We start from the raw sequence: 57,671 nt of genomic DNA on the forward strand, positions 1-57,671 counted from the left end.
GACCTCTTGTGTGCGGCGGACACAGTCGGGGTGTTTCAGGTCGAGTCGCGGGCGCAGATGGCGACGCTGCCGCGGCTGCAGCCCCGGACGTTCTACGACATCGTCATCGAGGTCGCGCTCATCAGGCCCGGACCGATCCAGGGCAACTCCGTGCACCCGTACCTCAACCGGGTACGGGGTCGTGAGCCCGTCACCTACCTGCACCCGCTGCTCGAGAAGTCGCTCGGCAAGACGCTCGGGGTTCCGCTCTTTCAGGAGCAGCTCATGCAGATGGCGATCGACGTGGCGAGCTTTGCGCCCGCTGAGGCCGACCAGCTGCGCCGCGCCATGGGATCGAAGCGTTCGGTTGAGCGCATGGAGGCCCTGCACGAGCGTCTGCTCGACGGGATGGCCGCCAACGGCATCGGTCGGGAGGTCGGCGAGCAGATCTTCGACAAGCTCAAGGGTTTCGCCGACTTCGGCTTTCCCGAGTCGCACGCGTTCTCGTTCGCCTATCTCGTGTACGCGAGCGCCTGGCTCAAGGTCCATCATCCAGCCGCGTTCTACGCGGCGATCCTCGCGGCTCAGCCCATGGGCTTCTACTCGCCGCAGTCGCTCGTCGCAGATGCCCGTCGCCGAGGGCTCACGGTGCTGCGCCCCGACGTCACCGCCTCGGGTGTCGAGGCGAAGGTGGAGCGCTGCGACGACGGCACGCTCGGGGTTCGTCTCGGCCTCGCCAAGGTCCGCAGCGTGGGGGAGTCGGTGGCGGGCCGGATCGTCGCGGAGCGCGATCGTGCACCGTTCGTCGACCTTCCGGACCTGGCACGCCGTGTGGGCCTCACGGTCGCGCAGCTGGAGGCTCTTGCGACCGCGGGGGCGCTCGACGCGTATGCGGGATCGCGTCGGGCGGCACTGTGGGCGGCTGCCGCACTCGCGCAGGAGACCCCCGCGACACTTCCGGGCGTGAGCGTGGGGGTCGAGGCTCCGATGCTTCCGGGGATGAGTGAGGTCGAACGGTCGGTCGCCGACGTGTGGGCGACCGGGGTCTCTGTGGAGGAGTACCCGACGGAGTTCGTCCGGGAGGGCCTGGCGGCCGCGGGCGTGCTCACGGCCGGGGATGCGATGGTGCACGAGGCGGGCCGACGGGTTGCCGTCGCGGGTGTCGTCACGCACCGGCAACGCCCCGGGACTGCGCGCGGTGTGACCTTCCTCTCGCTCGAGGACGAGACGGGTCTGCTCAACATCGTGTGCTCACCCGGGCTGTGGCAGCGGCACCGCACGATCGCGAGGACTGCGGCGGCACTCGTCGTCCGGGGACGGCTCGAGCGCGCCGACGGTGCAACCAACCTTGTTGCGGAGCATCTGGCCCCTCTGTCGCTTGCTGTGGCGTCGCGTTCGCGTGACTTTCAGTGACGTCGCAGCGGCCCATCGGCGCCCCTCGTGGCGCTCGGCCGCGTCCGCCACGGGGCCCACCGCCGATGTGATTTCTGGTCGGGGCCCGTGCTATGTTCTTCCAGCACCGAGCGAGGGTCACCTCGCGAGGGTCACCTGTCCGGGTGGCGGAATGGCAGACGCGCTAGCTTGAGGTGCTAGTGCCCTTTATCGGGCGTGGGGGTTCAAGTCCCCCTCCGGACACGCAGTGCACAACTGAACAGCCGCACGAGCCTGGCTCGTGCAGGTCACCCGTCCGGGTGGCGGAATGGCAGACGCGCTAGCTTGAGGTGCTAGTGCCCTTTATCGGGCGTGGGGGTTCAAGTCCCCCTCCGGACACAGAGTGCGGGGAATCTTCCCCGTCAGACCAGCAAGACTGCGGCCCCGGCAGAGACAGGGGCGAGCGTGCGGGGACTGCCCCGCCGGAAGCGATCGACACGTTCGCCTCCATGAACGCATCGACCGGCCTCATCGTGGCCCTGCAGACCTCTCGTGCAACCCGCGCACAGAGCGCGGGCGAATGGGTCCATCGAGTGCTCCTTGGGGTGGGCGCCGAGCGGCGGGCAACAAGGCGTCGTCGCCACCCCCTGGTGAGGAGGTGGCGACGACGAGGGGCTCAGGAGCGGAAGAACCACTCCGGGTCGGACTTGTGGCACACCGAGCAGTACTCGGAGTACCCGCCGGTCGGGTGGGCAACTTTCCCGACGTAGATGCCCGCGGCGAAGAGGAAACTGATGTACATCTGCGGGTCCTCGCGCAGGATGAACGCTTCGATCTCCGCGATCTGCTCGTGCAGTGAGAGCACGTCCATACCGTGGTTCAACACCGCAGTATCGGCCTTCGAGAGCTGGATGTAGTGGACCAGCAGCTCGCTCGGGTCGATCGTGTAGACCGTGGTTGCTTCGGCCCCCTGGTCATCCGTGGGGGTCGGGTCGGTCCCTGCTCCTTTGAGCGATGCGGGCATCTGTGCCCCTCCTTTGGTTGGGCGTCCGTCCTCGGGTGAGGCTGGCACGCGGGACGCTCGAGGCGTCCGACCACACCTGTGAGCGCGTCTGTTGGCGTCACAAGTGCGGGGGAGGAGTAGTGCCGGACTGGCTCGCCCTGGCAGTGCTCTCGGGTAGGCTTGCAGTGACTTCCAGCTCCAAGAGGGCTCGGACAGAGACTGTTGAGACAGCAGGCCCGAAGGCCCCGAGGCGTCCACAAGCCTTGGGGCTTTCGCGTATCTGAAGCGTGTCGTGAGCGAAGCGCCGTGAGGATGTTGATGTGGGCGTCTCTCCCAGGGGGCGGGCCACGGTCCCGCAGGCCCCGACAGTCGCGAACGAAGGTTAGGGGCCTGTTGCGTCTGCGGGGCGGCGCGCACAGTGATAAGCCTCGCGGGGTGGCAAGGCGGAGCGGACGCGGCGCGAGTTGCGCGTGCGAGGCCCCTCGTCCTACCGTGCAGAGAGAGGGGCGCCCCGCGCGGCAACGCGAGACGCCCCAGAGTGGCCTCAGTTCGGGCCACGAGTTGGCCTACATGAGGTCACGAACCAGCAGGATCAGCTCCCTGACCAGCGGCGCGAGCGGCACGGTGGAACGAATCCACCTGTGACGCTTAGCGCCGTTCGTCGTACTGATTGCCTGCTTGCAAGTGGGACAGAAGTCGCGCACGGGTATACCTCCTTTCATATGCTCTCTCCGCCTGTCAGTGGAGGCCCCCGGCCGAGTGCCGGGGAAGTCTTGTCAAGATGGCCCTGAGACAATTGGAGGGCGCTGCGGGCTGCGACCTGTGCACGGCGCTCGTCGCTCTCACGGAGCAGCCCCCGCGGTGCCCCTCGCGGCCTTCGCTGCGATGATCCGCAGGTTCTCGCGGTGGTCGGTTGAATACGGATAGACGAGCGCGCGGTGCCACTCCTCGCGGTACCCGAGGGGGTGACGGCCCGACTTAACGAGCTTGCGCCTTTCTGCCATGAGGCCCTGCCTGCGCAACTCCAAGTAGCCGCGCTCTGCGGTCCGCTCGGAGAACCCGTAGAACTCTTGGGCCCGCTCATGGGCCATGGCAAACGTGAGCCCACCGTTCGGGTCCTGGGTCTCCTTGAGCATCACGAGGAGCATCGCCTTGCCCGGAAGGTTGAGGGAGTCGATCAGCCCTTCTGTCCAATAGTCGAACGGGAGGGCGAAGAATCCGCGCCCGCGCTCGGCCGGGTCCTCTTCGCGGTCCTTCTTCCACGGCTTGCCGTCGCCGTTCTCTCTCTTGAGCGCGACCTCAGGAGTTCCTCGCTTGCCATCGACAGAGAGCAAGTCCATCTCTTCGAGGGTCTTAAAGGCGTTGCTGGTCCTGCGGACGGTCACGCTGTCGCCGAGCATGCGTGCCCAGACCTTGATGTCGAGGGGCGTCTCGTCAAGGATGGGCTGGAGGGCGTGCACGGTGAGGAGGAGGTCGAGCGCGGTCTCGCTGCGTCGACCTACCAGGTCGGCGAGCACGGACGGGCGCGGCTTGGCCTCACGCTGAACGAAGTCCTTGCGTAGCCGCACGAAGCCTCGTTTGGCTTTGCCGAGGAGGTCGCTGCGCGTGAAGGCTGCGTCCGCGGGGGTTTCGTCCTCGAACTCTGCGAAGGGATCTCGCTGGGCTGGAGGCGTGTCCGGGGTGTTCGGTGTGATGTCCATGTCGACAGATTACAGCTTCGTCTCGACTCAAGCGTCGACGACAGGGGCGACGAGAGACCGTCTGAGGTGCCAGTGTGCGACGCCATGACGATGCCAAGATGCGAGGCCATGACGAGGTCGTGCGAGTCAAACTCGATAAGGGGGTGCGGGGGGCCGTCGTCCTCTCAACGTCGAGGGGAGGGCTGGGCTGGCGGCGTCCTCGGTCGCGATTTGGTGCAATCCGAGGATCCGCCGCTGAGATGGCGACGAACTGCGGAGGATCGAGCGCCTTCGGGGGCTGCGCTGTCGCGCCCGACTCGCTGTGGTTGGTCCCGATGGGCTGCGTGTAGGGTCCAGGCATGACAGCGACCTCAACGGGGAAACTTCCCCACTCGGCGGCTTACAGTCCCCCTCCGGACACTCGTTGAGACAGCGACGCGAAGCGGATCCAGGTTCACCTGGGTCCGCTTCGTCGTTGCCCCGGCGCCTGCCCGTGCGGCCGGGCGATACCGCCGCGAAGCAGCAGGAACTGTGAAGATTCCGTCACCTGCTCGCGGTCCGGCTCCGTCTCGTGTTGACTGTCCTTCGTGACGACGGCTGACACGAATCAGGGGGCGGTCGCTCCAGTCGTACGCCCCTGGCTCGGCCCGCAGCCGAGCGACGACCCAGAGCTCCAGCGCTATGCGGTCCTCGCTTCCCTGTGTGTCGACAACGGAGCGGCGGCAGTTCTGCTGCCCGAGCCCGACGGGGCGCGCGTCGCCGCCGCCTGCACATTCGATGGCGGGGCCGCGGGACCGCTCCGCACAGACCTCGCGTACGAGTCGCTGCGCTCAGGTCGCCTCGTCGTGCTCACGCCCGCCGAGTCTGCGGTCTCACGTCCCGAGCAGCCGGTGGGCTTTGTCGCGGTTCCCGTGACGACTCCCGACGGAGCGCGCGTCGCCGTGCTCTTCGCCCAGACCCTCAAGGACGTGCCGCCGACGCACGTGCGCGCGCTCGGCGAGCTCGCGGTCCTGCTCGCGGCCTATCTCGGCTCGCGCACCTCGCTGCGCCGAGCGGTCGAGGCTGAGGCTGAGCTCCAGGAGATCACGCGAATCAACCGTATTCTGCTCGCCTCGTCCGAGGCGCTCGCCGGGACGCGCACGGTCGACGAGACGGTCACCACTGTCCGCGAGCTTGCAGCGGCTCAGCTTGAGGCGGACCACTGCGCGATCGTCCTGGACCACGCGGGCCGCTTCGACGCGCTCGACACGCGCGGCCTGCCCGCCGACCGGCCCCTCCAGTACACCGAGATCGCCCCGACCGCCGCGCATCCGGGAGCGTACGCGGCGGCGCACGGCGAGGGCGTCTTCTTCGACGACCGTGCTGCGCTCGTCGAGCGGTTCCCGGAGTTTGCCGCCGACGCGTCGCGTGAGGTCGAGGGCGAGGTCTATGTCCCGATCCAGGTGGGTCGGCGCACAGGCTGGCTGTGGCTCGGCTGGGCCGGCCCGCACCGAACCCAGGCGCGCACGCGTCGAATGAAGTTCGCCCTCGCGAGGTACGTCGTGCAGTCCCTCGAGCGCGTCGAGCTCGTCCAGGCGCGGGCCGCGGTCGCGCGCACGCTCCAGGAGGCCATGCTCACGAGCCTTCCCGACGTTCCGGGCCTCGAGCTCGCGGCACGCTACGTGCCGGCTGCCGAGGGGGAGCAGGTCGGCGGAGACTGGTACGACGCGATCCACAGCTCGGGGGTCACGACGGTCGTCATCGGTGACGTCGTCGGGCACAACATCGCTGCGGCCGCGCGGATGGGATCGCTGCGTTCGATCCTGCGTGGCTTCGTCGCCGATCGCGTGCAGACGCCCGCGCAGCTTCTTGAGCGTCTTGACCATGTCAACCTCGCGCTCGACACGGGAACGATGGGCACCGCGGTCGTCGCCCAGGTGCGGGGCGGGCGTGATGCCGACGGCTCGGTCCACGTGACGTGGTCGAGCGCGGGCCATCTGGCGCCCGTCGTCGTGGCAGCTGATGGCACGACGCGCACGTTCGAGGGGGCGAGCGACCTCATGCTCGGCGTCGTGCCCTACGAACGGCACGACCACGCGGCGACCCTCGCGCCAGGTGAGACGCTCCTGCTGTTCACCGATGGTCTTGTCGAACGACGCGGCGAGACGATCGACGAGTCCCTCGTGCGGCTGAGCTCGGTTCTGACCGGGGTGGCGAGCGCGCCCGTCGGGGATCTCGTCGACGTCGTCCTTGCCGAGATGGAAGCGACGGGCGAGCGCGACGACATCGCGGTGCTTGCGGTCCGGCCCGTCTAGCCCGGCGCGCGGCCCGCGCTCCGCGGGCCGTCGGAGCCCAGCGCGCGACTGAGCACCGCGCGCCAACGCTGCGCGTGAGGGGTCCTCGCTGAGAGACTGGCTCCATGACCGCAACGCCCCTCGACGCGACCAACCCTCTCGCGCACCCCTCGTCCCTGCCCTACGGCCTGCCAGACTTCGCCAGCATCCGCCACGAGCACCTCGCGCCGGCGATCCGCGCGGGCATGGCCGCGGAGCGTGCCGAGGTCGACGCGATCGTCGCGGACCCGGCGGCACCCGATCTCAGCAACACGCTCGAGGCGCTCGAGCGTTCGGGCGAGGTGCTCCACAGAGCCCTGGTCATCCTTGATCTTCTGCTCGGGGCGGACTCGACCGACGCCCTCGAGGCCCTCGAGGAAGAGGTGACTCCTGAGCTCTCGGCGCATCACGACGCGATCGCGATGCACGTCGGGCTCCACGAGCGCGTCGCGGCCCTTGCCGCGCGCATCGACGACGGTGAGATCGAGGCGAGCGACGCCGACCGTCGTGCGGTCGACACGCTCCTGCGGGACTTCCGCCGGGCGGGCGTCCACCTGCCCGAGACCGATCAGGCGGCGTTGCGGGCGTTCAACTCGCGCATCGCCGAGCTTGAGGCTGCATTCGGGCGGCACGTGCTTGCGTCCGGCAACGAGGGCGCGGTTCTTGTCCGTGACCTTGCCGAGCTCGACGGTCTGGCCCCCGACGCGGTCGCCGCGGCCGAGGCCGCCGCTCGCGAGGCGGGCCACGCGGAGGGCTGGCTGCTCACGTTGCAGCTGCCGACCGAGCAGGGCGTGCTCAGCTCGCTCACGAACCGCAGCGTGCGCGCCCGCGTGCACGCGGCGTCGGTGACGCGCGGGACCCATGAGGGTTCGGATTCGCGGGCGACCCTGCTCGAGCTCGTGCGCCTGCGCGCCGAGCGTGCGCAGCTGCTCGGGCTGCGCGACCACGCCTCCTACGCGACCGAGGACGCGACCGCGGGCACGCCCGAGGCCGTGGCCCAGATGCTCGAGCCCCTCGTGCCGCGCGCCCTGGCGAACGCGCGCGCGGAGCGCGCGGACCTCGTCGCAGCGCTCGCTGAGGACACGGGCGCGACCGACCTCGCCCCCTCGGACCGCGCGTACTACGCCGAGCACGTGCGACGTGCACGGTACGCGCTCGACGACGCTGCGCTGCGCCCCTACCTCGAGCTCGACAGCGTTCTCACGCACGGTGTCTTTGCTGCGGCCCACGAGCTGTTCGGCATCACGCTCGTCGAGCGCCACGACCTTGTCGGCTACCACCCCGAGGTGCGCGTGTGGGAGGTGCTCGACTCCGACGGCTCGGGGCTCGGACTCTTCCTCGGCGACTTCTTCACGCGTCCCTCCAAGCGCGGCGGTGCGTGGATGGATCACCTCGTCGACCAGAACCACCTGCTGGGCCAGCGGCCGGTCGTCTTCAACGTCCTCAACATCCCGCGCCCGGCTCCGGGAGAACCGGCGCTCCTCACGTGGGACGAGGTCATCACGGCATTCCACGAGTTCGGGCACGCGCTTCACGGACTGTTCTCCGACGTCCGTCTGCCGTCGCAGTCAGGCACGAACGTTCCGCGCGACTTCGTCGAGTACCCCTCGCAGGTCAACGAGATGTGGGCGTGGCACCCGGACCTGCTTGCGCGGTACGCGCGCCACCACCTCACGGGTGAGGTGCTCCCGTCCGAGCTCGTGGCGACCCTGCTCGCCGCACGCGGCGAGGGCGAGGGATTTGCGACGACCGAGTATCTGGGGGCGGCTCTGCTCGACCAGGCCTGGCACCGGCTCACGCCCGACGAGGTTCCGGCTTCGCCTGACGAGGTCGAGGCGTTCGAGGACCGTGCTCTGCGTTCGCTCGGTCTCGATCCCGAGCTCGTTCCGCCGCGCTACCGCTCGACCTACTTCAACCACGTGTTCGCGGGGGGATATTCGGCCTCGTACTACGGCTACATCTGGTCCGAGGTGCTCGACGCCGACACGGTCACGTGGTTCGAGGAGAACGGTGGGCTCACGCGCGAGAACGGCGAACGGTTCCGGCGCGGGCTGCTTGCGCTCGGCGACTCGACCGACCCCGTGGGCGCGTTCGAGGCATTGCGCGGGCGTGCGGCGTCGACGACGCCGCTCCTCGTCCGACGCGGCCTCGCTCGCCCAGGTGGGGACGCGTGAGACGGTGAGCACCATGACGACGCACCCGGCGGGGTCGCACCCGCGAGCCGAGGACGAGGTGCTGCGCATCTGTCGCGACCTCGTGCGCATGGACACGAGCAACTACGGCGACGGCTCGGGCCCGGGGGAGCGGGAGGCTGCCGAGTACGTCCAGGGCCTGCTCGAAGAGGTCGGGCTCGAGGTCACCTACATCGAGACGCAGCCGCGCCGCGCAAGCGTCGTCGCACGCTGGGCGGGCACGGACCCGTCGGCTCCCGCGCTCGTCCTGCACGGTCACACCGACGTCGTCCCGGCGCGCGCCGAGGACTGGACGTACGACCCCTTCGCCGCCGAGATCGTCGACGGCATGGTGTGGGGCCGCGGCACGGTCGACATGAAGGACATGGACGCGATGATCCTTGCCGTCGTGCGCGAGATGATCCGGGACGGCGTGCGCCCGCGGCGCGACGTCATTCTCGGATTCTTCGCGGACGAGGAGGCGGGTGGCGTCCATGGTGCGCAGTGGCTCGTCGACCACCGTCCTGAGCTCTTCGAGGGCGCGACCGAGGCCGTGAGCGAGGTCGGTGGCTACTCGGTCGACGTCGGGGGTCACCGCGCCTACCTCCTGCAGACGGGCGAGAAGTCGCTCGCGTGGTTGCGCCTCATTGCTGAGGGCCGCGCGGGCCACGGCTCGCAGGTGACGACGGACAACGCGGTGACCCACCTGGCCGAGGCGCTCGCGCGCATCGGGCGTCACGAGTGGCCGCTCGAGCTCACACCGTCCGTCGACGCACTCATGCGGGGTGTTGCGGACCTCGCGGGCCTGCCGTTCGATCCGGCTGATCCCCGAACGCTTGATGCGTTGCTCGATGCGCTCGGCCCAGCTGCGCGTTTCGTCGGGGCGACGCTCCGGGGCACCGCGACGCCGACGCAGCTCGACGCGGGCTACAAGGCGAACGTCGTGCCCTCGAGCGCGACGGCGGTCGTCGACGCACGCTTCCTCCCCGACAGCCATGACGCGTCGATGGCGGTGCTGCGGGAGCTCGCGGGCCCTCGCGTGCGTATCGAGGCGATCCACGAGGACATCGGCCTCGAGGTGCCGTTCGCGGGAGACCTCGTCGACACGATGGTCGCCTCGGTCCTCGCGGAGGACCCGGGGGCGTCGGTGTGGCCGTACATGCTCTCGGGAGGGACCGACAACAAGTCGCTCGCGCGCCTGGGGATCGCGGGCTACGGCTTCGTCCCCCTGCGCCTTCCGGCGGACCTCGACTTCCCGGGGATGTTCCACGGAGTGGACGAGCGTGTTCCGGTCGAGTCGCTCGAGTTCGGCGTGCGCGTGCTGCGGCGCATGCTCACGCACCTGTGAGGTTGGCGACTGCGTCCACGCCCTGCAAGTGGTGCGGGCGCAGTCGCGGCTAGACGAGGCCGAGCGTCGATCGGGCTCGGATGATGCGGCGTCGTAGCCAGATCTTGCGGACGCCACCGGCGTAGAGGATCGTGCGGGCCAGCTCCCATCGACCTTGTTCTGCCTCGTCGTGCAGAAGCCGCCGAACCTCGGCGCGCGACATGTCGTGACCGAGGGTGAGCAGGCGGTGCTCGTACTCGCCTGTACGGGGGACGGGCGGAGCGATCGGCGTGGCGGTGGCGTTCGTCATGTGGCCTCCACAGGTCCGGGACGGATATCCGACTGCCATTGTGCACGGCGGCGCGTTACGGTTCAGGCATGACCGTCGACCCGCGTGACGCCCTCGCCCGCCTGACCGTTGCCTTTGAGGCGCACCTGCATGCTGTCGTGAGCCGCCGTTCGGATGACGATCCCGCGGTTGACGAGGCGTATTACGTCCTTGCGGACGCGTTCGACGTCTACGACGACGCGCTCGCGACCGAGTACGGGGAGGCGCTTCCGTTCTACGTCGTCGACGACGATGACGACGACAGCGATGACGACAGCGACGACGATGACGACGATGACGACGACAGCGATGACGACGATGACATCGACGACGATGACGACGATGACGAGGACGAGCTCGAAGGGCTCTCCGAGGAGGACCTCAACGACGTGGCCCGTCCCGACCGCTGAGTCATGACGACGGGCTGAGCGGTGCGACGGCTGAGCCGCGCGTACCCCACCCCATCTCGAGACGTTCACGCACGAGAGCCCCGGCTTCGGCCGGGGCTCTCGCGCGTGAACGGGGTGCTCAGCGGCGCTCGGGGTACCCGAGCACGGGAGCGCTCACCTCGTCGAGCGCGAAGGCGACCTCGGGGGGCAGCACGAGGTCGATCGCGTCGAGGGCGGCGCGCAGCTGCGCGGGCGTGCGGGCGCCGACGAGCGCAGAGGCGACCGTCGGACGGCCCAGGAGCCACGCGAGCGCAACCGCCGCAGGAGTCTTGCCGAGACCGTCCGCCGCGATCGCCACGGCATCGACGATCGAGCTCGCCGCGTCGTCGAGGTAGGGCGCGACGAAGCCCGCCAGGTGGGCAGATGCAGCGCGAGAGTCGGCAGGGATCGTGCGGCGATACTTGCCGGTGAGCACGCCTCGTCCGAGCGGGGACCACGCGAGCAGGCCCGAGCCGAGCGCTGACGCGGCCGGCACGACCTCACGCTCGACGCCACGCTCGAGCAGGGAGTATTCGACCTCGACGGCGGCGAGCCCGGTCCCCGAGGCCTCGAGGAGAGTGGCGGCGCGCGCTTGGCTCCACCCGGGGTGGTTGCAGAGGCCGACATACCGCGCGCGGCCAGAGTCGACCGCGCGCCGCAGCGCGTCGACCGTCTCCTCGAGAGGTGTGCGCGGATCGGGTGCCTGGACGAGCAGCAGGTCGACGCGGTCGGTCCCCAGGCGCCGGAGCGACGCATCGAGGGAGTCGAGGATCGCTCCGCGGCCCGCGTCGACGACGTTGCCGCGGGAGGTCGATCGGGTTCCGGCCTTGGTCACGAGGACGACGTCGTCACGGGTGCCCGTCGACGCGAGCAGCTGACCGATGACCTCCTCGGAACCACCGTCGGCGTACGACGCCGACGTGTCGATCGTCGTGCCACCCGCCTCGAGGAAGTCACGCAGCAGCTCGGCCGCGTCGTGCTCGTCGGTGTCGCGTCCCCAGGTCATCGTGCCGAGCCCGAGGGCTGAGACGCGAAGACCGGTGGTGCCGAGGCTGCGGGTGTCCATGCGGGGAAGGTTATCGTCCAGGATCGGTCCCTGGTCGGACGCCGCGCGCGCAACGTGCCCCTAGAGTGGACTCCCGTGAACGCATGGGAAGCATTCGTCCTCGGCCTCGTCCAAGGGCTCACCGAGTTTCTGCCGATCTCTTCCTCGGCGCACCTGCGCGTCGTCGGGGAGCTCATCGGAGACGTCGATCCGGGAGCCGCGTTCACCGCGATCACGCAGATCGGCACGGAGGCCGCGGTCCTCCTCTACTTCCGTCGCGATATCGCGCGCATCGTCAGCGCGTGGTGGCGAGCGCTCACGGGGCGCAACGGGACTTCGTGGTCCGCGCGGCTCGGAGCGGGGGACCCCGATGCCCGCATGGCGTGGTGGATCGCCCTCGGCTCCGTCCCGATCGTCGTCGGAGGGCTCCTCTTCGAGGACGCGATCGACACGTCGCTGCGCAACCTCTGGATCACCGTGGGAACGCTCACGGTCTTCGGCATCCTTCTCGGCGTCATCGACCGCGTCCGGCCCCAGGCTCGCGAGCTCGAGTCGATCACGGCGGGTCACGCAGTCCTCTTCGGCGTCGCGCAGGCGCTTGCTCTCGTCCCCGGTGTCTCGCGCTCGGGCGGGACGATCACGATGGGTCGACTCCTCGGCTACACCCGCGAGGCTGCCGCACGGTACTCGTTCCTGCTCGCGATCCCCGCGGTGCTCGGCTCGGGCATCTACAAGCTCGTCGGATCGCTCGACGAGTTCGGGCAGCCGGGTACGCCGTCGATCGGGGCGACCGTGCTCGCGACGGTTGTCGCGTTCGTCGTCGGCTACGTCGTCATCGTCTGGTTCCTCAAACTTGTCTCGACGCGCTCGTACCTGCCGTTCGTCATCTACCGCATCGGCTTTGCCGCGCTCATCGTCGTGCTCCTGCTCGCGGGAACGCTCACGGCCGCAGGCACCGGGATCTGACGGCGGCCCACAGCGCCCGCACGGCCCGCTAGGCTGACCCGGTGCATGCTTGGCCGACTCCGCAGATCCCGTCCATCCCGTCGACCCCCGGGGCGTCGACTCCGCCGACCCTCATCGATACGGGGAGCGGCGACCGGGTCCAGCCGGTCGAAGGAGCCTCGGCAGGTCTGTACGTCTGCGGGATCACCCCGTACGACGCGACGCACATCGGCCACGCTGCCACCTACGTGACGTTCGACGTCCTCGTGCGCACGTGGCGTGACGCGGGCCTCCGCACGACCGTCGTCTCGAACGTCACCGACGTCGACGACCCGCTCCTCGAGCGGGCCACTGCCACCGGAGTCGACTGGCGTGACCTCGCGCGCGAGCAGATCGCGCTGTTCGGGCGCGACATGACGGCCCTTGGCGTCCTCCCGCCCGACCTCTACCTCGGTGTCGTCGAGACGGTTCCCCAGGTCATCGACGCGGTTGAGGCCATGGTCGCCTCGGGAGCGGCCTATCGCGTGCCGATCGACCCCGCCGAGGGGGTCGCCGACGGTGATGTCGCGGGCGACATCTACGCGGACCTCTCGCGCGACGACGCGTTCGGAACCGTCTCCCACCTGGTGCGCGCACAGCAGCTCGACCTCTTTGCCGAGCGAGGTGGGGACCCCGGTCGCGAAGGAAAGCGCGATCCGCTCGACCCGCTGCTGTGGCGTCGCGAGCGGGCGGGGGAGCCCGCGTGGGACGCAGGCTCGCTCGGTCGCGGACGCCCCGGGTGGCACGTCGAGTGCGCCGTCATCTCGCAGGCGGGCCTCGGTGACGAGATCCACGTCCAGGCCGGCGGCTCCGACCTTCTGTTCCCGCACCACGAGATGACGTCGTCGCACGTGCGCATGCTCGGCGGGCAGCCGGCGCTCGTCAACGTCCATGCCGCGCTCGTCTCGTACGAGGGCGAGAAGATGAGCAAGTCGCGAGGCAACCTCGTGCTGGTCTCCCGGCTCATCGACGCGGGTGTCCACCCCATGGCCATCCGGCTCGCGCTGCTCGCGCACCACCACGGGACCGAGTGGGAGTGGTTCGACACCGATCTTGCCGCCGCGACGACACGTCTTGAGCGGTGGCGCGAGGCGATCTCGGGCAACGGCGGCCCCGACGCGACCGAGATGCTCACGCTCGTGCGCGCCGCACTGCGCGACGACCTCGACACGCGGACCGCGCTCGCCGCGGTCGACGCGTGGGCGGAGCGCGCGGTCACGGAGTCGGCGCTCGACGACGTCGACGTGGTCGAAGGTGCCCCGGGGATCGTCGCGCGCTCGATCGACGCACTCCTCGGCATCCGGATCTGAGACTCCGACGGCGCCGCACCTGCACCTTCCGGTGCGGGTGCGGCGCCGTCGCGTCTGCTCGCTGCCGTCGCGGCCGGGCTTCTGCGCGTGTCCGGGTTCAGGCTCGTGCGGTGAGGTGCACGTCAGCGAGCGGGAGCACCTCGCGAGCGATGAGCTCGAGGTGATCGGGGTCGTGGAGGTCGAGGATCTGCAGGTAGAGGCGTTCGACGCCGAGGTCCCGCAGCTCGCTCACCCGACGTGCGGCCTCGTCGACCGTGCCGCACACGCCGTGCTCGCGCAGCTCGGCGGGTTCACGGCCGATCGCCTCGGCACGGCGACGGAACTCGGCCTCGTCACGCCCGACGGCGCACACGAGCGCAGCCGAGCAGATGAGGTCGTCCGCGGCGCGACCGGCCGCTGACGCCGCCGCGCGGATCGTTGCGAACCGGTCGGCGATCGTCGAGATCTCGGGGAAGGCCGCGTTGTACTCGGAGGCGAACCTCGCAGCGAGGGCGGGCGTGCGTCGTGGTCCCGAGCCACCGATGATGATGGGCACGCCGGGGGCGCCGTCGCGGCCCGCGCGCTGCACTGGCTGCGAGAGGCCGGGCGCGTCGACGACCTGGACGTGCGTACCGCGGAACGTGAACGTCTCGGTCGGGGGCGTCGCCCACAGGCCCGTGACGACCTCGAGGTGCTCCGCGAGCAGGTCGAAGCGCTTGTCGGGGAACGGCAGACCGTACGCCTCGTGCTCCCGTGCGTACCAGCCGGCACCGAGGCCGAGCTCGACGCGTCCACCGGACATCTGGTCGACCTGGGCGACCTGGACAGCCAGGGCCCCGGCGTGGCGGAAGGTCACGGGGGTCACGAGCGTTCCGAGACGGATCGTCGCGGTGTCGCGGGCGAGGCCTGCGAGGGTCGTCCAGGCGTCCGACGTGCCCGGGAGGCCGTCCGTTCCCATGGGGAGGTAGTGGTCGGACCTGAAGAAGGCGTCGAAACCGAGGGTTTCGGAAGCGAGGGCGAGGCGCAGGAGGTCGTCGTACGACGCGCCCTGCTGGGGTTCTGTGAAGATGCGGACGTCCATGCTCCTCACGGTAAGCGATGGCGGCGCCCGCGCGTTCGCGGAGCCCGACGAGCTCAGCCCGTCGGCCCGCCCGGTCCTGGCCCTTGGTCACCGCGGCCGCCCTCGCGCCGGCGCAGGTAGCGCTCGAACTCGCGCGCGATCGCGTCCCCGCTGGCCTCGGGCAGGTCGACCGTGTCCTTGGCCGCCTCGAGCTGCGCGACATACTCGGCGATCTCTTCGTCCTCGTGGGCGAGAAGATCGACGCCGTCCTCCCAGGCGCGCGCATCGTCGACGAGGTCTCCGAGCGGGATGGTGATCCCGAGCAGCTCCTCAAGGCGGGACAGGATCGAGAGCGTCGCCTTGGGCGACGGACCGTGCGCGACGTAGTGGGGGATCGCCGCCCAGACGGAGAACCCGTGCATGCCGTGCGCACGCGCAAGCGTCTGCAGGACCCCGACGATGCCCGTCGGGCCTTCATACGTGCTCGCCGCCAGATCGAGCAGGGAACGCGTCGCGGCGTCGTCGCTCGTCGCGGTCACCGGGATCGGCCGGGTGTGGGGAACGTCGGCCAGGAGCGCACCGAGCGTGACGACCGTTGTGACCCCGAGCCCGTCTGCGATCGCGAGGAGCTCGGCGCAGTACGTGCGCCACCGCATGGACGGCTCGGTCGCGTGAACCAGGACGAGGCGCCGATCGCCGAGCGTCACCGCCGCCACGGTCGTCGTTGGCCACGTGAGCGAACGCGATCCGTCGTCCTCGGTCGCGACGATCGGGCGGTTGACCTGGAAGTCGTAGAACTCCTCGGGGTCGATGTCGGCGACCTTGGTCGCTCCGAGCTGCTCGACGAGGTGGAGCACGGCAGCCGTTGCCGCGCCTCCTGCGTCGTTCCATCCCTCGAACGCTGCGACAAGGATCGTCTCCCGGACGGGAGTGAGGTCGAGGTCGTCGGTGCCAGCCATCCCCCCAGCCTAGGCGCATGCGCCTCACGCAAGCCGTGCGAGCAGGGCATGGGGGGTTTCCCGCTGTGTGACCCACGTCGCCCGTCCGGAGGGTGATGGATCACTGCTCTCCGTGGCGGGCGCGGCTAGTGTGCCAGGAATGACCGCGGTCGGGGGACCGCATAAGGAGGTTGGCCGTGCAGGATGCCGAGCGCGTTGTCACGCTCATCGATGCGCCCGGGCTCGTGCCCGAGGCGGTTCTGTGGGACATGGACGGAACGATCATCGACACCGAGCCGTACTGGCTCGCCGCTGAGGCCGAGCTCGTCGCGGAGTTCGGCGGGCAGTGGTCGCCCGCCCAGGGGCTCGAGCTCGTCGGGTCGAACCTCGTGGACAGTGCGGTCGTGCTCCAGGAGCACGGGGTCGCTTTGACGCGGGACGAGATCGCGCAGGTTCTCACGAGCCGCGTTGCTGCGTTGCTTTCAGCGCACGTGCCGTGGCGTCCAGGAGCCGCCGAGCTGCTCGGCGAGCTGCGTCGCCACGGAGTTCCGTGCGCCCTCGTCACGATGTCCTACCGCGAGATGGTCACCCACCTGCTCGACGCGCTCCCCGCCGGGACGTTCGACGTCGTCATCACGGGCGACGAGGTCTCGCGCGGTAAGCCGGACCCCGAGCCCTACCTGCGGGCTGCTGAGCAGCTCGGCGTCGACATCGCACGGTGCGTCGCGATCGAGGACTCCCGCCCCGGAGTGGCCTCCGCGCTGGCCTCCGGAGCCGCGACGATCGCGGTCAAGGGCCACGTCCCGGTCGTCCAGCACCCCGGGCTCAGCCGCGTCCGATCGCTCGAGACGCTCGATCTTGGCCTGCTCGGCCATGTGCTGGCCGGTGGGATCGTCGACGACCTCGGCGACGAGGAGTGATCGCTCTCGTGCCCCCGGCTCTCGCCGGGGGCACGGGTTCAGCCGCGAGGCTCGTCACTGATCCCGAGCCGCAGGCCGACGCTCTCGGCGGGAAACACCGGTGATGTTCCACCGAACGCCGGGCACAGCGTCTTGTGCGCGCACCAGTCGCACAGCTTGCTGGTCCGCGGTGCGAACGAACCCTCGCGCGCGTCGCGCACGATCGAGTCCCACAGGGACCGGATCTTCGTCTCCGTCCGCTCGAGGTCGCCCGTCGTGGGAACGCTGCGCTGCACCTGCCCGTCACCGAGGAACACGAGCTGGAGCATCGCGGGCATCGTGCCGCGGGTGAGCAGGACGACGAGCGCATAGAAGCGCATCTGGAACGCGACAGACTCCCCGTACTGAGGCCGCGGTGCCTTGCCCGTCTTGTAGTCGACGATCCGCACAGCGCCGTCCGGAGCGACATCGATCCGGTCGACGATCCCGCGCAGGAGCGGGCCATCCTCGAGCTGCGCCTCCAGGGTGAGCTCACGTGCACGCGGTTCGAGACGCATCGGGTTCTCGAGCGTGAAGTAACGCTCGACGAGCGCGCGCGCGGACCCGAGCCAGGCCTCGGTCGCCGCCTCGTCGTCGAACATCGATGCATACTCTGGCCGGCGCCGCCGAAGGTCGTCCCACGCCCGCGGGAGCAGGCCGAGCGCATGCTCGGGCGTCCGCTCCCCGGCGGGGACGTCGAAGATCCCCTCGAGAACCGTGTGGACGAGCGTCCCACGCGCAGCTGCGGAGCTCGGAACCTCAGGGATGCGGTCGATCGTCCTCAGCCGGAAGAGCAGCGGACACTGCTGATAGTCGTTGAGACGCGAGGGCGAGAGCGCAGGTGCGCGGCGCTCGCGTGGGGTCGCGGTGGGTTCCGAGGACGTCATAGGACCACCCTAGGGTTCGGGTCTGACAGTCAGGTGCGCCTACTCTGCTCCTGTGGACGAGCACAGCGAGGACCGGCGAGCGCGCAGGCGGCGCGCGGGCGGCCTGACCATCGGCCGCGTCGCCGGTGCGCCGATCGTCCTTGATCTCTGGTGGCCGCTCGGCGCGCTCGCGCTCGCCGCCATCTACGTGCCGACCGCCTCACGGGTTGCCCGGCCGCTCACCGAGCTCGCCGCGACCGGCATGCCGCTCGGGCTCGTCGTCGCCCTCATGACGGTCGCGTTCGCCGTCCTCCTGCTCGGCTCGGTCGCACTCCACGAGGTGGCCCATGCGCTCACGGCGCGTGCGTACGGTCGCACCGTGCGGTCGGTCACGCTCACGGCGTGGGGCGGGCAAACGGCGTACGACGCGCGGGGGGCGACCCCGCGCAGCCACCTGCTCACGGCAGTCGCCGGCCCCGCGGTCAACGTCGCTCTCGTCGCGATCCTCGGTGTGCCCGCGCTCGTCCTTGGGGCCGGCGAGCCGTCGACCGGGACGCTCATCACGCAGCAGGTGCTCCTTGCAGGCGCGATCGCCAACGGGGTCGTCGCGGTCGTCAACCTTGTTCCCGCGCTTCCCTACGACGGCGGTGCGATCCTCGAGGCGCTCGTGTGGCGTTTGACCCGCGACCGCGCGGTCGCGGGGCGGATCGCTGCCGCGAGCGGCTATGGCGTCGCCCTCGCCCTCGTCGTCGTCCTCGTCGCGTGGTGGCTGTACGCGAGCACGCCTCCGCCTCCGCTCGTCGTCGCCTGGAGCCTCGTCCTCGCGGTCCTCGTGTGGCACGGCGCGTCCCGCGCCACAGCCGTCGCGGTGCCGACCGCACGAGCAGTCGTGCTCGACCCGGCCCGGCTCGTGCGGCCCGCGACCGTGCTGGCACCCGAGGCGACGATCGACGACGCGCTCTCGACGCTCCTGGCCGACGGCGTACGGGCGGTCATCGTCCCCGACGCGCTCGGACGCCCCCGCGCGTGGGCCGACGGCGCGGCGCTCGCCGCCGTCCCCGCCGAGCGCCGCAGCGAGCCCGTGCTCGCCGTCGCCACCGCTCTTGCGCCCGCTCAGCCTGTCGACTCCTCCCTCACGGGGCTCGAGCTCTTCGCGGCGGTGCGAGCCGCGTCGCAGGCTCCTGTGATCGTGGCCGAGCGCCACGGGCGGGTCGTCGGGATCATCGTCGTCGCCGACGTCGTCGACGCACTGCGGGCACCCTCCTGGCGGACCCCGCGCAGGGACTCCTCGCAGGAGAACTAGACTCGTGCCTCGTGACCGACGCGAACACCTTCTCGACCGAGCCCGACGCAGTGCCCGACCACGACGGGCCACGCGCCCTGGTCCGTCCGAGCGGTGCGCCCGTCGGCCAGGCGACGGGCGCGGCTGTCCGCCGCGGCCCCTTCCGGGCGGGTGAGCGCGTTCAGCTGACCGACCCCAAGGGCAAGCTCCACACGGTTGTCCTCAAGGAGGGCGGCCAGTTCCACACCCACCGCGGCTACTTCCGTCACGACGAGGTCATCGGGAGCCCTGAGGGCTCGGTCATCACGACGACGTCGGGCGTCGAGTACCTTGCGCTGCGTCCTCTGCTGAGCGACTACACGCTCTCGATGCCTCGGGGGGCCGCGGTCGTCTACCCCAAGGACGCGGGCCAGATCGTCGCGATGGCCGACATCTTCCCGGGTGCGCGTGTCATCGAGGCCGGGGTCGGCTCGGGCGCCCTCACGCTCTCTCTCCTGCGTGCGGTTGGTGATGCAGGTTCGGTCCACTCGATCGAGCGTCGGGAGGACTTCGCGCAGATCGCGCGCGGCAACGTCGAGCAGTTCTTCGGTGGTCCGCACCCGGCCTGGTCGCTCACGGTGGGCGACCTGGCTCCGACCCTTCCCGTGGTGGCCGGCCCCGGTGAGGTCGACCGCATCGTTCTCGACATGCTCGCACCGTGGGAGAACATCAACGAGGTGCACACGGCGCTCACGCCCGGCGGCGTCCTCGTCTGCTACGTCGCGACGACGACCCAGCTGTCGCGTCTTGCCGAGGACCTGCGCTCGCACGGCGGCTTCGGTGAGCCCGAGGCCTTCGAGACGATGATCCGCGGCTGGCACCTCGAGGGCCTTGCGGTCAGGCCGAACCACCGGATGGTCGGCCACACGGGCTTCCTCCTCACGGCACGCCGCATGGCCGACGGGATCGAGGCGCCCGAGCGCAAGCGCCGCCCGTCGAAGGGCTACACCCCCGCGACGACCGACGACTGGTCGCCCGAGGACATCGGTGAGCGCCCCATCTCCGACAAGAAGATCCGCCGCGTCCGTCGAGATGTGGGACGCGGGCCCGACGCCGAAGACTGAGCACTAGGGTCGAGGGCGAGGAGCGCCGTCCCGCGTTCCTGTTCCCGAACTCGTCGGAGGTTCGACCGTGACCGAGCCTGGCCGTCTCGACGCGCAGCTCGAGCTGCTCGCCGCGCGCAACGCCCGCCTCGTCGACGCGCTCACCAAGGCACGCGAGCAGATCGTCGTGCTCAATGCTCAGGTGGAGGACCTCGCGCGCCCACCGGGAACGTTCGCCGTCTTCGTCGAGGCTGTCGATGCGTCGTCGGTCGTCGTGCTCCAGCAGGGGCGCAAGATGCACCTCGGTGTCGGGCCCGGGGTCGACACGGCCGCCCTGCAGCCCGGCCAGGAGCTCCACATCAACGAGGCGCTCGTCGTCGTCGGCGCGGGGGAGTTCAGCGACCTCGGTGAGGTCGTCACGGTCAAGGACATCCTGGACGACGGCAGGTTCGTCGTCGTCGGGCGGTCGGACGACGAGCGTGTCATGCAGCCGGCCGGCTCCCTCGACGGGATCAGGGTACGGATCGGCGACTCCCTCATCGCAGACTCGCGCACCGCGTTCGTCTACGAGGTCGTCCCGCGGTCCGAGGTCTCCGAGCTCGTGCTCGAGGAGGTCCCCGACATCTCCTACGAAGACATCGGTGGCCTGGCGCAACAGATCGAGACCATCCGCGACTCGGTCGAGCTGCCGTTCGACCACCCGGACCTCTACCGTGAGCACGGCCTGCGGCCCCCCAAGGGGGTCCTGCTCTACGGTCCTCCCGGGTGCGGCAAGACTCTCATCGCCAAGGCCGTCGCGGCGTCCCTCGCGCGGCTCGTCGCGGCGCGCGACGGCGGCGGCGAGGTGCGTTCCTACTTCCTCAACATCAAGGGCCCCGAGCTCCTCAACAAGTACGTGGGTGAGACCGAGCGTCACATCCGGTCGATCTTCGAGCGAGCCCGTGAGAAGGCGTCGGAGGGTGCTCCCGTCGTCGTCTTCTTCGACGAGATGGAGTCCCTCTTCCGCACGCGTGGCACCGGTGTGTCCTCGGACGTCGAGACGACGATCGTGCCGCAGCTGCTCGCTGAGATCGACGGGGTGGAGCGCCTCGACAACGTCATCGTCATCGGCGCCTCGAACCGTGAGGACATGATCGACCCGGCGATCCTGCGTCCGGGGCGGCTCGACGTGAAGATCCGCATCGAGCGGCCCGACGCCGAGGGCGCGCGCGAGATCTTCGGCAAGTACCTCACCGCTGATCTCCCGCTTCACGCGGACGACCTCGCCGAGAACGACGGCGATCCTCAGGCGACGGTGGCCGCCATGATCCAGCGGGCCGTCGAGCGCATGTACGCGACCGACGACGCCAACCGCTTCATCGAGGTCACGTATGCGAGCGGCGACAAGGAGGTGCTGTACTTCCGTGACTTCGCCTCGGGCGCCATGATTCAGAACGTCGTCGACCGCGCGAAGAAGCACGCGATCAAAGACCTCCTCGCGACGGATGAACGTGGCTTGCGCGTCGAGCACCTCATGCGGTCGCTCGCCGAGGAGCTCCGCGAGAACGAGGACCTTCCCTCGACGACGAACCCCGACGACTGGGCCCGCGTCTCGGGGCGCAAGGGCGAGCGGATCGTCTTCATCCGGACGATCGTTCAGCACGGCAAGCAGGGCACGGAGCACCAGGCCCGCCCGATCGAGGCCACGAGCCCGACGGGGCAGTACCTCTAGTCAGCACGGAAGGGCAGGTCTCACGTGAGTGTGACGCGCATCGTCGGGATCGAGACCGAGTACGGGGTCGTGTCGCCGGGCAACCCGGGGGCCAACGCGATCCTCATGTCGTCGCAGGTCGTCAATGCGTATCGCGCTCTTGCGGAACTTCCGCGGCCGCCGCGGTGGGACTATCTCGACGAGAATCCGCTCGCCGACGCACGCGGCTTCGAGCTGCTCCGGGCCTCGGCGCACCCTTCTCTGCTCACCGACGACCCCTCCCGTCCCGCTCCTTCGGGTGACGCGGACGCAGGGGACTCGGTCGTCGCGGGGCCGGTCATGGGCATGGAGCGCCCGGCGACCCCGCTGTACGACGACCCGAGCACGTCGAACGCGATCCTCACGAACGGTGCGCGCCTCTACGTCGACCATGCGCATCCGGAGTACTCCGCTCCCGAGGTCCTCGCGCCTCGTGAGGCAGTCGTCTGGGACGTCGCGGGGGAGCGCGTCATGCTGCGTGCGGCGCGCGAGCTTGCGACCGTCGGGATTGACGTCGACCTCTACAAGAACAACGGCGACGGCAAGGGCGCGAGCTACGGCACGCACGAGAACTTTCTCGTCGACCGTGAGGTTCCGTTCGCGACGCTCGTCGACCTGCTCACGCCGTTCCTCGTGACCCGGCAGATCATGGTCGGCTCCGGACGCGTCGGGCTTGGCCCCCGGGGCGAGGACGCAGGGTTCCAGCTCGCTCAGCGCGCCGACTTCATCGAGGCTGAGGTCGGCCTCGAGACGACGCTGCGCCGCCCCATCGTCAACACGCGCGACGAGCCCCATGCAGACCGCGACCGGTGGCGGCGCCTCCACCTCATCATCGGCGACGCCAACCTGTTCGAGACCGCGACGCTCCTCAAGATCGGCGCCACGAACCTCGTGCTCGCGATCGCCGAGAACCTCGCGCGCCTTGGTCCCGCGACCGCGCGGCTCGCGGACCTCAGCCTCGCCGACCCGGTCGAGGACGTGCGCACGGTGAGCCGTGACCTTGACCTCGTCGCGCCGCTGCGGCTGCGCGGCGGCGGCACGACGACCGCGCTCGACGTGCAGCGCGCCTACCTCGCCGCCGCACGGGAGGTCGCCGCGCTCGACGGCGCCCCTGATGCCGCGACGCAGGAGATCCTCGACCGCTGGGAGGACGTGCTCGAACGTCTTGGACGGTCGCGTGCGGAGTGCGCGCGCGACGTCGAGTGGGTTGCCAAGCTCCGTCTTCTTGACCGTATGCGTGAGCGCGACGGCATCGGTTGGGGACACCACCGCCTGGCAGCCTTCGACCTGCAGTGGTCCGACATCCGTCCCGAGCGCGGTCTCTACCACCGGTTGCTCGCGGCCGGTGCGGTCGATCGCCTCACGACGGAGGCTGAGGTGTCGGACGCGGTTCACCATCCGCCGACGAGCACGCGCGCCTACTTCCGCGGCGAGGTCGTCGCGAGGTTCGGGCAGCACGTCGATGCGGCGAGCTGGGACTCCGTCGTCCTCGACGTCCCTGGAACACCCGCATTGCAGCGTATTCCCTTGCTCGACCCCCACCGCGGGACGCAGGCGCAGGTGGGTGCGCTCTTCGATGAGCACGCGGGAGATGTGAGCGGGTTCCTCGCGGCGCTCCTCTCCTAGCGGACCCGTCCCCGCGCGGACCCGACCTGTGGTGAGATGGGACCGCAACGATCCGCGTGCACGCAGGAGGAACGATGTCCGGTCAGGAACGTCTCAACAGGCCCCACGACCCCGCAGCGGATGACGCTCCCGCGACGGCCGCACCCCAGGTGCGCACGCAGGACTCCGACGTCGACGCGCTGCTCGACTCGATCGATGATGTCCTCGAGGCCAACGCCGAGAGCTTCGTCAAGGGCTTCGTCCAGAAGGGCGGCGAGTGATCCGCCGATGACCCAGGACCACGGACGACTTCCCGCGGCGTACGGGCGGCCGGGATCAGCCTCGTTCGTCGAGTTCGTCGCCGAGCACGCGCCCGACCTCCTGCCCTCGGCCGCTCGCGGCGAGGGCGTCGTCGACGGGATCCCGCACGGGACGACCATCGTCGCCGCAACGTTCGACGGCGGCGTGGTCGTGGCGGGCGACCGCCGAGCCACGGCGGGCACGCACATCGCAAGCCGTGACATCGAGAAGGTCTTCGCTGCGGACGAGTTCGCGGTCGTGGGCATCGCCGGGTCGGCGGGCCTCGCGCTCGAGCTCGTGCGCCTCTTCCAGCTGGAGCTCGAGCACTACGAGAAGATCGAGGGTCGTTCGCTGTCGTTCGACGGGCAGGCGAACCGCCTCGGGACGATGCTCCGTTCGCAGCTCGGGCTCGCTCTGCGCGGTCTGGCCGTCGTGCCCCTCCTCGCGGGCTTCGACCGCGACAGGAGCGGAGGCCGCATCGTCTCCTACGACGTGACGGGCGGACGCTACGAGGAGCGTGAGCACCACGCGATCGGTTCGGGCGCGGCCTACGCTCGCGGCTCGCTCAAGAAGCGTTGGCGGCGGGGGCTCGACGCCCCGAGCGCGATCACCGTCGTGATCGAGGCCCTCGTCGACGCGGCCGACGACGACTCGGCGACCGGTGGCCCCGACGCGCTGCGCGACATCTGGCCCGTCGTCATGGTCGTGACGGAAGCGGGCGCCCGACGGGTGGGCGACGATGTCCTGGCTCAGGTGACGCGCGCGGTCGTGAGCGAACGTCGGGAGGCTCGCGCATGAGTATGCCCTTCTACGTCTCGCCCGAGCAGCTGATGAAGGACCGCGCAGACTTTGCCCGCAAGGGCATCGCCCGCGGCAGGTCGGTCGTCGTCGTCGGCTACGACGGAGGAATCGCGTTCGCGACCGTCAATGCTTCCCGCGCGCTCCACAAGGTCTCCGAGATTTACGACCGCATCGCGTTCGCGGCGGTCGGCAAGTACAACGAGTTCGAGCAGCTGCGCGTCGCGGGCATCCGCTATGCGGATCTGCGCGGCTACTCCTACGACCGCACAGATGTGCGGGCACGGGGGCTCGCCAACGCGTACGCGCAGACGATCGGTGCGGCGTTCACGACCGACTCCAAGCCGCTCGAGGTCGAGATCGTCGTGGCCGAGGTAGGCGCGAGCCCCGCGGACGACGCGCTCTACCGCCTCTCGTACGACGGATCGGTTGCGGACCTGCGCGATCACGTCGTGCTCGGTGGCGATGCCGAGACGCTCGGTGCGGCGGTCGCTGACCGGTGGCAGCCGGGGCTGGGCCTCGGCGAGGTGCTGCGCCTTGCGGCGAGCGTCCTCGCGCACGGCGACGACGAGCGCGACGCGGTCCCTGCGGTCGATCTCGAGGTCGCCGTTCTCGAGCGCGCGCGCCCACGCCGCGCGTTCCGGCGGATCGAGGGTGAGCACCTCGTGCGCCTCCTCGCGGACGGCTCGGACGAAGGCACGGAACAGGCATGAGGGACAGTCGCAGGATCTTCGGCCTCGAGACCGAGTACGGGGTGACATTCGCGGCTACGGGTGAGCGGACGCTCTCGGCCGACGAGGTCGCGCGGCAGATGTTCCGCAAGGTCGTCGCATGGGGACGGTCGTCGAACGTCTTTCTCACGAACGGCTCGCGCCTCTACCTCGACGTGGGGTCTCACCCCGAGTACGCGACCGCCGAGTGCGACTCCGTGCGGCAGCTCGTCACCTACGACCGTGGTGGCGACCGCATCGTCGAGCAGCTCGTTGCGGAGGCCCAGGAGCACCTCGACGCCGAGGGGCTCGAGGGTCGCGTACACCTCTTCAAGAACAACTCCGACTCGGCCGGCAACGCCTATGGCAGCCACGAGAACTATCTCGTGCGACGCGGGCCGGACTTTCAGCGGCTCACCGAGCAGCTCGTCCCCTTCCTCATCACGCGTCAGGTGCTCACGGGCGCCGGTCGCATCGAGGTGACCCCACGCGGCGCGTCGTTCCAGCTCTCGCAGCGCGCCGACCATACGTGGGAGGCCGTCTCGTCGGCGACGACGCGTTCACGTCCCGTCATCAACACGCGTGACGAGCCCCACGCAGATGCCGAGCTCTACCGCAGGCTCCACGTCATCGTGGGCGACTCGTCCATGGCGGAGCCCACGACGATGCTGAAGTTCGGGTCGACCGACCTCGTGCTGCGGCTCCTCGAGGCTCATGTGTCGTTGCGCGACCTCACTCTCGAGAACCCGGTGCGTGCGATCCGCGAGATCAGCCGTGACATCACGGGTCGCGCGGCCGTCACGCTCGCCAACGGCAAGGTCGTCACCGCGATCGACATCCAGGAGGAGTACCTGGCGCGGGTGCTGACCCACCTCGACGAGTTCGGTGCCTCGGAGGGCGATCTCGAGGCGGTCGACCTCTGGCGCCGCGGTCTGCAGGCACTGCGGGACGGTGACATGACGAGCGTCGAGACCGAGCTCGACTGGGTGGTCAAGCACCGCCTCGTCGAGCGTTACCGCGCGCGCCACGGGCTCGAGCTCGGAGATCCTCGGGTGCTCCGGCTCGACCTGGCCTACCATGACGTCTCGCGGACCGACGGACTGCTCACCAAGCTCCAGGACTCGGGTCTTGTGCGGCGTCTCACGTCCGAGGCCGAGGTTCTCGAAGCGGTTTCCGTGCCGCCGCCCACGACGCGCGCACGGCTACGCGGCGACTTCGTCCGCGCAGCCCAGGATGCGCGCCGCGACTACACGGTCGACTGGGTCCACCTCAAGCTCAACGATGCCGCGCAGCGGACCATCATGTGCAAGGACCCGTTCGCGAGCGTCGACGAACGCGTCGATCGCCTCATCGCCTCGATGTGAGGGCGGCCGGGACACGCCCGGTCCGCATGACAGGAGCAGAACGTGACCACCCCCGTCCGCCGCCGCGCGGCGTCTCGCCGGCCGGCTCTCGCGGTCGCCCTCGTGGCGGCCCTAGCGGCGATGCTGGGACTCGCCGCGTGCACGCGCGAGCCGAGTGCGCCCGCGACCCCCGAGCCGATCGTCACCGTGAGCGGTGCGTTCGGCGGGGTCCCGACGCTCTCGTACACACCTCCACTCACCTTCGCCGACCGTCGGAGCGCGGTCATCTGGGAGGGTGACGGTCCCGCGATCGCCGAGGGCTCGACGGTCCTCCTCGACCTGCTTGCCGAGGATGCCTCGGACGGGACGTCGGTGATGAACACGCACGACACGCTTCCTGAGGTGTACACGTTCGACGAGACGCTCCTGGGGGGGTCGCTCTACGACCTCCTCAAGGGCCATCGGGCGGGGGCGCGCCTTCTCCTCACGGAGACGTCCAAGGCGGTTCCGCTCGCGCTCGTCGTCGACGTCCTTGCGGGGCGCGCATCGGGGGAGCCGGTCCCCAACGACGACGCTGCGCTCCCGAGCGTGACGCTCGGCGTGGACGGCACCCCCAAGGTCGCGGTTCCCCAGGGGGTCAAGCCCCCGACGGACGTCGTCGCGCGCACGCTGGTCCGGGGGGCCCGTGACCAGGTGACGGCCGGCCAGACGGTCATCGTGCAGTACACCGCCGTCGCGTGGTCGACGGGTGAGGTCATCGACACCACCTGGTCGAAGGGCCGTTCCCCGTTCGTCACGCAGGTCGGCGACTCCAAGCCGGTCGCGGCGTGGAACCTTGGTCTCATCGAGCAGCGTGTGGGTTCGCAGGTGCTCGTCGTGGCCCCGCCCGCCGCCGCGTACGGGGGCACGGACTCGCCGTGGGCCGACGAGACGGTCGTCTACGTCGTCGACATCCTTTACGCGGGTACTCTTGTCGCGCCTGACGTCGAGCCGAACGGGAGCGACGAGGCGCCCACGGACGCGGACGAGGGCGAGCAGTCGTCGAACTGAGGAGAACCATGAGCGTGGCTGTGCGGGTCATCCCGTGTCTCGACGTCGATGCTGGGCGCGTCGTCAAGGGAGTGAACTTCGAGAACCTCCGGGACGCGGGCGACCCGGTCGAGCTCGCGCGACGGTACGACGCCGAGGGCGCTGACGAGATCACGTTCCTCGACGTCTCGGCGTCTTCGGGTGACCGCGAGACGACGTATGACGTCGTGCGACGCACGGCCGAGCAGGTCTTCGTGCCGCTGACGGTGGGCGGAGGGGTGCGTTCCGCCGACGACGTCGACCGGCTGCTGCGCGCCGGTGCGGACAAGGTGGGGGTCAACACGGCCGCCATCGCGCGTCCCGAGCTGCTCACCGAGATCGCCGACCGCTTCGGGTCCCAGGTGCTCGTCGTCTCGGTCGACGCGCGGCGGTGCCGCGCGGGAACCGTGACGGCGTCCGGCTACGAGGTGACGACGCACGGGGGGCGCCGCGGCACGGGGCTCGACGCGGTTGAGTGGGCCGTGAGGGCAGCCGAGCTTGGCGCGGGCGAGGTGCTCCTCAACTCGATGGACGCCGACGGCACGAATGAGGGCTTCGACCTCGAGATGCTCGGTGCGGTGCGACCGCTCGTGTCGGTGCCGCTCATCGCCTCGGGCGGTGCGGGCACGACCCATCACTTTGCGGAGGCGGCTCTCGCGGGGGCCGACGCGGTTCTCGCTGCGAGCGTGTTCCACTTCGGCACGATGACGATCGGTGAGGTCAAGGACGATCTGCGTCGGTCGGGGGTCCCGGTGCGCTGACGCGCCGTGCGGGTGTGACGACGGGGCGATCGCCGGTGGGCGATCGCCCCGTCGTCACGTCATGCCTCGGACTGCCGCGCGTCGGACGGGGCGAAGCGGGCGAGTGTCGCGAGGTCGTCGTCGGAGCCGACGGCCTCGACCAGAGCGCGTGCGCCGCGTCCGTGCGCGTGGAGCGCGAGCTCGCCGACCGCGCCTGTGACGACGACGGTGCCGCGTTCGTCCTTGGGCCGGTGGACGAGGGCACGACGCCCGTCGTCGAGCACGTAGACGACACCGACGGGGCAGCGGTGCAGGAGAAGGGGCACCATGCGTCGGACTGCCTGCCACAGGGCGTCTTCTTCGGCCGGCTCGAGTGCTCGCGGGAGGGGTGCTGGAGCCGGGGCGGAGTCGGACGCGCGGCGGACGTCCTCGCCGTGGACGAAGAACTCGATGAGGTTGATCGCGTCGCCGGCGAAGGCCCGCGGGCTCCACGCTGCCGGTGCGGCGGCCCAGCGGTCGACGGTGTCGTGGTAGGTCGCCGGGTCGTTGCACGCCTCCGCAGCCTCGTCGAACGAGGCGGTCGTCCGGCGTCCGATGGGACCGGGGACCGACTGGAGCGCCATCCAGGGTGCGAGCTCGCGTTGGGCGAGGTGCACCGCGAGGTGTCGGGTGCGCCAGCCCTCGCAGAGCGTGGGCGCGTCCGGTCCGACCTCGTGCAGCAGGCTTGCCAGTGCTTCGCGCTCATGCTGATGCCACGTCATGCGTTCCATCGTGGCACGCCGGGCTCGAGGGCGGCTGCGCGACCCGCGCGAGGCAGGCTGGGTGTCGGTGCCTCGTGAAAGGATGGGCCGGTCCCCACCCCACCTCGCTCGGATGGCCTTGTGACCTTGACGTCCTCTTCTCGGCGCCCCTCGGCGCTCACCGGCTCGCGCCTGCGCAGGTCGGTGCAGCTCCTGGTCCGCGGGCTGCGCGCTGAGCCGTGGCTGTACGCCTGGACGATCGCCGTCTCGGGCCTCGCCGGTGTGCTCACGGTCGAGATCTCCTCGGCGTTGGGCCGCGTGACCGACTCGGTCGTCGTCCCGGCGCTCTCGGGCGAGCGCCTCGCCGCGGGCGAGGTCTGGTGGGGCGTCGCTGGCCTCGCGCTCGTGGCGTTCCTCAATGCGGTCGCGGTTGCGGGACGCCGCATCGGGGCCGGGACGGGCTACGCCCGCCTCGGCGCGGCGCACCGGCGTGGGCTCGCCCACCGCTACCTCGACCTTCCTGTCGCTTGGCACAGGGGCCGGCCGACTGGCCGCCTGCTCGCGCACGTGAGCTCGGACGCCGAGGCCGCGACGGGTGTGTTCAACCCGCTCCCGTTTGCGCTCGGTGTCGCGCTCATGCTCGTCGTCGCTGCCGTGCGGCTCCTTGCGGTCGACGTGTGGCTCGCGGCGGCGGCGTTTGCGGTGCTGCCCGCGGTCATGGCGGTCAACGTGGTGTTCCAGCGGCGGATGTCACCCGCGGTGACCGAGGCGCAGCGGCTTCGAGGTGACGTGTCCGACGTCGCCCACGAGAGCTTCTCGGCCGCGCTTCTCGTGAAGTCGTTGGGAACCGAGCAGCGCGAGGAGGACCGCTTCGCGCGCGTGGCTGACGAGTCCCGCGCGGCGAACGTCCAGGTCGGCCGGGTCCGGGCGGTCTTCGACCCGGTCATCGAGCTGCTGCCGTCGCTCGGGACGCTCCTCGTCCTCGGCGTGGGCGTGTGGCGGGCCGCGCAGGGCACTGTTGGCGCGGGCGACGTCGTCGCGGCCGCCTACCTGCTCACTTTGCTTGCCGTGCCGGTGCGCGCTTTCGGGTGGGTTCTGGGCGAGCTGCCCCGCGGTCTCGTCGGGCACGACCGCATCTCGCAGGTCCTTGACTCGCGCGACGAGATCGCTGCGGGCGCGGGCACGCTCTCCGGAACGGGTCCGCTCGGCGTGAGCGTCGACGGTGTCGGGCTCGAGGTCGAGGGCCCCGAGGGGCGTCTCTCACTTCTCGACGACGTCTCGTTCGAGGTTGATCCGGGCGCAACCGTCGCGGTCGTGGGGGCGACAGGAGCGGGCAAGTCGACGCTCGTCGCCCTTCTCGCCCGGCTCTCCGACCCGACCCGCGGAGCCGTCCGGCTCGACGGCGTCGACGTCCGAGGCCTCGCGGCCGAGGACCTCGCCTCGCACGTCGCGTACGTGTCGCAGCACACGTTCGTCTTCGAGGACACGGTGAGGTCGAACGTCACGCTCATGGACGAGGACGAGGCCGGCGCCCCCTCGGACGACGAGGTGTGGGAGGCGCTCACCCGGGCGCACGTCGCCGACACGGTGCGCGCCCTGCCCGGGGGCCTCGACGCGCGCCTCGGCGAGCGGGGGTCCAACCTGTCCGGCGGGCAGCGTCAGCGCCTCGCGATCGCTCGTGCGCTCGTGCGCCGTCCGCGCCTGCTCGTGCTCGACGACGCGACGAGCGCGCTCGACCCGCGGGTTGAGCGCGAGATCCTGCTGGGGCTGGGGGAGCTCGGCGGTCCGACCGTCGTCATCGTGGCGTACCGCGCCGCGAGCATCGCGCTCGCGCACACCGTCATTCATGTCGAGGGCGGGCGCGTGGTCGATGTCGGCACGCACGCCGAGCTCCTCGCACGCGACCCCGGCTACGCGAGCCTCGCGACGGCCTACGCACGAGAGTCTGCACGTCGCGCCGACGAAGCGGCCGCACTAGGTGAGGTGAGTGAGCCGTGAGGGCTTCCGAGGACGACGGACCACGCGTTCCCGTGACCGATGCTGCCGGGCAGATCGCGAGCGCGAGCTCGCTCGGGGTCCTGGGCACGTTGCGTGCAGGCGCGCGCGTGTCGCCCGAGCTGCTCACGGGGCTCGGGCTCACGCTCGTGCTCGCGGTCCTGGCCGCGGGCGGTCGCGTTGTCGTTCCGCTGGCGGTCCAGCAGTCGATCGACACGGGGCTGCTCGCGCCCGGCGGGGTCGACTCCAACCGCGTCGCGATCCTCGTGTCGGCCGCAGCGGTCGTGCTCGTCCTGGCCGGAACCTGCTCGGCGCTCGTCAACGTCCGGCTCGTGCGTCGGACGGAGGCGGGGCTTGCGACCCTGCGGGTCAAGGCCTTCCGGCACGTGCACGACCTCTCGGTCCTCTCGCAGGACTCCGAGCGTCGCGGTGCGCTGGTCTCGCGCGTGACGAGCGACGTCGACACGATCTCGATGTTCGTCCAGTGGGGTGGCATCATGCTGCTCGTCTCGACGCTCCAGCTCACGGTCGCCACGGTGCTCATGGCGATCTACTCGTGGCAGCTGACGCTTCTCGTGTGGGCGTGCTTCGTTCCGCTCGCGCTCGTGCTGCCGCGTCTTCAGCAGGGCATCAACCGCGCCTTCGGCGAGGTTCGGGCTGCGATGGGCGCGGTGCTGGGCACGGTGTCCGAGGCCGTCGTGGGCGCTGAGACGATCCGTGCGCACGCGGCTCAGGCGCGGACCCGCAGACGCGTCGATGCGGCCGTCGCCGCGCACCGTGACGCCCAGGTGCGCGCGCAGGTCCGCGTCGCCTCGGTGTTCTCGGGCGGGATGCTCGTGAGCAACCTCGTCCTCGTGGCGGTCGTCGTCGCGGGCACCTTCCTCGGGATGGCGGGCGACCTCTCGCTCGGCAGGCTCCTCGCGTTCCTCTTCCTCGTCCAGTTGTTCACGGGTCCCGTCCAGCTCGCGACCGAGGTTCTCAACGAGCTGCAGAACGCGGTTGCGGGCTGGCGGCGCGTCCTCGCGGTCCTTGAGACTCCCATGACCGTCGTTGATCCCGTCGACGGCGTCGTCTCGCCCCGTGGGCCGGCGTCGGTCGAGCTCCGCGGCGTCGGGTACTCCTACCCGGGCGGCCCCCCGGTCCTCGAGGACATCGACCTGGTGCTCCCGGCCCGCACGCGCGTGGCCGTCGTCGGGCGCACCGGCTCGGGCAAGACGACGCTCGCGCGTCTCGTGGCCAGGCTCATGGACCCGAGCACGGGCGACGTCCTGCTCGACGGGACAGACCTGCGCGAGATCCGGGCGGCGAGCCTGCGTTCGCGTGTGGTCCTCGTTCCGCAGGAGGGCTTCCTGTTCGACGGCACCCTTGCTGAGAACATTGCCTACGGAGCGCGTGATCTCGTCGCCGGCCAGGACGGTCGCGCTCTCGTCGAGGAGGCCGTCGAGGCGCTCGGGCTCGACGACTGGATCGCCGACCGGCCGCTCGGGCTCGACGCTCCTGTGGGCCAGCGAGGCGAGTCGCTGTCGGCCGGGGAGCGCCAGCTCGTCGCTCTCGCCCGCGTCTATCTCGCTCGCGCTGATCTGCTCGTCCTTGACGAGGCGACGAGCGCGGTCGACCCCGCAACCGAGGTGCGGGTTGCGCGCGCGTTCGAGGAGCTTGCGGCCGGGAGGTCGACGGTCACGATCGCTCACCGGCTCTCGACCGCTGAGGCCGCGGATCTTGTCGTCGTCGTCGACGCGGGACGCATCGCGGAGGTGGGCCCGCACAGCGAGCTCGTCGGCGCGGGTGGTGTGTACGCGTCGATGCACGAAGCATGGATCGCCCAGACACGATGACCCGGCGCGTGGGATGATCCCTCGCGTGACCGACCAGACTGCACCCGCACCTGTCCTCGACCTTGCGCTCGCGAGCCGCCTCAAGCGCGACGACGCGGGTCTCGTCGCTGCGATCGTGCAGCAGCACGACTCCGGCGACGTGCTCATGCTCGGGTGGATGGATGACGAGGCGCTGCGCCGGACTCTCACCGAGGGCCGCGTGACGTTCTGGTCACGGTCTCGGCAGGAGTACTGGCGCAAGGGCGACACGTCGGGTCACGTCCAGTACGTGCGTTCGGTTGCGCTCGACTGCGACGGTGACGCGGTGCTCGTCCGCGTCGACCAGGTGGGAGCTGCGTGCCACACGGGCACGCGCACGTGCTTCGAGGCGGGCGGCGACCTCGGCGCTGTCGTCGGGGGCGCGGCATGAGCGCGGTGCGCGGTCCGGGCGACCAGCTCGTGTGGGGCACGACATGGCCGACGCGCGAGGGGTTCGTCGAGCTCGCTGCCGAGCACTTCCGGGTCGTCCCGGTCGTCCGGCGCCTTCTGGTCGACGACGTCACCCCGGTGTCGCTCTACCGGACGCTCGCCAGGAGCGAGCCCGGCACGTTCATCATGGAGTCGGCGCCGATCGGCGGCGGCTGGTCGCGCTGGTCGTTCGTGGGCGTGCGTTCGCGCGCGACGCTCACGGTCGACGGCGACGAGGCCTGCTGGCGCGGTGACGTCCCCGAGGGCGTTCCGACCCACGGCGACATCCTCGACGTGCTCGGTCAGACCCTCGAGGTCCTGGCGACCCCCCGCATCGAGGGCCTGCCCCCGTTCACGGGTGGTCTCGCGGGGTCGCTCGGCTGGGATGTCGTGCGCGGCTGGGAGCCCACGCTCGTGAGGACGACGCCCGTCGAGGTCGACGTCCCCGAGGTGGCCCTGTGCTTCGCGTCGGACGTCGCGGTCGTCGACCACCTCACCGGCTCGGTGTGGCTCGTCGCGAACGCGGTCAACTATGACGCGACCGACGAGCGCGTCGAGGAGGCCTATGCGGATGCGGTGGCGCGGCTCGACGAGATGGAGGAACGTCTCGTCGAGGGACGGGGGAGCGGTGCGGCGGTGCCTGTCGTCCTCGGTGACGGGCCTGAGCCGGAGCTCGAGTTCCGGACGGTCCGTGCCGACTTCGAGGCCGCGGTCGACGCGGCGAAGGCTGCGATCGTCGACGGCGAGGTCTTCCAGGTCGTCCTGTCGCAGCGGCTCGACCTCGACTGCCCGGCCGATCCGCTCGATGTCTACCGCACGCTGCGCACGATCAACCCGAGTCCCTACATGTACTACTTCGAGCTCGCCGATGCGGCGGGCGAACGGTTTGCGGTCGTCGGCTCGAGCCCGGAGACTCTCGTGAGCGTCCAGGACGGCCGGGTGACGACCTTCCCGATCGCCGGGTCGCGGCCCCGCGGACGCACCCCTGAGGAAGATGTCGCGCTCGGTCACGAGCTCCTCGCGGACCCGAAGGAACGCTCGGAGCACGTCATGCTCGTCGACCTGTCGCGCAACGACCTCGTCAAGGTGTGCGAGCCGACGTCGGTCGAGGTCGTCGAGCTCATGGCGGTGCGGCGCTTCAGCCACATCATGCACATCTGCTCGACCGTCGTCGGGACGCTGCGTGCGGGCGCCACCGCCCTCCAGGCGTTCACTGCAACCTTCCCGGCGGGCACTCTCTCGGGCGCCCCGAAGCCGCGAGCGATTGCCCTCATCGATGAGCTCGAGCCCGCAGCCCGGGGTGTGTATGGCGGCTGCGTCGGTTATTTCGACCTCGCGGGCAACATGGACATGGCGATCGCGATCCGCACCGCGGTCATCCGCGACGGCCGCGCAAGCGTGCAGGCGGGCGCCGGGATCGTTGCGGACTCGGTGCCGGCGACGGAGTACGAGGAGACGCGGTCGAAGGCGGCAGCTGCGGTGCGTGCCGTCCAGCTCGCGGCCAGGCTTGTGCCGGTGCGTCATGGCTGACCGGTCACGCGTTGGGTCGCGGCGGTCGACCGTGCTCGGCGCCGTCATCGTCGGGACGGGAATGCTCGGTGTGTCGGCTCCGGTCTGGGTGACCGCGTCGGGGACGAGCGCGTTGTCGTCGGTCGTCGAGGTCACGGTCTCGGGCGGCGCTGCCGCGCCCGGTGTCCAGGCGGCGGGGCTCGTCCTGCTCGCGGCTGCAGCCGCGGCGCTCCTCGTCGGACGCTGGGGTGCCTGGACCGTCGCGGGGGTTCTGGGGCTCGGCGGGGTCGTCGCGATCGCCTCCGCGATCCCGGTGCTGACGTCGCCCGTGAACGCGGCGCGCGCCGCGGCATCGGAGGCGACGGGGGTCGACGTCCTCGTGAGCGATCCGGTCGTCTCGGCGGTCGCGTGGCTGGCTCCTGCTCTGGGGCTGGCAGCGCTCGTGCTCGCGGTCGCAGCAGCGACCGGGGCGAGTTCGTGGCGTACCGGTTCCCGGCGGCACGAGCGGGAGGCGGGTGCGCCCGCAGCGAGTGTCAGCGCAGCCGCGGACGACGTGGTCGATCTTGCGGCACTGTGGGACGAGCCCGATGCGGATGACGGCGACGACCTCGAGCCGAAGGCGGGGCCGACGCCCGCCGGTTGAGCCAGCGTGACGCCGGCGTCATGCCCGCGTCGAGGCGCGGGCATGACGACGCGGGCGTGGCCTGCGCGCTACCCTGTGCGCATGGCTGACAACAACGCGACCGGTGCTTCGGAGCACCTGTATCTTCCTCCGGCGGCGCCCAACGACAACCACGGGCACACGACGGCCTCATGGACGCTCGTCGTCCTCGTTCTCATCGGCGTGGTCGTCGCGGCGGGCGCGGTCGTCGCGTCGCTCGTCTGGCTCTTCTGGGTCGGCATGGGCATCGCTGCGGTCGGCGTCATCGCCGGCAAGGTCCTTCAGGTCCTCGGCCACGGCCAGCCGACGGCGGGCGAGCGAGCCGACGCATGACCACTCCGGGTTGGTCCGACGCGGGCGGGGCCGGTTCGCCGAGCGACCCCTCGAGGTCGGGCGACCCCTCTGGGGCGTCGCCGTCGTCAGCGCAGCCGCCGTACGGGCAGCAGCCGTATGGCCAGCCCTCGTACGGCCAGCAGCCGTACGGTCAGCAGTCCTACGGTCAGCAGCCCTACGGTCAGCAGCCGTACGGTGCGCCCTACGCGCCGAACGTGAACCAGGAGAAGAACTCCCTGGGCGTCATCGCGCTTGTCGCGGGTATCGCGAGCTTCATGGGTCTCGGCCCTCTCGCGAGCATCCCCGCGATCATCTTCGGGGTCATGTCGCGTCACGCGGCTGCTGAAGGGCGCGCAGACAACGGAACGCTGGGCACCGTCGGCATGTGGCTCGGCATCGTCGGTATCGTCGTCGCGGTCGCCGTCCTCATCATGATTCTCTCTGCGTTTTCCTCGTTGGCCGTGGCCTTCGCGGCGTTGTGATGACGATGGCCGGAGTCACCGACAGCGTCGCCTGACGCACGTCTCGCCCGACGAGCACGGTCGCGCGGCTGCCGGGCTTCGGTGGCCGCGCGGCCGTGTCACAGGGGTGTCACGGTGGTTCCCGGCAGGCGGACGGTGGCGTGGACCACCCCGGTGCGGCTCTACGATGGGCCCAACATCCGCCGAGGGAAGGGGTCGACATGTCGGACGGACAGACAGTGCTCGACGACATCGTCGCGGGCGTCCGTGAGGACCTCGCCGCCCGCGAGGCGAAGACGTCGCTCGACCAGCTCAAGGAGCGCGCCGCACGGCAGGCGGGAGCCCTCGACTGCGTGCCGCGGCTGCGTCGTGACGAAGGTGTCGCGGTGATCAGCGAGGTCAAGCGTTCAAGCCCGTCGAAGGGTGCGCTTGCGCAGATCTCTGACCCGGCGGCGCTCGCCGCCGAGTACGAGGCCGGTGGGGCGTCAGTCATCTCGGTGCTCACGGAGGAGCGCCGTTTCAAGGGCACGCTCGCCGATCTCGCGGCCGTGCGCGCGCGGGTGGACGTTCCCGTGCTGCGCAAGGACTTCATCGTCACGCCGTACCAGGTGTGGGAGGCACGCGCCCACGGTGCCGACATGGTGCTGCTCATCGTCGCCGCGCTCGAGCAGACGGTTCTCGAGTCGCTCATCGAGCGGGTCCACTCGCTCGGCATGACCGCGCTCGTCGAGGTTCACGACGCTGCGGAGGCGGCCCGCGCGGTCGACGCCGGCGCTCGGGTCGTCGGCGTCAACGCGCGCAACCTCAAGACGCTCGAGGTCGACCGTGAGACGTTCGCCCGGGTCGCCCCGGCGATCCCCGACGGCATCGTCCGCATCGCCGAGTCCGGGGTACGTGGCCCCCACGACGTTGTCGACTACGCGCGCGCCGGGGCGGACGCAGTGCTCGTGGGAGAGGCGCTCGTGACCGACGCGTCGCCGCGCGCCTCTGTTGCCGCGCTCGTCGCTGCTGGAACGCACCCCTCGGTACGCGCGCTGCGTCACTGAGTCCGCTCAACCGGCGCCCGCCGGACTCACACGGCACGGATCTGTGCCGCGCGGCCGCGGCCCCGACCCCCTGAAGGAAGGAACCGACGTGTCCCCGTCGCTGCAGAACCTACCCGGCCCGTATTTCGGGGAGTTCGGTGGCCGATGGGTGCCCGAGGCCCTCATCGCCGCGCTCGACGAGCTGAGCGCCGCTTACGCCGAGGCAAAGGCGGACCCTGCCTTCCAGAACGAGCTCGCCGAGCTGCACCGCAGCTATTCGGGCCGTCCCTCGATCCTCACCGAGGTGCCGCGTTTCGCCGCGCACGGGGGTGGGGTGCGCATCATCCTCAAGCGGGAAGACCTCAACCACACGGGGTCTCACAAGATCAACAACGTCCTCGGCCAGGCTTTGCTCACCAAGCGCATCGGCAAGACGCGCATCATCGCGGAGACCGGCGCGGGTCAGCACGGCGTCGCGTCGGCGACCGCTGCGGCGCTCTTCGACCTCGACTGCGTCGTGTACATGGGTGAGGAAGACACGCAGCGGCAGGCGCTCAACGTCGCGCGCATGAAGCTCCTCGGAGCCGAGGTCATCCCTGTGACGACGGGCTCGCGCACTCTCAAGGACGCGATCAACGAGGCGCTGCGCGACTGGGTGACGAACGTCGACTCGACGAACTACCTCTTCGGAACTGCTGCTGGACCGCACCCGTTCCCGGAGCTTGTGCGCGACTTCCAGCGCATCATCGGAGTCGAGGCCCGCGAGCAGATCCTTGCGCTCACCGGCCGTCTCCCGGACGCGGTCCTCGCCTGCGTCGGTGGCGGGTCGAACGCCATCGGCATCTTCGACGCGTTCCTCGACGACTCCGACGTGCGCCTCATCGGTCTGGAGGCCGGTGGTGACGGCGTTGAGACCGGGCGTCACGCCTCGTCGATCACGGGTGGCGTGCCCGGTGTGCTCCACGGGGCGAGGTCCTACCTCCTGCAAGACGAGGACGGGCAGACGAAGGACTCGCACTCGATCTCGGCCGGACTCGACTACCCGGGTGTCGGACCTGAGCACTCCTACCTCGCGAGCATCGGGCGCGCACAGTACGAGCCGGTGACGGACGCCGAGGCGATGGACGCGCTGCGTCTGCTCTCGCGCACGGAGGGCATCATCCCGGCGATCGAGTCGGCTCACGCCCTGGCTGGCGCGCTGCGTCTCGGCCGCTCGCTCGCGGCGCAGGGGCAGACCGACGCGATCCTCCTCGTCAACCTGTCGGGCCGCGGAGACAAGGATGTCGCGACGGCCGCCCGCTGGTTCGATCTCGTCGACAACGCAACCGACCTCGCCGAAGGGGGAGCGCTGTGAGCGCGACCGCAACCCGGATCTCAGCCCTGCGCGACGAAGGCCGGGCGGCCCTCGTCGGGTACCTCCCGGTGGGGCTGCCCGACGCCGCGGGGACCATCCGTGCGGCTCGCGCGCTCGTCGAGGCAGGCGCCGACATCCTCGAGATCGGCGTTCCCTACTCGGATCCCGTCATGGACGGCGGAACGATCCAGGCGGCCGTGACGCGGGCCCTCGATTCGGGGGTCCGTCTGACCGATGTCTTCCGCGTCGTCGAAGGCCTGTCCGACCTCGACGTCCCCGTGCTCGTCATGACGTACTTCAACCCTGTGCTGCGCTACGGCGTCGAACGGTTCGCCGCCGACCTCGCGGGTGCGGGCGGGGCGGGGCTCATCACCCCGGACCTCATCCCCGACGAAGCCGAGGAGTGGGTCTCGGCAGCAGACGAGCACGGCCTCGACAAGGTCTTCCTCGTCGCGCCGAGCTCGACCGATGCTCGGCTCGTCTCGACGTCCGCAGCATCGCGCGGCTTCGTCTACGCAGCCTCGACGATGGGTGTGACCGGCGAGCGCGCAAGCGTCGGCCCACGGGCCGAAGAGCTCGTCACCCGGACCCGGGCTGCGGGTGCCGTGAACGTCTGCGTCGGCCTCGGCGTGTCGACCGCGACCCAGGCGGCGGAGGTCGGGCGTTACGCCGACGGCGTGATCGTCGGCTCCGCATTCGTGCGTCCGCTCCTCGAGGCGCCCTCGATGGGTGACGGCGTCAGCCAGATGGCGGAGGTCGCTCGTGCGCTCGCCGGCGGCGTGCGCACGGCTCGAACGGGTGATGCAGCGTGAACCTCGTCTCGGGCCTCGTGGCCTCGATCCCCTCACCGTCCCAGGGTGTCTGGCACATCGGTCCGCTCCCGCTGCGCGCGTACGCGCTTGCGATCATCGTCGGCATCGTCGTCGCGACGTGGCTGACGACGCGACGTTGGGCCGAGCGCGGGGGAGACCCCGAGCAGGTGCTGGACATCGTCATGTGGGCGGTTCCGTTCGGCATCGTCGGCGGCAGGATCTATCACGTCATCAGCTCGCCCGACGCCTACTGGGGGCCGGGCGGAGACCCGGTCTCGGCCTTGTACATCTGGAACGGCGGTCTGGGCATCTGGGGCGCGATCGCGTTCGGCGCTGTAGGCGCGGCGATCGGGTGCCGCCGGGCTGGGGTCTCGTTGACGGCCTTCGCCGATGCGGTCGCCCCGGGCCTGCTCATCGCGCAGGCGATCGGCCGCCTCGGCAACTGGTTCAACCAGGAGCTCTACGGGGCGGTGACGACGCTTCCGTGGGGACTGGAGATCGACCCTGCGATCTCGGGCTTCCCTGCGGGCACGCTCTTCCACCCGACGTTCCTGTACGAGCTTGTCTGGAACCTCGCGGCGGCCGGTCTGCTCCTGTGGGCGGACCGTCGGTTCTCGCTCGGACGCGGTCGGGTCTTCTGGCTCTACGTCGTCGCGTACACGGCGGGACGGACGTGGATCGAGCTCCTGCGTATCGATGATGCGGAGCGTGTTCTCGGGATGCGGCTCAATGTGTGGACGTCGCTCCTCCTCCTCGTCGCCGGGCTCGTCATGTTCATCGCCCTGGGCCGGTCGGGACGCGGCCGGGAAGCCGGCGTCGCACGATCGTCGCGCACGGCCCGTGGCGACGCCACGGAACCCGACGTCAGCCTCGCGAGTGCGGACGGCGACGACGAGGCCGTTGCGGACGGCGACGACGTGGACGTCACAGACGGCGACGAGGCGGACGCGGCGGATGAGGCTCCTGCCGCTGGCCCAGGCGCCGCCGACGGCAGGACCGCTCGTACCGATGCAGTGAGCGATTGAGCATTCCGGTCACGGGTCACGCCCCCGCAACCTGAAGACCTCGTGCCCTTGTCCTGACGGTCAAGGGACTGTAATATTGTCCCGCGCGGGCCGACGTCGTCCTACGAAGTCACCCCTGTAGGTTGCGACCCGCGGTCGCACGATTCCGAGGACGGTCTCCATGAGCCTCTCGCCGAACAGCACCCCCGCAGCTCGCCTGCGTGCGCGCCGTGCTTTCGCCCGGCTCACGCCGTCCCGCATGGAGGCCCTCGAGGTCCACGAGGTCCCAGACGCGAAGGAGACCCGCCGCGCCCAGGTTGACGACAACCGGGGTGCGGACTTCGGGCTGCCGTGAGCGCGTAGCGCCCACCTCTCACCGTTCCTGGCCCTCACGGGTCTGGTGAACCTTCGGTGAGTGCTGTGGGCTGACGTGCTCACCCATCAGCTCTTGCGGCGACGGCTCGTGCCGGCCGCACCTTCCGAGGACGGATCCTATGACCGTGTCGTCGTCGACCCCGTCGACCCCTCAGCACTCTCATCTCCCCAACGCATGGCGTACGGGTGCGCCCGTGGCGTCGGGCCTGTACGACCCCGCACGCGAGCACGACGCGTGCGGCGTGGCGTTCGTCGCGACGCTGCGTGGCACCCCCGGTCGCGACATCGTCGATGCCGGGCTCACCGCCCTGCTCAACCTCGACCACCGTGGCGCCGTCGGCGCCGAGGAGGACTCGGGTGACGGTGCGGGAATCCTCACGCAGATGCCCGATGCGTTCTTCCGAGCCGTCGTGGACGCCCCGCTTCCGCCCGTCGGACACTATGCCGCGGGCATGGCGTTCCTGCCGCAGGCTCCGGCAGCTGCCGAGGCTGCGGTACGAGGGATCGAGACGATCGCTCGCGCTGAGGGCCTCGATGTCATCGCGTGGCGTGACGTTCCCGTCACGGCGGGGCTCGTCGGCCCGACCGCGCGCGCCTCCATGCCGACGTTCCGCCACCTCGTCGTCGCCGACCACGCCCGCGTGCTCGAGGGGATCGCGCTCGACCGACTGACGTTCCGGCTGCGCAAGCGGGCCGAGCACGAGCTCGGCGTCTTCTTCGCCTCCCTCTCCTCGCGGACCCTCACGTACAAGGGCATGCTCACGACCGGCCAGCTCGAGCCGTTCTTCCCGGACCTCTCTGACCCCCGGTTCGAGAGCCAGATCGCCCTCGTGCACTCGCGGTTCTCGACCAACACCTTCCCCTCTTGGCCGCTCGCTCAGCCGATGCGTCTTGTCGCGCACAACGGTGAGATCAACACCGTGCGCGGCAACCGCAACTGGATGGCCGCGCGCGAGGGAACTCTCGCCTCGCCCGTCCTCGGCGACCTGGCGCCGCTCATGCCCGTGTGCGCACCGGGTGCGAGCGACTCGGCGAGCCTCGATGAGGTTCTCGAGCTGCTGCACCTCGGCGGACGTTCGCTCCCGCACGCGGTCATGATGATGATTCCCGAGGCCTGGGAGAACAACGTCGGGATGGACCCTGCGCGCCGCGCGTTCTACGACTACCACGCCAACCTCATGGAGCCCTGGGACGGCCCGGCGAACCTCTCGTTCACCGACGGCACGGTCGTCGGTGCGGTCCTTGACCGCAACGGTCTGCGTCCGGGCAGGTTCTGGGTGACGGACGACGGCCTCGTCGTGCTCGCCTCCGAGTCGGGCGTGCTCGACCTCGACCCGGCGTCCATCGTGCGCAAGGGGCGTCTCGAGCCGGGCCGCATGTTTCTCGTCGACACGGCTCAGGGCCGCATCGTCGAGGACGACGAGATCAAGGCGGAGCTGGCAGCCCAGGCACCCTACGCCCGGTGGATCGCCGACAACGAGGTGTTCCTCGACCAGCTGCCCGAGCGTGAGCACATCGCGCACTCGCCCGCCTCGGTGCTGCGTCGCCAGCGTGCGTTCGGGTTCACCCAGGAAGAGGTCCGGGTCATCCTCGGACCCATGGGCGCGACGGGCGCCGAACCGCTCGGCGCGATGGGGTCCGACACGCCCGTTGCGGTGCTCTCGGCACGTCCCCGGCTCATCTTCGACTACTTCACGCAGATGTTCGCCCAGGTGACCAACCCGCCGCTCGACGCGATCCGCGAGGAGCTCGTCACCTCGATCGCGGGGGCGATCGGCCCCGAGCCGAACCTCCTCGAGGAGATCCCGGAACACGCACGCAAGCTCATCCTGCCCTTCCCCGTCATCGACAACGACCAGCTCGCCAAGATCGTCCGCATCGACCGGGACCCTCACCTGCGGGGCATCTTCAAGGCGGAGCGGGTGCGCGGTCTCTACCGCGTCGACGGCGGGGGCGCGGCGCTCGAGGCACGGCTCGACGAGATCTTCGAGCAGGTCGACGACGCGATCGCCGCGGGCGCGAGCTTCATCGTGCTCTCCGACCGTGACGCCAACCATCACATGGCTGCGATCCCGTCGCTCCTGCTGACCTCGGCCGTCCACCATCACCTCCTGCGCCGACGCACGCGGACCCAGGTGTCGCTCGTCGTCGAGGCGGGCGACGTGCGCGAGGTGCACCACGTGGCGCTGCACGTCGGCTACGGGGCCGCCGCGGTCAACCCGTACCTGGCGATGGAGACGGTCGAGCGCCTCGCCGAGGAAGGGCTCATCGAGGCCGACCCACAGGCAGCCGTCGCGAACGTCATCAAGGCCCTCGGCAAGGGCGTGCTCAAGGTCATGAGCAAGATGGGCATCTCGACGATCCAGTCGTACCGAGGCGCGCAGACGTTCGAGGCCGTCGGGCTGTCGCAGGACCTCGTCGACCGATACTTCGCCGGCACGACCTCGCGGCTCGGCGGGGTTGGGCTCGACGTGCTGGCGGAGGAGGTTGCGGCGCGTCATCGCGCGGCCTACCCGGCATCGGGCAACCACCCTCCGCATGAGGACCTCGAGACGGGCGGCGAGTACCAGTGGCGCCGCGACGGCGAGGAGCATCTCTTCGACCCCGAGACGGTCTTCCGCCTGCAGCACTCGACCCGCACGCGGCAGTTTGACGTCTTCCGCGAGTACACGCGTCGCATCGACGACCAGTCGAAGCGTTTGCTCACGCTGCGTGGCCTGCTCCGCTTCGCCCCGGACCGGGAGCCGGTTCCGCTCGACGAGGTCGAGCCGGTGAGCGAGATCGTCAAGCGCTTCAACACGGGGGCCATGTCCTACGGCTCGATCTCCGCCGAGACCCACGAGACGCTCGCCATCGCGATGAACACGCTCGGCGGCCGGTCGAACACGGGCGAGGGCGGCGAGGACGCTGAGCGGCTGCACGACCCGCTGCGCAGGTCGAAGGTCAAGCAGATCGCTTCCGGTCGCTTCGGCGTCACCTCGGAGTACCTGACGTTCGCGGACGACATCCAGATCAAGCTCGCGCAGGGCGCCAAGCCTGGGGAGGGCGGTCAGCTCCCCGGTCACAAGGTGTACCCGTGGGTTGCGCGGACGCGACACTCGACGCCCGGAGTCGGGCTCATCTCGCCTCCGCCGCACCACGACATCTACTCGATCGAGGACCTCGCGCAGCTCATCCACGACGCGAAGAACGCCAACCCTGCGGCGCGGATCCACGTCAAGCTGGTCTCGGAGTTCGGGGTCGGAACGGTGGCGGCAGGTGTCGCGAAGGCGCACTCCGACGTCGTCCTCATCTCAGGTCACGACGGGGGCACGGGCGCGAGCCCGCTGACCTCGCTCAAGCACGCGGGCACCCCGTGGGAGATCGGTCTCGCCGAGACGCAGCAGACGCTCGTCCTCAACAACCTGCGCGACCGCATCACCGTGCAGGTTGACGGCCAGCTGAAGACGGGGCGGGACGTGCTCGTCGCGGCGCTGCTCGGCGCCGAGGAGTACGGCTTCGCGACCGCACCCATGGTCGTCTCGGGCTGCATCATGATGCGCGTGTGTCACCTCGACACGTGTCCGGTCGGCGTCGCGACCCAGAACCCAGAGCTGCGCAAGCGATTCACGGGCAAGCCGGAGTTCGTCGTCACGTTCTTCGAGTACCTTGCCGAAGAGGTGCGGGAGCACCTCGCGGCGCTCGGCTTCCGCACGGTGGACGAGGCGATCGGTCAGGTGCAGGTGCTCGACGCCCGGGCGGCGATCGACCACTGGAAGGCATCGGGGCTCGACCTGGGACCCGTGCTCGAGCGGCCTGCGCCGGTGGCCGGGTCCTCGCTGCGTCGGACGCAGGACCAGGACCACGGTCTTGACCGAGCGCTCGACCACGAGCTCGTGCGTCGTGCGGCACCCGCGCTCGAGCGTGGCGAGAAGGTCGGGATCTCGATGGACGTGCGCAACGTCAATCGCACGGTCGGCACGATGCTCGGTCATGAGGTGACCCGGCGCTACAGGGGCGAGGGCCTGCCTGATGACACGATCGAGGTGACCCTCACGGGTTCGGCCGGGCAGTCGCTCGGCGCATTCCTTCCGCGCGGCGTGACCTTGCGGTTGTGGGGCGACGCGAACGACTACGTCGGCAAGGGCCTCTCAGGTGGCCGGATCGCGGTCCGTCCCCACGCCGCGTCTGTGCTCAGCGGTGACGACGTCATCGCGGGCAACGTCATCGGCTACGGGGCCACGTCCGGCGCGGCGTTCTTGCGTGGGCTCGTGGGTGAACGCTTCGCGGTCCGTAACTCGGGGGCGACTCTCGTCGCTGAGGGCGTCGGGGACCATGCGTGCGAGTACATGACGGGCGGAACCGTTCTCGTGCTCGGCCGGACGGGCCGCAACTTTGCTGCGGGCATGTCCGGCGGCACCGCCTACGTGCTCGATCTTCGTCCCGGCTCCGTCAACAAGGCGGCTCTCGCCAACCGTGAGCTCGCCCTCACCGCGCTCGACGACGCCGACATGCTTGTCGTCGCTGACCTCCTCGAGCAGCACGTCGCCGAAACGGGCTCGCCGCGCGCGGTGGACCTGCTCGCTGACCTACCTGCAGCTCGCGCCCGATTCACGCGCGTCCTGCCCACCGAGTACGCCCGGGTGCGAGACGCCCTGGCGAAGGCCGAGTCCGACGGGCTCGACCCGGGCGCCCCGGGCGTCTGGGAGAACATCTTGGAGGTGGCTCGTGGCTGACCCCCGCGGTTTCCTGAAGGTCCGGGAGCGCGAGCTCCCGGCGGACCGACCCGTGGCTGTTCGTCTCATGGACTGGCGTGAGGTTCATGAGTACCGGGCCAAGAACCCCGACGACCAGCAGATGCTGCGCCGCCAGGCGGGCCGCTGCATGGATTGCGGCGTGCCGTTCTGCCACCAGGGTTGCCCATTGGGCAACCTCATCCCGGAGTGGAACGACCTCGTCCGGCGGGGTCGGTACGACGAGGCCGCGGAGCGCCTGCACGCGACGAACAACTTCCCGGAGTTCACGGGCCGCATCTGCCCGGCCCCGTGCGAGTCGTCGTGCGTCCTGGGCATCAACCAGGACCCGGTGACCATCAAGTCGGTCGAGGTCTCGATCATCGACGAGGCGTTCGCTCGCGGGCTCGTGCAACCGGTCGTCCCGCAGCGGCTGACCGGGCAGACGGTCGCAGTGGTCGGCTCGGGGCCGGCGGGCCTCGCGGCGGCGCAGCAGCTCACACGCGTGGGCCACACGGTCGTCGTCTTTGAACGGGATGACGAGCCGGGCGGACTTCTGCGCTACGGAGTGCCCGACTTCAAGCTCGAGAAGATCCACATCGAGCGACGTATCGAGCAGATGCTGGGCGAGGGCACGCGCTTCCGGTGCGGTGTGGCCGTCGGTACTGACCTCACCTGGGACGAGCTCCATTCGCGCTACGACGCGGTCGTGGTCGCCACGGGTGCCACCGTCCCGCGTGAGCTTCCGGTCCCGGGTGCGGACCTGCACGGGGTGCATCACGCGATGGACTACCTCCACCAGGGGAACGAGGCTGCCGGGGGGCGTGTCGTTCCGGATCAGATCACGGCGACGGGTAAGCACGTCATCGTCATCGGGGGAGGGGACACGGGGTCGGACTGCGTCGGTACCGCCCTGCGTCAAGGTGCCGCCTACGTGACGACGCTCGCGATCGGGCAGCAGCCGCCCACCCAGCGTCCGACGCACCAGCCGTGGCCGACGACGCCGACGCTCTTCGAGGTGTCGTCGTCTCACGCCGAGGGAGGCGAGCGGTCCTACCTCGCGTCGACCGTCGAGCTGCAGGGTGATCCGCACGGGAACGTCACCGGCCTGGTCGTGGCGACAACCGAGCTGCGTGCCGACGGTCGTCGTCTTCCGACTGCGGGAACCGAGCGGATCATCCCGGCGGACCTCGTGCTCATCGCGATGGGCTTCACGGGCCCTGAGACGGACGCGCTCCGAGAGCAGACCGGGATCGACGTCACGGGCCGTGGGCTCGTGGCCCGCGGGGACGACTACGCCACGAGCGTCCCCGGGGTCTTTGTCGCTGGTGACGCGGGCCGCGGGCAGTCGCTCGTCGTCTGGGCGATCGCCGAGGGCCGCGCTGCGGCCGCCTCCGTGGACGCGTATCTGCAAGGCGTGACCGAGCTGCCGTCGCCCGTCAGGGCCTCGGACCTCGCATTGCGGGCCTGAGATGATCGGCCCTGGGCCTCAGCCCGGGGCCGATCATCACACCTGTTCTCCCACGACGACGGATGTCACACTGATCGGGGTCGTTCCGAGCGACAGACGTCCTACAACCCACCTCCCCACGTGAACTAGGCTTGGAGCCATGCGCAGAGCGAAGATTGTTTGCACCATCGGTCCCGCGACCGCCTCCGCGGACCAGATCCAGAACCTCGTCGACGCCGGCATGGACGTCGCCCGAATCAACCGGAGCCATGGCGCTCCTGACGAGCACGAGCTCGTCTACCACAACGTGCGGGCGGCAGCGGCGTCCGCCAACCGCCCCGTCGCGGTGCTCGTCGACCTTCAGGGCCCCAAGATCCGTCTGGGCAAGTTCGAGAAGGACGAGAAGTACTGGCTGAACGAGGGTGACACCTTCACGATCACGACGGACGACGTCGTGGGCACGAAGGAGCTCGTCTCGACGACCCACAAGGGTCTTCCGGGCGATGCCCGCGTGGGTGACCCCATGCTCATCGACGATGGTCGCGTGCTCGTGCGCATCGTCGAGGTGGACGGACCGCGTGTCATCACGCGTGTCGAGGTCGCCGGTCCCGTCTCCAACAACAAGGGCATCAACCTGCCCGGCGTCGCCGTCTCGGTCCCCGCTCTCTCTGAGAAGGACCGTGAAGACCTCCGCTGGGCCATCCGCCTCGGCGCGGACATCATCGCCTTGTCGTTCGTCCGCAACGCGGCCGACTACGACGACGTCCGGGCCATCATGGAAGAAGAGGGCCGGATCCTCCCGGTCATCGCGAAGGTCGAGAAGCCGCAGGCCGTCGACAACCTCGAAGAGATCATCGACGCCTTCGACGGCATCATGGTCGCCCGTGGCGACCTCGGCGTCGAGCTTCCGCTCGAGCAGGTCCCGCTCGTCCAGAAGCGCGCCGTCGAGCTCGCACGTCGTAACGCCAAGCCGGTCATCGTGGCCACGCAGGTGCTCGAGTCGATGATCTCGGCGCCGCGTCCGACGCGTGCCGAGGCCTCTGACTGCGCCAACGCCGTTCTCGACGGTGCTGACGCTGTCATGCTCTCCGGTGAGACGTCGGTCGGTGACTACCCGATCGAGTCGGTCCGCACGATGGCCCGCATCATCGAGACCACCGAGCAGCACGGCCGTGAGCGCATCGCGCCCCTCGGCTCGACCCCGCACACGCGTGGCGGTGCCATCACGCGTGCCGCTGCCGAGATCGGTGAGCGCGTCGGCGTCAAGTACCTGGCGACGTTCACGCAGTCGGGTGACTCGGCGCGGCGCATGTCGCGTCTGCGGTCGTCGATCCCGCTCATCGCGTTCACGCCTGACGCGTCGGTCCGTAACGTTCTGGCGCTCAGCTGGGGCGTTCAGGTCGAGCTCGTCGACCAGGTCGCGAACACCGACGCGATGGTTCAGCTCGTCGACCAGACGCTGCGTTCGACGGACCTCGTCGAGGACGGCGACTACGTCGTCGTCGTCTCGGGTGCGCCGGTCGGTGTCATCGGTTCGACGAACAACATCACGGTTCACAAGATCGGTGAGGCGACGGGCCGTATCGCCTGACGTCTACCTCGTGACGCGCAGGGCCTCGGACTTCGGTCCGGGGCCCTGCGGTCGTTCTGAGTCCGTCCGCGTGCGTCGACGTCACCGCGGCCCACGTGCGCCTGGGGACGCCGCGGCGCCCCGATCTCGCAGCATGACAGAGGCCCGAACCTCCGCGAGGAGGTTCGGGCCTCAGTGATGTCGGACGACATCACAGGGGTGCCCCGAGTGGGATTCGAACCCACACTGGATCGGGTTTGAGCCGAACGCCTCTGCCAGTTGGGCTATCGGGGCCAGGGCGGACCTATCATAACGTCCGCCCGGAGGCCGCGTGCACTTCGAAGGGCCTGTCCCACACGCGACGTCGACCACGTAGGATGTGGGCGTGACCGAGAACGAGAAGAGCACCGAGAAGATCGAGCTGGACCTGCCTCCCCTCATTGAGATTGCAGAGGAGAAGCCCGCGTCCGTCGTTCGCGTCCGTCGTGCAGTCGTCGCTGAGGACGAGGCCCTCATCCGGATGGACGTCGTCGAGACGCTCCGTGAGGCGGGCTTCGACGTCGTCGGCGAGGCCGGTGACGGGGAGACTGCGGTCGCTCTTGCGATCGAGCACAAGCCCGACGTCGTCGTCATGGACGTCAAGATGCCCGAGCTTGACGGGATCTCGGCCGCTGAGCGCATCGCGAAGGCGCACGCTGCGCCCGTCGTGCTCCTCACGGCCTTCTCGCAGACCGAGCTGGTCGAGCGTGCGCGGGATGCTGGCGCGATGGCCTACGTCGTCAAGCCGTTCAGCCCTGCGGACCTGCTGCCGGCAGTTGAGATCGCGATCTCGCGGTACACGCAGATCTCTGCGCTTCAGGACGAGGTCGCCGACCTTCAGGAACGCTTCGAGACGCGCAAGCACGTCGACCGGGCCAAGGGCCTGCTCATGACCAAGATGGGCCTCTCAGAACCCGAGTCTTTCCGCTGGATCCAGAAGACGTCGATGGACCGTCGCCTGACGATGCGTGAGGTCGCAGACGCCGTGATCGACCAGGTTGGCAAGGACTGACGCACCTCTGCCCCGGGCTCGGCGTGGACGCCGCACCCGGGGCAGTGTTGTGACCTGACCGTGACCTGGGTACATTCAGTTCCGGCGGCCTTCGGGTCCGCACCGAAGATGGCTAGCAGGGGACACCGTGAAGGAGGTGCGTCGATGATGAGAGCTTCGATCGACGTACGTCATGCTGTCGCCAGCGACCTGCAGGACGTCGCTGCGCTGTGCCTGACCGCACGCGAAGAATCGTCGACGCCGACGCAGCTCTGCTCGGCGGATGCCGAGCACGTGCGCCGTCAGCTGGGGGTGCTCATCTCCGTGCCGGGCGGGCGCATCCTGGTCGCACGCCATGACGGCGTCGCGGTGGGATTCCTTCTCGGGCGCATCGTCGAGGCGAACATCTACCACGACACGCCTGTCCTCTACATCGAGGCCCTTTTCGTCGACCAGGTCTTCCGCCGCCGGGGCGCAGGTCACGCATTGCTCGGCGCTGCCGCTGAGATCGCGGGCGAGGTTGGCGCTGACGAGGTCTACTCGGTTCCGCTCCCCGGCTCCCGTGGGGTCCAACGGTTCTTGCTGCGCCTGGGGTTCGCGCCCGCGGGCGCGCACCGTGTGGTCCAGACGGCGATGCTCGTGCGCAAGCTCGAGGGCGAGCCTGCGCTGGCTCGGCGCGGCTCACGCGGCCTTGAGGACCTCATCGCGCGGCGCCGCAAGGCCCGGATCGAGACGCACTCGGGTCCGGTCGACCTGCGCGAGCTTCAGGCGCGCCTGCGCGCTGAGCGGGCCGCTTCGCCGTCGACGCCCGAGCAGGGTGTGCCGATCATGGCGCAGAGCGCTGAGCTTCGGACGCGCCGCCGGCTCACGTCCGCCGGCTGAGCCGAGAGCGGGAGCGAGGTCGCCACGCCAGGCGGCACGACGCCGTCTGGTGTCGTGCTCGCGCCTGCGGTCCGCGCGCTCAGCGCGGCGTGAGGATCATGCACGTCAGGCGTGCGGTGCAGACGCGCCGGCCTGCGTCGTCGCTCACGGTGATCTCGTAGCTGGCGAGGGTGCGGCCGAGGTGGAGCGCCGTGGCGACCGCGGTGACGGTCCCTGAGCGCACCCCCCGGTGATGGGTTGCGTTGAGGTCGAGGCCGACGACGCCGCGGTCGGTTCCGGCGTGCGCGATGGCCGCGTAGGACGCGACGGTCTCGGCGAGTGCCGCCGATGCGCCGCCGTGCAGGAGGCCGGCCGGCTGGGTGTTTCCCTCGACAGGCATGGTGGCGACGGTGCGCTCAGCGGTGAGCTCGATGATGTCGATCCCCATGCGTTCGATGAGCGTGCCTTGCGCGGAACGGCGGATGCCGTCGCGCTGCGCGTCGGTGAGGGGGGTGCGAACGTCCGGGTGAGTGTCGGTCATGGGAGATAGGTTGTCAGGTGTGACGGACAACGTGCGACCCCGCCTGCTGCTCATCGACGGACACTCCATGGCGTTCCGCGCGTTCTTCGCGCTGCCAGCCGACAAGTTCACGACGACGGGGGGCCAGCACACGAATGCGGTCCACGGCTTCGTGTCGATGATGGCCAACCTCATCAAGCTCGAGCAGCCGACGCATGTCGCGGTCGCGTTCGACGCGGGCTCGACGACGTTCCGCACCGAGCGCTTCCCGGCCTACAAGGGAGGTCGTGACGCGACCCCGGAGCCGTTCAAGGGTCAGGTGCCGCTCATCCGTGAGGTGCTCGACGCGCTGCGGATCACGCACTACGAGCGCGACATGATCGAGGCGGACGACATCCTGGCGACATGGTCGCACGCGGCGGGTGCGCTCGGCTGGGAGGTCCTCGTGTGCTCGGGAGACCGGGACTCGCTGCAGTTCGTCACGGACACGGTCACGGTGCTCTACCCGGTCAAGGGGGTCTCCGAGCTGGCGCGCATGACGCCCGAGGCGGTCGAGGCGAAGTACGGGGTGCGTCCCGAGCGGTATCCGGACCTTGCGGCGCTCGTGGGGGAGTCTGCCGACAACATCCCCGGGGTCCCGAAGGTCGGCCCGAAGACGGCGGCGAAGTGGCTCGCCCTCTACGGCGACCTTGACGGGGTGCTCGCGCACGCCGACGAGATCGCGGGTGTGGCGGGGCAGAATCTCCGCGAGCACGTCGACCAGGTGCGGCTCAACCGCGAGCTCAATCACCTGCTCACCGATCTCGACCTTCCCTACGGCCCCGACGACCTCGTGGCGCGGCCGTGGGACCGCGAGGCCATGCACACGATCTTTGACGCGCTCCAGTTCCGGACGCTGCGCGATCGTCTTCTCGCGATGATGCCCGCCGAGGAGCGCGACGACGTCGTTGCGAGCCCCGCTGTCGAGGTCGATGTCCTCGCACCTGGGGGGCTTGCGGCGTGGCTCGAGGCCCGCTCGGGGCAGACCCTCGGGCTCGAGGTCCGGGGCAAGGCGGTTCCCGGGTCGGGTGACGCCGACGTCGTCGCGCTCGGGGACGGGGTTGGCCGTGCGGTCGTCATCGATCTCACGTCGATCGAGCCGAGCGATGACGGCGCTCTGGGCGCGTGGCTGAGCGACGCGGCGGCGCCCAAGGTCGTCCACGGCGGCAAGGCGCGCGCTCACGAGCTCGCGGGCCGCGGCTACGCCTTGCGGGGAGTCGTCAACGACACGGAGCTTGCGGCGTACCTGTGCCATCCCGATCAGCGGACCTTCGACCTCGAGGATCTCGCGATCCGGTCGTTGCACCGAGAGATCGGGGGAGCGGTCGCGGGCGGGACGCAGGGAGCGCTCGACCTTGACCTTGACGGTGACGGCGGTGAGTCCGCGGTGCTCGCCGAGCGCGCGGCGGTCCTCGTGCCGCTGGGTGAGGCGGTGGCCGACGATCTTGCGGATCGTCACGCGACGAAGCTCCTCACGCTCCTCGAGCTGCCGCTGGCCGACGTCCTTGCGCAGATGGAGGGGACGGGGATCGCGGTCGACGACGGGCTGCTGCGTGCGCTCGACGCGGAGTTCGGCGAGCAGGCACGGACGGCGGCCGAGGAGGCGTACGCGGTGATCGGCCGCGAGGTGAACCTCGGTTCGCCCAAGCAGCTTCAGGAGGTCCTCTTCGACCAGCTCGACATGCCGCGCACCAAGAAGATCAAGACCGGGTACACGACGGATGCCGCCGCGCTCACCGAGCTCTTTGCGAAGACGCAGCACCCGTTCCTCGAGCATCTCCTCGCGCACCGTGACGTGACCAAGCTGCGCCAGACGGTCGAGACGCTGCTGCGATATGTCGGACCGGACGGTCGCATCCACACGACCTTCCAGCAGACGGTTGCCGCGACGGGACGGCTGAGCTCGGCCGACCCCAACCTGCAGAACATTCCGATCCGCACGGCCGCGGGCCGCCGCATCCGCCGGGCATTCGTCGTGGGCGCGGGGTACGAGACGCTGCTCACCGCCGACTACTCGCAGATCGAGATGCGCATCATGGCGCACCTCTCGGGCGACGACGGGCTGATCGAGGCGTTCCGTACGGGCGAGGACCTCCACAACTACGTCGCCTCGCGCGTGTTCGGGGTCGCGACGACCGAGGTGAGTGCCGCACAGCGCTCCAAGATCAAGGCGATGAGCTACGGCCTGGCCTATGGCCTGTCCGCGTTCGGGCTCTCGAAGCAGCTGAGCATCGAGGTGGGCGAGGCTCAGAAGCTCATGGACGACTACTTCACGCGCTTCGGTGGGGTGCGGACCTACCTCCACCAGGTGGTCGAGGATGCGCGGGCGACCGGCTACACCGAGACGATCCTTGGCCGCCGGCGCTACCTGCCTGACCTCACGAGCGACAATCGCCAGCGCCGCGAGATCGCGGAGCGGGTCGCGCTCAACTCGCCGATCCAGGGTTCTGCGGCCGACATCATCAAGATCGCGATGCTCGACGTGAGCAAGGAGCTCGCCTCGCGCGGCCTCGCGTCACGTCTTCTGCTCCAGGTGCATGACGAGCTGGTCCTCGAGGTCGCAGCAGGTGAGCTCGAGGAGGTCGAGGCGCTCGTGCGCGCGTCGATGGGTGGCGCCGCCTCGCTGTCGGTCCCGCTCGACGTCTCGGTGGGCACCGGGCCCAACTGGCACGACGCGGGTCACTGAGTGGGGCCGCTGCGTCCCGCCTCCGGGCGGAACGCAGCGCCGCGGCCCGGTCAGGGCTTGCGGGTGACGAAGATGGCGGTGCCGGGCAGGACGCGGCCTCGCACGGCGCTCCAGCCGCCCCACGTCCGGGTGTGTTCGTCGGGCCATTCGGGTTCGACGAGGTCGACGATGCTCAGTCCGGCGCTGACGACGTCGCGGACGTGGTCGCCCAGCGTCCGGTGATACTCGACGTACGTGACCCTGCCGGAGTCGTCGCGCTCGGCGTAGGGAGTCCGGTCGAAGTACGACGAGGTCGCGGTGAGCCCACGTTCTGAAGGGTCGTCGGGGAAGGCCCAACGCACGGGGTGCGTGACGGAGAACACCCACCGGCCGCCCGGCCGAAGGACGCGCGCGACCTCGGCGTGGATCGCTCGGGCGTCGGGCACGAACGGAATGGCACCGTACGCGGTGAACGCCGTGTCGAAGCTCGCGTCGGCGAAGGGGAGCGCGCGGGCGTCCGCCTGGACGAGCGGGGGCGTCCCGGCCGCGCTTCGGCGTGCGGCGAGCATCCCGCCGGAGATGTCGGTCGCAACCGCCCGGGCGCCGTGGGCGAGCAGCCACCGCGCACATTGCGCCGCGCCGGCGCCGACCTCGAGGATGTCCGTGCCGGCGACGACGCCGAGCAGGCGGGCGTCTGCCTCGCGCAGACCCTCGGGGGACCAGCAGAAGTCGTCGTCGCCGAGGAATGTGCCGTGCTCCTCGAGGTACTCACCGGCGTTCTCGTCCCACCACGAGCGACCCGCGGGCCCTGCGGATTCGGGGGGGACGTCCTGGTATCCGGCACGCTGCTGCATCGGCCTATCGTCCCACGGTGCCCGACACGGGGCCGGGAGGACCTTCGGCACGGGAGTTCGGTCTCCACCGTGGGTAAGGTTGGCGTTACGAACGGCGTGAGGACGCGACCCGGCGTCTGCCCGGTCGTGCCCGCGCACTACGCGAGGGAGCTTCTTCTGATGCGCATCGGCCTTCTCACGGGCGGCGGCGACTGTCCGGGTCTCAACGCTGCGATCCGCGCGATCGTCAAGCAGGGTCTCGGGGAGTACGGGCACCAGATCATCGGGTTCCGGAACGGATGGAAGGGCGTCGTCGACGGCGACGTCCAGCCTCTCGAGAGGCAGCACATCCGGAACGTCCTCTCGATGGGCGGGACCCTGCTCTCGACGGCACGGTTCCACCCGCGGACGGACGACGGCTCGATGGACGCGGTCCTGCAGACGCTCGAGGCGGAGAACATCGAGGCGCTCATCTGCATCGGTGGCGACGGCACGCTCCACGCCGCGAGCAAGGTCGCCGAGGCTGGGGTGAAGATCGTCGCGATCCCCAAGACGATCGACAACGACGTCGCGGGGACGGACCTGTCGATCGGCTTCCACACGGCGGTGAACATCGCCACCGAGGCGATCGACCGCATCCACACGACGGCCGAGTCGCACAACCGCGTCATGGTCGTCGAGGTCATGGGACGTCACGCCGGCTGGATCGCCGTGAACTCGGGAATCGCGGGTGGCGCTGAGATCGTCCTCGCTCCGGAGCAGCCCTTCGACATGGACCGGATCGTCAAGTTTCTCCAGCACCGTCACAAGGCGCACGCGAACTTCTCGATCGTCGTCGTCGCCGAGGGCGCGCACGCGACGCCAGGTTCGTCGATGGAGTACGAGGTCCAGCTCGGCAAGTACGGCGAGATCGTCGCCGGCGCGATCGGCGAGCGGGTCGCGGCCGAGATCCAGGCCCGGACGGGGTTCGACACGCGCCTCACGGTTCTTGGTCACGTCCAGCGTGGAGGAACGCCGACGCCCACCGACCGCATCCTCGGATCCCGCTTCGGCGTCGCTGCCGTGGACGCGATCACCGCAGGTGAGACGAACGTCATGACAGCGCTCCGCGGCGAGGAGATCGTCCTCGTGCCGCTTCCCGACATCGCAGGCCTCGTCAAGCAGGTTCCGCAGGATCTCCTCCGCGTGGCACGCGTCCTCGCCTGACCTCGTCGGATGCGCCCTCCGCGCCGTGCTCCGCGCACGGTGCGGAGGGCGTCGCTGTGTGGGCGTGCGGGTGGTAGGGTTGACGAGGTTTCTCATGGGTGAGCCATGTCCTGCATCAGGACCATGGGTCACCGCGAGGCCACCATCCATCCGTACTACTTCCTGTCCGCATCGGAGCACCTGACTCAATGACCACCCCCACCACCAAGCAGATCGCTGTCAACGACATCGGTTCTGCCGAGGACTTCCTCGCCGCCGTCGACGCCACCATCAAGTACTTCAACGATGGCGACATCGTCGAAGGCGTCATCGTCAAGGTTGACCGCGACGAGGTTCTCCTCGATATCGGCTACAAGACCGAGGGTGTCATTCCCTCGCGCGAGCTCTCCATCAAGCACGACGTCGACCCGGGCGAGGTCGTCCAGGTGGGTGACGCGGTTGAGGCTCTTGTTCTCCAGAAGGAGGACAAGGAGGGTCGCCTGATCCTGTCCAAGAAGCGCGCCCAGTACGAGCGCGCGTGGGGCACGATCGAGAAGGTCAAGGAAGAGGACGGCGTCGTCACCGGAACCGTCATCGAGGTCGTCAAGGGTGGGCTCATCCTCGACATCGGCCTCCGTGGCTTCCTCCCGGCGTCGCTCGTCGAGATGCGTCGCGTCCGCGACCTCCAGCCGTACGTCGGCAAGGAGATCGAGGCGAAGATCATCGAGCTCGACAAGAACCGCAACAATGTCGTGCTCTCGCGCCGTGCCTGGCTCGAGCAGACGCAGTCCGAGGTGCGTTCGACCTTCCTGCAGACCCTGCAGAAGGGCCAGGTTCGCCCCGGTGTCGTCTCGTCGATCGTCAACTTCGGTGCGTTCGTGGACCTCGGTGGCGTCGACGGTCTCGTCCACGTCTCCGAGCTGTCGTGGAAGCACATCGACCACCCGTCCGAGGTTGTCGAGGTCGGCCAGGAGGTCACCGTCGAGGTTCTCGACGTCGACTTCGACCGTGAGCGCGTCTCGCTCTCGCTCAAGGCGACGCAGGAAGACCCGTGGCAGGCATTCGCCCGCACCCACGCGATCGGTCAGGTCGTCCCGGGTAAGGTCACCAAGCTCGTTCCCTTCGGTGCGTTCGTGCGCGTCGAGGACGGCATCGAGGGCCTCGTCCACATCTCCGAGCTCGCTCAGCGTCACGTCGAGCTCCCGGAGCAGGTCGTCCAGGTCGGCGACTCCGCGTTCGTCAAGGTCATCGACATCGACCTCGAGCGTCGCCGGATCTCGCTCTCGCTCAAGCAGGCCAACGAGGGTGTGGACCCGGAGTCCGAGGACTTCGACCCCGCGCTGTACGGCATGGCTGCGGACTACGACGAGCAGGGCAACTACAAGTTCCCCGAGGGCTTCGACTCCGAGACGCAGGAGTGGCTCGAGGGCTTCGAGTCGCAGCGTGAGACCTGGGAGGCGCAGTACGCCCAGGCCCACGAGCGCTGGGAGGCACACCGCAAGCAGGTCGCCGACGCCATCACGGCTGACGCAGAGGCTGCCGCTGGTGGCGGCACGACGTCCGAGTCCGCCTCGTCGTCGTCCTCTTCCTCGTCGTCCTACTCCTCGGCTCCTGCCCAGGAAGAGTCGGCCGGCACGCTCGCGTCCGACGAGGCTCTCGCCGCTCTGCGCGAGAAGCTCACGGGCAACTGATGCCAGACCGTCTCTGACGGTCACACGAAAGCCGGCCACCGCTCACGCGGTGGCCGGCTTTCGGCCTGTCGGGGGACGTCCTGCTGGGCGGCGCTCAGCCGACGAGGCTCAGCCGATCCCGTCCGGAGCGTGCGGCGCGAGCTGGGTCTCGTAGAGGTCGGCATAGAGCCCGCCCTCCGCGAGCAGCTC

The 57,671-nt window shown here is 70.0% G+C and carries 49 protein-coding genes and 3 tRNA genes (2 of these 52 cut by a window edge); 40 read left to right on the forward strand and 12 right to left on the reverse strand.

Annotation, left to right across the window (positions count from 1 at the left end; genetic code table 11):
* From ACTVCO_RS08470 to ACTVCO_RS08480, 3 genes are all read left to right on the forward strand, one after another.
* Positions 1–1,392 carry the final stretch of an error-prone DNA polymerase gene (locus ACTVCO_RS08470; protein ID WP_443727989.1) on the forward strand. It extends 1,902 nt beyond the left edge of the window, so only the last 1,392 of its 3,294 coding nucleotides appear in the window; the start codon falls outside the window, past its left edge; it ends in the stop codon at positions 1,390–1,392.
* Positions 1,393–1,529: 137 nt separating this feature from the next.
* Positions 1,530–1,614: transfer RNA gene (locus ACTVCO_RS08475), tRNA-Leu, on the forward strand.
* 50 nt (positions 1,615–1,664) lie between these two features.
* Positions 1,665–1,749 (forward strand) — tRNA-Leu (locus ACTVCO_RS08480).
* Between the two features lie 277 nt (positions 1,750–2,026).
* Here the strand turns inward: ACTVCO_RS08480 and ACTVCO_RS08485 are convergent.
* Positions 2,027–2,374, reverse strand: coding sequence for a hypothetical protein (locus ACTVCO_RS08485; protein ID WP_443727990.1), 348 nt, complete (start codon positions 2,372–2,374; stop codon positions 2,027–2,029).
* Positions 2,375–3,195: 821 nt separating this feature from the next.
* Positions 3,196–4,053, reverse strand: coding sequence for a hypothetical protein (locus tag ACTVCO_RS08490; RefSeq protein WP_443727991.1), 858 nt, complete (start codon positions 4,051–4,053; stop codon positions 3,196–3,198).
* Between the two features lie 566 nt (positions 4,054–4,619).
* Between ACTVCO_RS08490 and ACTVCO_RS08495 the strand changes: the two genes are divergently transcribed.
* The 3 genes from ACTVCO_RS08495 (at position 4,620) to ACTVCO_RS08505 (ending at position 9,863) form a co-directional block, all read left to right on the forward strand.
* A complete protein-coding gene (locus ACTVCO_RS08495; protein WP_443727992.1) occupies positions 4,620–6,326 on the forward strand; it encodes a PP2C family protein-serine/threonine phosphatase in 1,707 nt (568 codons plus the stop codon).
* 104 nt (positions 6,327–6,430) lie between these two features.
* Positions 6,431–8,518 carry a M3 family metallopeptidase gene (locus ACTVCO_RS08500; protein WP_443727993.1) on the forward strand — a complete coding sequence of 696 codons (2,088 nt, stop codon included), beginning with the start codon at positions 6,431–6,433 and terminating at the stop codon, positions 8,516–8,518.
* A 13-nt stretch (positions 8,519–8,531) separates the two neighbouring features.
* Positions 8,532–9,863, forward strand: coding sequence for a M20/M25/M40 family metallo-hydrolase (locus tag ACTVCO_RS08505; protein WP_443727994.1), 1,332 nt, complete (start codon positions 8,532–8,534; stop codon positions 9,861–9,863).
* Between the two features lie 49 nt (positions 9,864–9,912).
* On the opposite strand, the gene ACTVCO_RS08510 is transcribed toward ACTVCO_RS08505, so the two are convergent.
* A complete protein-coding gene (locus ACTVCO_RS08510) occupies positions 9,913–10,152 on the reverse strand; it encodes a DUF5703 family protein (RefSeq protein WP_443727995.1) in 240 nt (79 codons plus the stop codon).
* 68 nt (positions 10,153–10,220) lie between these two features.
* Here ACTVCO_RS08510 and ACTVCO_RS08515 point away from each other — a divergent pair, with 68 nt between their 5' ends.
* Entirely contained in the window at positions 10,221–10,580 is a 360-nt protein-coding gene (locus tag ACTVCO_RS08515) for a primosomal protein (RefSeq protein ID WP_443727996.1), read from the forward strand.
* A gap of 118 nt (positions 10,581–10,698) precedes the next feature.
* On the opposite strand, the gene ACTVCO_RS08520 is transcribed toward ACTVCO_RS08515, so the two are convergent.
* Positions 10,699–11,664 (reverse strand): aldo/keto reductase, encoded by a 966-nt coding sequence (locus tag ACTVCO_RS08520; protein WP_443727997.1) that lies wholly within the window; start codon positions 11,662–11,664, stop codon positions 10,699–10,701.
* A gap of 75 nt (positions 11,665–11,739) precedes the next feature.
* Between ACTVCO_RS08520 and uppP the strand changes: the two genes are divergently transcribed.
* Both uppP and mshC read left to right on the forward strand, forming a co-directional pair.
* Positions 11,740–12,609 (forward strand): undecaprenyl-diphosphatase UppP, encoded by an 870-nt coding sequence (uppP, locus tag ACTVCO_RS08525; protein ID WP_443727998.1) that lies wholly within the window; start codon positions 11,740–11,742, stop codon positions 12,607–12,609.
* A gap of 41 nt (positions 12,610–12,650) precedes the next feature.
* Positions 12,651–13,937, forward strand: coding sequence for a cysteine--1-D-myo-inosityl 2-amino-2-deoxy-alpha-D-glucopyranoside ligase (gene mshC / locus ACTVCO_RS08530; RefSeq protein WP_443727999.1), 1,287 nt, complete (start codon positions 12,651–12,653; stop codon positions 13,935–13,937).
* A gap of 97 nt (positions 13,938–14,034) precedes the next feature.
* Here mshC and ACTVCO_RS08535 read toward each other — a convergent pair whose 3' ends face one another.
* On the reverse strand, positions 14,035–14,997 hold the full coding sequence (locus tag ACTVCO_RS08535; protein ID WP_443728000.1) for a TIGR03560 family F420-dependent LLM class oxidoreductase: 963 nt from the start codon (positions 14,995–14,997) through the stop codon (positions 14,035–14,037).
* 53 nt (positions 14,998–15,050) lie between these two features.
* Positions 15,051–15,935: a PAC2 family protein gene (locus tag ACTVCO_RS08540; protein WP_443728001.1), complete on the reverse strand. Its 885-nt coding sequence runs from the start codon at positions 15,933–15,935 to the stop codon at positions 15,051–15,053.
* Positions 15,936–16,111: 176 nt separating this feature from the next.
* Between ACTVCO_RS08540 and ACTVCO_RS08545 the strand changes: the two genes are divergently transcribed.
* Entirely contained in the window at positions 16,112–16,834 is a 723-nt protein-coding gene (locus tag ACTVCO_RS08545; RefSeq protein WP_443728002.1) for an HAD family hydrolase, read from the forward strand.
* A 38-nt stretch (positions 16,835–16,872) separates the two neighbouring features.
* Here ACTVCO_RS08545 and ACTVCO_RS08550 read toward each other — a convergent pair whose 3' ends face one another.
* A complete protein-coding gene (locus tag ACTVCO_RS08550; RefSeq protein ID WP_443728003.1) occupies positions 16,873–17,739 on the reverse strand; it encodes a RecB family exonuclease in 867 nt (288 codons plus the stop codon).
* 52 nt (positions 17,740–17,791) lie between these two features.
* Between ACTVCO_RS08550 and ACTVCO_RS08555 the strand changes: the two genes are divergently transcribed.
* From ACTVCO_RS08555 to hisF, 10 genes are all read left to right on the forward strand, one after another.
* Positions 17,792–19,021, forward strand: coding sequence for a site-2 protease family protein (locus ACTVCO_RS08555; RefSeq protein WP_443728004.1), 1,230 nt, complete (start codon positions 17,792–17,794; stop codon positions 19,019–19,021).
* A 77-nt stretch (positions 19,022–19,098) separates the two neighbouring features.
* Positions 19,099–20,103, forward strand: a complete 1,005-nt coding sequence (locus ACTVCO_RS08560; RefSeq protein ID WP_443728299.1) for a tRNA (adenine-N1)-methyltransferase — start codon at positions 19,099–19,101, stop codon at positions 20,101–20,103.
* Positions 20,104–20,170: 67 nt separating this feature from the next.
* On the forward strand, positions 20,171–21,793 hold the full coding sequence (gene arc, locus ACTVCO_RS08565) for a proteasome ATPase (protein WP_443728005.1): 1,623 nt from the start codon (positions 20,171–20,173) through the stop codon (positions 21,791–21,793).
* A gap of 24 nt (positions 21,794–21,817) precedes the next feature.
* Positions 21,818–23,437: a depupylase/deamidase Dop gene (dop, locus tag ACTVCO_RS08570; protein WP_443728006.1), complete on the forward strand. Its 1,620-nt coding sequence runs from the start codon at positions 21,818–21,820 to the stop codon at positions 23,435–23,437.
* 74 nt (positions 23,438–23,511) lie between these two features.
* Positions 23,512–23,697 carry a ubiquitin-like protein Pup gene (locus tag ACTVCO_RS08575; protein WP_443728007.1) on the forward strand — a complete coding sequence of 62 codons (186 nt, stop codon included), beginning with the start codon at positions 23,512–23,514 and terminating at the stop codon, positions 23,695–23,697.
* A 7-nt stretch (positions 23,698–23,704) separates the two neighbouring features.
* Positions 23,705–24,514: a proteasome subunit beta gene (gene prcB / locus ACTVCO_RS08580; protein ID WP_443728008.1), complete on the forward strand. Its 810-nt coding sequence runs from the start codon at positions 23,705–23,707 to the stop codon at positions 24,512–24,514.
* A complete protein-coding gene (gene prcA / locus ACTVCO_RS08585; protein WP_443728009.1) occupies positions 24,511–25,227 on the forward strand; it encodes a proteasome subunit alpha in 717 nt (238 codons plus the stop codon). The genes prcB and prcA overlap by 4 nt, the downstream gene beginning before the upstream one ends.
* Positions 25,224–26,588: a Pup--protein ligase gene (gene pafA / locus ACTVCO_RS08590; protein WP_443728010.1), complete on the forward strand. Its 1,365-nt coding sequence runs from the start codon at positions 25,224–25,226 to the stop codon at positions 26,586–26,588. The genes prcA and pafA overlap by 4 nt, the downstream gene beginning before the upstream one ends.
* A gap of 42 nt (positions 26,589–26,630) precedes the next feature.
* Positions 26,631–27,617, forward strand: coding sequence for an FKBP-type peptidyl-prolyl cis-trans isomerase (locus tag ACTVCO_RS08595; protein WP_443728011.1), 987 nt, complete (start codon positions 26,631–26,633; stop codon positions 27,615–27,617).
* Between the two features lie 8 nt (positions 27,618–27,625).
* Positions 27,626–28,396 carry an imidazole glycerol phosphate synthase subunit HisF gene (hisF, locus tag ACTVCO_RS08600; protein WP_443728012.1) on the forward strand — a complete coding sequence of 257 codons (771 nt, stop codon included), beginning with the start codon at positions 27,626–27,628 and terminating at the stop codon, positions 28,394–28,396.
* Positions 28,397–28,455: 59 nt separating this feature from the next.
* Here the strand turns inward: hisF and ACTVCO_RS08605 are convergent, their stop codons facing one another.
* Positions 28,456–29,136 (reverse strand): TIGR03085 family metal-binding protein, encoded by a 681-nt coding sequence (locus ACTVCO_RS08605; RefSeq protein ID WP_443728013.1) that lies wholly within the window; start codon positions 29,134–29,136, stop codon positions 28,456–28,458.
* A 120-nt stretch (positions 29,137–29,256) separates the two neighbouring features.
* Between ACTVCO_RS08605 and ACTVCO_RS08610 the strand changes: the two genes are divergently transcribed.
* From ACTVCO_RS08610 to pyk, 15 genes are all read left to right on the forward strand, one after another.
* Positions 29,257–31,113 (forward strand): ABC transporter ATP-binding protein, encoded by a 1,857-nt coding sequence (locus ACTVCO_RS08610; RefSeq protein ID WP_443728014.1) that lies wholly within the window; start codon positions 29,257–29,259, stop codon positions 31,111–31,113.
* Positions 31,110–32,945 carry an ABC transporter ATP-binding protein gene (locus ACTVCO_RS08615; RefSeq protein WP_443728015.1) on the forward strand — a complete coding sequence of 612 codons (1,836 nt, stop codon included), beginning with the start codon at positions 31,110–31,112 and terminating at the stop codon, positions 32,943–32,945. Before ACTVCO_RS08610 ends, ACTVCO_RS08615 begins: the two co-directional genes overlap by 4 nt.
* A 25-nt stretch (positions 32,946–32,970) precedes the next feature.
* The gene (gene hisI, locus ACTVCO_RS08620) at positions 32,971–33,354 is read left to right on the forward strand and encodes a phosphoribosyl-AMP cyclohydrolase (RefSeq protein ID WP_443728016.1); all 384 of its coding nucleotides are present in this window, start codon (positions 32,971–32,973) and stop codon (positions 33,352–33,354) included.
* A complete protein-coding gene (locus ACTVCO_RS08625; RefSeq protein ID WP_443728017.1) occupies positions 33,351–34,922 on the forward strand; it encodes an anthranilate synthase component I in 1,572 nt (523 codons plus the stop codon). Before hisI ends, ACTVCO_RS08625 begins: the two co-directional genes overlap by 4 nt.
* On the forward strand, positions 34,915–35,544 hold the full coding sequence (locus ACTVCO_RS08630) for a Trp biosynthesis-associated membrane protein (RefSeq protein WP_443728018.1): 630 nt from the start codon (positions 34,915–34,917) through the stop codon (positions 35,542–35,544). Before ACTVCO_RS08625 ends, ACTVCO_RS08630 begins: the two co-directional genes overlap by 8 nt.
* 81 nt (positions 35,545–35,625) lie before the next feature.
* On the forward strand, positions 35,626–35,895 hold the full coding sequence (locus ACTVCO_RS08635) for an HGxxPAAW family protein (protein ID WP_443728019.1): 270 nt from the start codon (positions 35,626–35,628) through the stop codon (positions 35,893–35,895).
* Positions 35,892–36,377, forward strand: a complete 486-nt coding sequence (locus ACTVCO_RS08640) for a hypothetical protein (RefSeq protein ID WP_443728020.1) — start codon at positions 35,892–35,894, stop codon at positions 36,375–36,377. Before ACTVCO_RS08635 ends, ACTVCO_RS08640 begins: the two co-directional genes overlap by 4 nt.
* Before the next feature lie 200 nt (positions 36,378–36,577).
* Positions 36,578–37,402 (forward strand): indole-3-glycerol phosphate synthase TrpC, encoded by an 825-nt coding sequence (trpC, locus tag ACTVCO_RS08645; protein ID WP_443728021.1) that lies wholly within the window; start codon positions 36,578–36,580, stop codon positions 37,400–37,402.
* An 88-nt stretch (positions 37,403–37,490) separates the two neighbouring features.
* Positions 37,491–38,735, forward strand: coding sequence for a tryptophan synthase subunit beta (trpB, locus tag ACTVCO_RS08650; protein WP_443728022.1), 1,245 nt, complete (start codon positions 37,491–37,493; stop codon positions 38,733–38,735).
* Complete coding sequence (gene trpA, locus ACTVCO_RS08655) at positions 38,732–39,547, forward strand: tryptophan synthase subunit alpha (protein ID WP_443728023.1); 816 nt, start codon at positions 38,732–38,734, stop codon at positions 39,545–39,547. The genes trpB and trpA overlap by 4 nt, the downstream gene beginning before the upstream one ends.
* Entirely contained in the window at positions 39,544–40,572 is a 1,029-nt protein-coding gene (lgt, locus tag ACTVCO_RS08660) for a prolipoprotein diacylglyceryl transferase (RefSeq protein WP_443728024.1), read from the forward strand. Before trpA ends, lgt begins: the two co-directional genes overlap by 4 nt.
* A gap of 160 nt (positions 40,573–40,732) precedes the next feature.
* Positions 40,733–40,906 (forward strand): hypothetical protein, encoded by a 174-nt coding sequence (locus ACTVCO_RS08665; RefSeq protein WP_443728025.1) that lies wholly within the window; start codon positions 40,733–40,735, stop codon positions 40,904–40,906.
* 139 nt (positions 40,907–41,045) lie between these two features.
* Entirely contained in the window at positions 41,046–45,641 is a 4,596-nt protein-coding gene (gltB, locus tag ACTVCO_RS08670) for a glutamate synthase large subunit (protein ID WP_443728026.1), read from the forward strand.
* Positions 45,634–47,109, forward strand: coding sequence for a glutamate synthase subunit beta (locus ACTVCO_RS08675; RefSeq protein WP_443728027.1), 1,476 nt, complete (start codon positions 45,634–45,636; stop codon positions 47,107–47,109). The genes gltB and ACTVCO_RS08675 overlap by 8 nt, the downstream gene beginning before the upstream one ends.
* Before the next feature lie 139 nt (positions 47,110–47,248).
* The gene (gene pyk / locus ACTVCO_RS08680; protein WP_443728028.1) at positions 47,249–48,679 is read left to right on the forward strand and encodes a pyruvate kinase; all 1,431 of its coding nucleotides are present in this window, start codon (positions 47,249–47,251) and stop codon (positions 48,677–48,679) included.
* A gap of 199 nt (positions 48,680–48,878) precedes the next feature.
* Here the strand turns inward: pyk and ACTVCO_RS08685 are convergent.
* Positions 48,879–48,952 (reverse strand) — tRNA-Leu (locus tag ACTVCO_RS08685).
* A gap of 127 nt (positions 48,953–49,079) precedes the next feature.
* On the opposite strand from ACTVCO_RS08685, the gene ACTVCO_RS08690 reads away from it, so the two are divergent.
* Together ACTVCO_RS08690 and ACTVCO_RS08695 are read left to right on the forward strand one after the other, a co-directional pair.
* Positions 49,080–49,709, forward strand: coding sequence for an ANTAR domain-containing response regulator (locus ACTVCO_RS08690; RefSeq protein WP_443728300.1), 630 nt, complete (start codon positions 49,080–49,082; stop codon positions 49,707–49,709).
* A 144-nt stretch (positions 49,710–49,853) separates the two neighbouring features.
* Positions 49,854–50,570, forward strand: coding sequence for a GNAT family N-acetyltransferase (locus ACTVCO_RS08695; protein WP_443728029.1), 717 nt, complete (start codon positions 49,854–49,856; stop codon positions 50,568–50,570).
* Between the two features lie 79 nt (positions 50,571–50,649).
* Here the strand turns inward: ACTVCO_RS08695 and ACTVCO_RS08700 are convergent, their stop codons facing one another.
* Positions 50,650–51,090, reverse strand: a complete 441-nt coding sequence (locus ACTVCO_RS08700; RefSeq protein ID WP_443728030.1) for a hotdog fold thioesterase — start codon at positions 51,088–51,090, stop codon at positions 50,650–50,652.
* Between ACTVCO_RS08700 and polA the strand changes: the two genes are divergently transcribed.
* The gene (polA, locus tag ACTVCO_RS08705) at positions 51,089–53,794 is read left to right on the forward strand and encodes a DNA polymerase I (RefSeq protein WP_443728031.1); all 2,706 of its coding nucleotides are present in this window, start codon (positions 51,089–51,091) and stop codon (positions 53,792–53,794) included. The two genes, ACTVCO_RS08700 and polA, sit on opposite strands and share 2 nt — an antisense overlap.
* A gap of 50 nt (positions 53,795–53,844) precedes the next feature.
* On the opposite strand, the gene ACTVCO_RS08710 is transcribed toward polA, so the two are convergent.
* On the reverse strand, positions 53,845–54,627 hold the full coding sequence (locus ACTVCO_RS08710; RefSeq protein WP_443728032.1) for a class I SAM-dependent methyltransferase: 783 nt from the start codon (positions 54,625–54,627) through the stop codon (positions 53,845–53,847).
* Between the two features lie 159 nt (positions 54,628–54,786).
* On the opposite strand from ACTVCO_RS08710, the gene ACTVCO_RS08715 reads away from it, so the two are divergent.
* Together ACTVCO_RS08715 and rpsA are read left to right on the forward strand one after the other, a co-directional pair.
* Positions 54,787–55,812, forward strand: coding sequence for a 6-phosphofructokinase (locus ACTVCO_RS08715; RefSeq protein WP_443728033.1), 1,026 nt, complete (start codon positions 54,787–54,789; stop codon positions 55,810–55,812).
* A gap of 188 nt (positions 55,813–56,000) precedes the next feature.
* Positions 56,001–57,482: a 30S ribosomal protein S1 gene (gene rpsA, locus ACTVCO_RS08720; RefSeq protein ID WP_443728034.1), complete on the forward strand. Its 1,482-nt coding sequence runs from the start codon at positions 56,001–56,003 to the stop codon at positions 57,480–57,482.
* Positions 57,483–57,590: 108 nt separating this feature from the next.
* On the opposite strand, the gene ACTVCO_RS08725 is transcribed toward rpsA, so the two are convergent.
* Positions 57,591–57,671 carry the 3' portion of an ABC transporter ATP-binding protein gene (locus tag ACTVCO_RS08725; RefSeq protein ID WP_443728035.1) on the reverse strand. 1,821 nt of this gene lie beyond the right edge of the window, so only the last 81 of its 1,902 coding nucleotides appear in the window; its start codon lies off the right edge, out of view; its stop codon occupies positions 57,591–57,593.

Origin of the sequence: Sanguibacter sp. A247, from assembly GCF_052324925.1 — a bacterium.
Classification (GTDB): Bacteria; Actinomycetota; Actinomycetes; order Actinomycetales; family Cellulomonadaceae; genus Flavimobilis.

Bases quoted from the DNA above. Each gene is read 5' to 3' on its own strand.
- ACTVCO_RS08700 (WP_443728030.1), bottom strand. From the start codon at position 51,090: ATGACCGACACTCACCCGGACGTTCGCACCCCCCTCACCGACGCGCAG.
- ACTVCO_RS08535 (WP_443728000.1), bottom strand. From the start codon at position 14,997: ATGGACGTCCGCATCTTCACAGAACCCCAGCAGGGCGCGTCGTACGAC.
- pafA (WP_443728010.1), top strand. From the start codon at position 25,224: ATGAGGGACAGTCGCAGGATCTTCGGCCTCGAGACCGAGTACGGGGTG.
- ACTVCO_RS08515 (WP_443727996.1), top strand. From the start codon at position 10,221: ATGACCGTCGACCCGCGTGACGCCCTCGCCCGCCTGACCGTTGCCTTT.
- ACTVCO_RS08490 (WP_443727991.1), bottom strand. From the start codon at position 4,053: ATGGACATCACACCGAACACCCCGGACACGCCTCCAGCCCAGCGAGAT.
- prcA (WP_443728009.1), top strand. From the start codon at position 24,511: ATGAGTATGCCCTTCTACGTCTCGCCCGAGCAGCTGATGAAGGACCGC.
- ACTVCO_RS08550 (WP_443728003.1), bottom strand. From the start codon at position 17,739: ATGACGTCCTCGGAACCCACCGCGACCCCACGCGAGCGCCGCGCACCT.
- ACTVCO_RS08695 (WP_443728029.1), top strand. From the start codon at position 49,854: ATGATGAGAGCTTCGATCGACGTACGTCATGCTGTCGCCAGCGACCTG.
- pyk (WP_443728028.1), top strand. From the start codon at position 47,249: ATGCGCAGAGCGAAGATTGTTTGCACCATCGGTCCCGCGACCGCCTCC.
- ACTVCO_RS08635 (WP_443728019.1), top strand. From the start codon at position 35,626: ATGGCTGACAACAACGCGACCGGTGCTTCGGAGCACCTGTATCTTCCT.
- ACTVCO_RS08630 (WP_443728018.1), top strand. From the start codon at position 34,915: ATGGCTGACCGGTCACGCGTTGGGTCGCGGCGGTCGACCGTGCTCGGC.
- trpC (WP_443728021.1), top strand. From the start codon at position 36,578: ATGTCGGACGGACAGACAGTGCTCGACGACATCGTCGCGGGCGTCCGT.
- ACTVCO_RS08540 (WP_443728001.1), bottom strand. From the start codon at position 15,935: ATGGCTGGCACCGACGACCTCGACCTCACTCCCGTCCGGGAGACGATC.
- hisF (WP_443728012.1), top strand. From the start codon at position 27,626: ATGAGCGTGGCTGTGCGGGTCATCCCGTGTCTCGACGTCGATGCTGGG.
- polA (WP_443728031.1), top strand. From the start codon at position 51,089: ATGGGAGATAGGTTGTCAGGTGTGACGGACAACGTGCGACCCCGCCTG.
- ACTVCO_RS08485 (WP_443727990.1), bottom strand. From the start codon at position 2,374: ATGCCCGCATCGCTCAAAGGAGCAGGGACCGACCCGACCCCCACGGAT.
- gltB (WP_443728026.1), top strand. From the start codon at position 41,046: ATGACCGTGTCGTCGTCGACCCCGTCGACCCCTCAGCACTCTCATCTC.
- ACTVCO_RS08520 (WP_443727997.1), bottom strand. From the start codon at position 11,664: ATGGACACCCGCAGCCTCGGCACCACCGGTCTTCGCGTCTCAGCCCTC.
- ACTVCO_RS08575 (WP_443728007.1), top strand. From the start codon at position 23,512: ATGTCCGGTCAGGAACGTCTCAACAGGCCCCACGACCCCGCAGCGGAT.
- ACTVCO_RS08625 (WP_443728017.1), top strand. From the start codon at position 33,351: ATGAGCGCGGTGCGCGGTCCGGGCGACCAGCTCGTGTGGGGCACGACA.
- ACTVCO_RS08500 (WP_443727993.1), top strand. From the start codon at position 6,431: ATGACCGCAACGCCCCTCGACGCGACCAACCCTCTCGCGCACCCCTCG.
- ACTVCO_RS08715 (WP_443728033.1), top strand. From the start codon at position 54,787: ATGCGCATCGGCCTTCTCACGGGCGGCGGCGACTGTCCGGGTCTCAAC.
- ACTVCO_RS08505 (WP_443727994.1), top strand. From the start codon at position 8,532: ATGACGACGCACCCGGCGGGGTCGCACCCGCGAGCCGAGGACGAGGTG.
- ACTVCO_RS08640 (WP_443728020.1), top strand. From the start codon at position 35,892: ATGACCACTCCGGGTTGGTCCGACGCGGGCGGGGCCGGTTCGCCGAGC.
- ACTVCO_RS08510 (WP_443727995.1), bottom strand. From the start codon at position 10,152: ATGACGAACGCCACCGCCACGCCGATCGCTCCGCCCGTCCCCCGTACA.
- ACTVCO_RS08710 (WP_443728032.1), bottom strand. From the start codon at position 54,627: ATGCAGCAGCGTGCCGGATACCAGGACGTCCCCCCCGAATCCGCAGGG.
- rpsA (WP_443728034.1), top strand. From the start codon at position 56,001: ATGACCACCCCCACCACCAAGCAGATCGCTGTCAACGACATCGGTTCT.
- ACTVCO_RS08605 (WP_443728013.1), bottom strand. From the start codon at position 29,136: ATGACGTGGCATCAGCATGAGCGCGAAGCACTGGCAAGCCTGCTGCAC.
- prcB (WP_443728008.1), top strand. From the start codon at position 23,705: ATGACCCAGGACCACGGACGACTTCCCGCGGCGTACGGGCGGCCGGGA.
- ACTVCO_RS08665 (WP_443728025.1), top strand. From the start codon at position 40,733: ATGAGCCTCTCGCCGAACAGCACCCCCGCAGCTCGCCTGCGTGCGCGC.